Genomic DNA, 53,138 nt, shown 5'->3' on the forward strand with positions numbered 1-53,138 from the left:
TATTCACATTTGAGGTGGTTATGAAAAAAATTGCATGTCTTTCAGCACTGGCTTGTGTACTGGCAGTTTCCGCTGGTTCCGCCATGGCACAGAGCACCGTTTCTGCCGGCTACGCGCAGAGCGACTATCAGGGCGTTGCTAACAAAGCTAACGGCTTCAACCTGAAATACCGCTACGAAGACGGTTCTAACCCACTGGGTTGGATCGGTTCTTTCACCTACACCGAAAAAGATCGCACTGAAGATGGCGTGTACAACAAAGGTCAGTACTACGGCATCACCGGTGGTCCGGCTTACCGTCTGAACGACTGGGCCAGCATCTACGGCGTAGTAGGTATCGGCTACGGCAAATACCAGCAGAACCAGACTGCCGGTCAGTCTAAAACCGACAGCAGCGACGTAGGCTTCTCTTACGGCGCAGGTATGCAGTTCAACCCAATCCAGAACGTTGCTCTGGACGTGGGCTACGAGCAGAGCCGCATCCGTAACGTCGACGTGGGCACCTGGATTGCTGGCGTAGGTTACAGCTTCTAAGTTTTTGCTTAGACCAGAGTTGCACAGAAACGGCCCTTTACGGGCCGTTTTTTTATGCCTGCAAACGCTGCCGTGAAGGGCGTTTTTCGCAGGCAAAATAAAACCCGCTGCAGGCAGCGGGTCAGACTGTGAAGCCCTGAGGAAACTCAGCCGCGCCAGATCAGATTCGGGCAGGGCTGCGCGGCGATTTTTTTGCCGGTCAGTTTCTCAAGCAGCATCAGGCGCAGGGCAAAAGGCGAGCGGCTAAACAGACACAACAGCGACTTCAGCTCAAAAGCCGGTTTGCTTTGTACGGTCTGGAAGCATTTGCCGCAGTCGAGGCAGCTTTTCATCGTGCTCATCTTTACCTCCTGGAAAACGGGTAACTCAACAGTAAGCACAGCCCTGCAATAAACAGCAGGAAAAGGAGCAGCAACAGCCAGGGTTCGTTCATCGTTGCCTCCTTTGTAGGCTATTCGCTTACAACATGTACAAAGATAGCACTGGCTATACTCTTTAGCCAACACTATTCAGGAAAAATTTGTGCTTATTTGTGCCTGGTTTACAATGAGCGCAGCCAGCCCGCACCGCAGGTAAAGTGCGGCAGATAATAAAGAGGAAGCTGAATGAGTCGTCGTGCGAAAAGCGCCACCCACATGCCCCAGGGGCCGCTGAAAGATATTGAGGAGCATGTCGAAGGATTTCGCCAGGTACGCGAAGCGCATCGCCGTGAGCTGATTGATGATTACGTTGAGTTAATCTCTGATTTAATTCGTGAATTTGGCGAGGCGCGCCAGGTTGACATGGCGGCACGCCTGGGCGTTTCGCAGCCGACCGTGGCCAAAATGCTGAAGCGTCTCAGTACCACCGGTCTGGTTGAGCAGGTGCCGTATCGCGGCGTGTTCCTCACCCCGGAAGGCGAGAAGCTGGCTGAAGCCAGCCGCGTGCGCCATCACATCGTTGAAACCTTTCTGCTGGCGCTGGGCGTCAGTCCGGAAACCGCCCGCCGGGATTCCGAAGGGCTCGAGCATCACGTCAGTGATGAAACCCTCGCCGTGTTCCAGAAATTTTACGAGAATCGCTAACCTACAAGGCCTTCTGCCATCATGCCCATCGTGCTTCGTTCCTTAATGCGTGACCGCGTTTTGCATTTACTGTTGCTGCTGGGCGTGATTCTGTTGCCGCTGGCGGATTACCGCTGGCCGCAGCTGCCCGCCGCCGTTGACTGGCATACCATCATGACGCTCACCGGTTTGCTGATGCTGACGAAAGGGCTGGAAAACAGCGGCTATTTTGATGTGCTCGGCGCGCGGCTGGCGCAGGGCTTCCAGCACGAACGCACGCTGGCGCTATTTATGGTGTGTGCGGCGGCGCTGCTCTCGACCTTCCTGACCAATGATGTGGCGCTGTTTATCCTGGTGCCGCTCACGCTGACGCTGCGCAAGTTCTCGCGCCTGCCCATCTCCCGGCTGATCATCTTTGAAGCGCTGGCGGTCAACGCCGGCTCGTTGCTGACGCCGGTCGGCAATCCGCAAAATATCCTGCTGTGGAGCCACGGCACGCTCAGCGTGGCCGGTTTTATCGGTCAGATGGCGCCGCTGGCGGCGATGCTGATGCTGACGCTGGTGGTGCTGACGTGGTTTAGCTTCCCGGCGCGCAGCATTGAGAAGCATGATGCACCGGGCAATCAGCAGTGGCAGAAACCGCTGTTTATCGTCAGCGTGCTGCTGTACGTGGTGTTTATCGTCGCGCTGGAGCTGAAACTCACCGGCTGGGCGCTGCTACTGGTGGCGGGCTGTTTTCTGCTGATGGCGCGTCAGGTGCTGGCGACCATCGACTGGAGCCTGCTGCTGGTGTTCGTGGCGATGTTCATTGATGTCTTTTTACTGATGCACCTGCCCATTTTGCAGCCGCATTTTGCCGCCATCGGTCAGCTGGGCGAGGGCGGTATCTATCTGCTGGCGATTGGCCTGTCACAGGTGATCAGCAACGTGCCGGCCACTATTCTGCTGTTACAAAAAGTCCCGCCTTCCGAAGTGCTGGCCTGGGCGGTGAATATCGGCGGCTTTGGCCTGCTGCCGGGATCGCTGGCCAACCTGATTGCGCTGCGCATGGCACAGGACGCCAAAGTGTGGTGGCGTTTCCATCTGTTTTCCCTGCCGATGCTTGCCTGGTCGATGCTGTGCGGCTGGCTGTTGTTACAGCTGCTGCGTTAACCCTGACCCACCTGTCCGCCTTTGCAAGACGCGCTGATTTATCAGCGCGTTAAGTGATGTGGCAGAAAATGCGTCGGATGTTAGCTTATGTAAAGTTACACTGGCATTTGTCAATTTCCCATCTAAGGTTAAGTTGACCGTTTCGCCCGGGGATCGGGATTACCAGCCAGTGATGACAAATTATGAGTGAAAACCACAATCCGCCATCCGCCGATGAGCAAAAAGACAACAACACGTCAGATTCCAGTCAGGATAACGAGCAATCACCCCGTAAACGCCCCGGCAAAAAGCCGCTGATCATTCTGGCGATTGTGGTGGTGATTATGCTGCTGGTGGGATTCTGGTTCTGGTTTAGCACGCGCAACATTGAAACCACCGACGATGCGTTCACCGAAGGCGATGCCGTGACCATCGCGCCCAAAGCGTCGGGCTACGTGGTGCAGCTGCTGGTAAAAGATAACCAGCGGGTGAAGAAGGGCGATCTGCTGGTGCTGATCGATCCGCGTGACAACGCCGCACAGCGCGATCAGGCCAAAGCACAGCTCGGTCTGGCGCAGGCGCAGCTGCATCAGGCGCAGGCGCAGCTGGCGCTGGCACGGGTGCAATATCCGGCGCAGCGCGATCAGGCGCTGGCCGACCAGGCGCGGGCGCAGGCCAATTTACTCAATGCGCAGGCGGATTACCGTCGTCAGCGCGGTGTTGACCCGCGCGCAACCTCGCAGCGCAATATCGATACCGCCGCTGCGCAGTTACGCTCGGCTGAAGCGCAGCTGCAGAGCGCCAAAGCGCAGGTCGAAGTGGCCTCGCAGGTGCAGTTGCAGATTCGCCAGCAGGAAACCAATGTTGAAGCGCGGCAGCAGCAGGTCGAGCAAGCCCGGGCTCAGCTCAACACTGCCGAGCTTAACCTCTCTTACACCGAAGTCCGCGCGCCGTATGACGGTTTCGTCACCAAACGCAACGTGCAGCCCGGTACGCTGGTGCAGGCCGGCAGCGCGCTGTTTTCGCTGGTATCGCCGGATATCTGGATCACCGCCAACTTCAAAGAGTCGCAGCTGGCACGCATGAATCCGGGCGATAAAGTGGAGATTGGCGTTGATGCCTGGCCGGACATGAAGCTGGAAGGGCACGTCGACAGCGTGCAGATGGGCTCCGGCTCGCGCTTCTCTACCTTCCCGGCCGAGAATGCCACCGGTAACTACGTGAAGATTGTGCAACGCGTGCCGGTAAAAATTGTGATTGATAAAGGGCTCGACCCAAATCATCCGCTGCCGCTTGGCCTGTCGGTTGAACCGAAGGTGACGGTGGAATGAGTGCGAGCGAAAGCTGGCGTCCGGCCAGCAATCCCTGGCTGGTTGCCATCACGGTAACTCTGGCGGTGTTCATGGAAATTCTGGACACCACCATCGTTAACGTCGCGCTGCCGCACATCGCCGGGTCGCTGTCATCCAGCTACGATGAATCCACCTGGGTACTGACCTCCTATCTGGTCGCCAATGGCATTGTGCTGCCGATCTCGGCCTTTTTCAGCCGCCTGTTTGGGCGCAAGCAGTTCTTCCTGATCTGCATCGTGATGTTTACCATCTGCTCCTTCCTGTGCGGCATTGCCACCGAGCTGTGGCAAATCATTCTGTTCCGCGTACTGCAGGGCTTCTTCGGCGGCGGGCTGCAACCGGTGCAGCAGTCGGTGCTGCTGGATTACTTCAAGCCGGAAGATCGCGGCAAGGCTTTTGGCCTGTCATCGATTGCCATTATCGTCGCGCCGGTCATTGGCCCGACGCTCGGTGGCTGGATCACCGACAACTACAGCTGGCGCTGGGTGTTCTTTATTAATATTCCGGTGGGGATCCTCACGGTGCTGGCGATCTATCAGTTGCTGGAAGATCCGCCGTGGGAGCGCAAGTGGGCGAAGGGCCGGCTGAAAATCGACTATATCGGTATCAGCCTGATTACCCTGGGTCTCGGCTGTTTGCAGGTATTTCTCGATCGCGGTGAAGACGAAGACTGGTTCGCTTCACACTTCATTCGCCTGTTTGCCATGCTGGCGGCCGTCGGCATCGTCGGTGCGGTTTACTGGCTGCTGTATGCACGCAAGCCGGTGGTGGATATCACGGTGATGAAGGATCGTAACTTCTGGGTGGCCGGTCTGCTGATGGCGGGCATGGCGATGATTCTTTATGGCAGCTCGGTAGTGTTACCGCAGCTGGCGCAGCAGGATCTCGGTTATACCGCCACCTGGTCCGGGCTGGTGCTGTCGCCCGGCGCGGTCCTGATCGTGCTCACCATCCCGCTGGTGCTGAAGCTGATGCCGATTGTGCAGACACGCTACATCATCGCCTTTGGCTTTACCTGTCTGGCGCTGGCCTTCTTCTATTCCAGCACCCTGACGCCCAACGTGGATTTCACCACGCTGGTGCTGATGCGCAGCGCGCAGTCGATTGGCCTCGGCTTCCTGTTTGTGCCGCTCACCACCATTGCCTTTATCACCGTGCCGCAGCGCCTGAATGCGGATGCCTCCGCGCTGTTCACCATGTTTCGTAACGTGGCCGGTTCGATCGGCATCTCGCTGGCCACTGCCGGCATCACCGAACGTGAACAGGTGCGATCGGCCCACATGGTGCACAACATGTCGCCGCTCAATGAGCAGTTCAACCTCACGCTGCAGCACTGGGCGCAGGCGATTCGTGACTTTACCAGTGCGGTGGGCGATCCGCTGACGCTGGCCAGCGGTCAGCTCTATCAGGAGATGATTGCCCAGGCGCGTATTCTGGCTTACATCGACGTGTTCATGGGCCTGAGCATTGTCGCCGTGCTATTGATTCCTTTTTGTTGGTTGCTTTCGCCGATCAAGAGCGAAGGCAGTGCAGGAGCACATTAACATGATCACCTCTTCGCGCGTTACGCCGTCGCTGACGCTGCTGGCGCTGTCCATGCTGCTGGCGGGTTGTGCCGTCGGGCCCGATTATCAGCCGCCGCAGGCGCACACGCCCGGTAGCTACCGTGATTTGCCCTCTCAGGAAGCCTCAAAACCGCTGGCGTCCGCGACCAATCCTTCGTGGTGGAAAAGCTTTAACGACCCTCAGCTCGATAGCCTGATTGAGCGCGCCATCGCCGGCAACCTGACGCTGCAACAGTCGGTGCTGCGCATCGCCGGTGCGCGCGAACAGCTGGCGCAGGCACGTGGCGGGCTGTTCCCGTCGCTTAACGGCTCCGCCAAAGTGACGCGTCAGCAGCTCGGCCTGAAAGGCATGCTGAAATCCAACGGGGTGTACGATCAGGTGGATGATGACGTGGCAGATCAGCTCAACGGTCTGACCCATTCGGTCACGCTGTATCAGGGCAGCTTTGACGCCAGCTGGGAACTGGATTTATGGGGCAAAGTACGACGCCAGATGGAGATGGCGGACGCGCAGCAGCAGGCGGCGATTGAGCAGCGTAACGATGCGCTGGTGTCGCTGGAAGCCGAGGTCGCGCGCGCGTATCTGCAGCTGCGCGGCGCGCAGGCGGTGCTGGCAACGCTGCAACAGCAAATCAACGTGGCGCAGCAAACCTGGGAGCTGACGCAGAGCCAGCAGCGTAACGGTCTGGCGCCGCTCACCGATGTTGAGAATGCCCGTGCGCAGCTGGCCTCCCTTAACGCGCAGCTGCCGCAGTATCAGGCCCAGGAGCGTCAGGCGATGAACGGCCTGGCAGTGCTGCTGGGCAAAACGCCGGGCGCACTGGATAACGAACTGATGAGCAGCAAAGCGCTGCCGGCGTTGCCGAAGCTGGTGGCGGTGGGCATTCCATCGACGCTGGCGCGTCGTCGTCCGGATATCCGCCAGGCTGAAGCGAATCTGCATGCACAGACCGCCAATATCGGCGTATCGGTCGCGAACCTGTTCCCCAGCCTGTCGCTCACCGGGCAGCTGGGGGTGCGCAACACCGATGCCAGCTACCTTGACGACTGGAGCAGCCACTTCTTCAGCGTCGGCCCGGCGCTGTCGATCCCGATTTTTCAGGGCGGACGTCTGGTTTCCAGTGTGAAACTGGCGCGCGCGCAGCAGGCGAGCGCGGCGCTCGATTATCGCCAGACGGTATTGACGGCGCTGCAGGATGTGGAAAATGCGCTGGTCAGCTACCGCGCCGATCAGCAGCAGGTCACCGCGCTGGATGAGACCACCGGTGCACTGCAGCGCGCCTTTGACCTCGCCAGTGACAGTTACAAACAGGGCATCTCCACCTTCCTTGAGGTGCTGGATGCCCAGCGCCAGCTGGCGCAGTCGCAGGCGCAATCCACCCAGGCGCGCATGCAAAGCGCACTGGACCTGGTAGCGCTGTATAAAGCGCTGGGCGGCGGCTGGGAGCCGTATCAGCAGGTGACGCTGCCGGACTATGACGTCTTTGGTCCGGCCACCGCAGTCAATTAATCTGCCATCGCTGACCGCATTCACGGCGTGCGGTCAGCGCCTTCCGTGAAATAAATATTCTCCCTTCTGTTTGTTGTGCAAAATTTGCACTGCATTTTCTGTGTACTGAATCAGGTTGTGTGATCATTATCTCAATTAAAGGCAAAGGTAATGACCCGTGGCGCAAAATTTAAATTTCATATTTATTTATTGTGGTGGGAATAATCTATTTTAAGGCTTCTTATCTCAGGAAAGGAGTTGGTTATGTCCCGCGAAACCTGGATGACGCCCAATCCGGCATCAGGGCCAAACAGCAGCACGCGCACCGAGCCTTTTGTGAAGGTCATTGCGCTGATTGCCACCCTCGGTGGTTTGCTGTTTGGCTACGATACCGGCGTGATCTCCGGCGCACTGTTATTCATGGGCGACGATCTGCATCTCACCCCATTTACCACCGGGCTGGTGACCAGCAGTCTGCTGTTCGGCGCGGCGTTTGGCGCACTGGCTTCCGGTCACTTTGCCGCCGCGGTCGGGCGGAGAAAAATTATTCTGGTACTGGCGATTATTTTTGCACTCGGCGCGCTGGGTACCGCACTGGCACCTGATGTCAGCTGGATGATTTTCTTCCGCCTGGTCCTTGGCGTGGCCGTGGGCGGTGCGTCCGCCACCGTACCGGTGTATATCGCCGAAATGGCACCGGCCAACAAACGGGGTCAGCTGGTGACCATGCAGGAGCTGATGATCGTTTCCGGCCAGATGCTGGCCTATATGTCGAACGCCGGCTTCAACGCGGCCTGGGGGGGCGACACGACCTGGCGCTGGATGCTGGCGGTCGCCACGCTGCCGGCGGTGCTGCTGTGGTTCGGGATGATGTTTATGCCGGACACGCCGCGCTGGTATGCCATGAAAGGCCGTCTCGCTGAGGCGCGCAAGGTTCTGGAACGCACCCGCGCGCGCGAAGATGTTGAGTGGGAGATGATGGAGATCGAAGAGACGCTGTCGGACGAGCAACAGCAGCGTCCGCGTCTGCGGGAACTGCGCCAGCCATGGCTGATCAAACTGTTCCTGATCGGTATCGGTATTGCCGCCATCCAGCAACTGACCGGCGTGAATACCATCATGTACTACGCGCCGACCATGCTGAAAGCGGTGGGGATGAGCAATGACGCTGCGCTGTTTGCCACCATTGCCAATGGCGCGGTCTCGGTATTAATGACCTTTGTGGGGATCTGGCTGCTGGGGCGCATCGGTCGCCGCACCATGACGATGATAGGTCAGTTTGGTTGTACCGCCTGTCTGGTGTTTATTGGCACCGTCAGTTACCTGATGCCGGAAACAGTTAACGGTCAGCCGGATATCTTGCGCAGTTATATGGTGCTGCTGGGTATGCTGATGTTTCTGAGTTTCCAGCAGGGCGCGTTATCGCCGGTTACCTGGCTGCTGCTGTCAGAAATTTTTCCCACACGGTTACGCGGTATTTTTATGGGCGGCGCGGTATTTGCGTTGTGGATCGCTAATTTTCTTATTTCTCTGCTGTTCCCGGTGCTGCTGGCGTCGGTTGGCTTATCCGGCGCGTTCTTTATTTTCGCGCTGATTGGCATAGGCGGCGCGATTTTTGTTATTCGCTGGGTACCGGAAACACGCCATCGTTCGCTGGAGCAGATTGAACATTATTTGCACGACCGGCTGTCTGATGCGCCGGCACCCCAGGTATTGCGACCGGCAGTGAAGAAAAGCGGATAACCACAGACATACGATTTTTGCATGATGGCCGGTGAACAACCGGCCTTTTTTTATTTATTTAATGGCAAAATGAGATATTGCTCGCATCTGTGACGCTAAAGCCATCCGCGTTAAAAACGGATTTTACTTACACTATTAATGTTTTTTTACCTTTATGCTGACTTCTGCCTCAGCGCACAATAAGCGCTAAACGCTTGTTTCCTACGCGTGAATAAGCAATGAAATCGATTCCAGTTCCAGCCGGTGGTACTGAACCGCTGATGTTAATTCACCGTTAATTCACGCCGCACATTGGGTTTAAACGCGCCTGCCAGGAATATGCTAATCCATTCGGATTAATCCGGTCTGCAAAATTAATTTATTTTTTTATTTGAATTGGGTAATCTTGCCACTACAGTTTATTTAACCCCCTTAAGCAAGGACATTGTGATGAGTGACGCATTTAAAGTTCTGAACAACATTCGCACATTACGTGCACAGGCTCGTGAACTGCCACTGAGCGATCTGGAAGAAATTCTGGAAAAATTAACCGTCGTGGTGACTGAGCGCCGCGACGAAGTTGAAGCGGAAGAAGCGCAGAACCGCGAAAAAGAAGAGAAGCTGTCTAAATATCGTGAAATGCTGCTGGCAGACGGTATCGACCCGAACGAATTACTGGGTGCACTGGAAACCGGTAAAAAACGCGCCAAGCGTGCGCCGCGTCCGGCGAAATATTCTTACACCGACGAAAACGGTGAAGAGAAATCATGGACCGGTCAGGGCCGTACCCCAGCTGCGATTAAAAAAGCGCTGGATGCAGGTAAAAGCCTCGACAGCTTCCTGATCAAATAATCTGCACAATCCTTGTAAGCGGGAGCCGGAGGCGTCAGCGTCTCCGGCTTTTTTATTGGCCTCGCTCCGGGCACGGGCGGCGGTTCACTTCCCGCGCCGTGGATAACCTGTCCGGCACGGTCGCAATTATTTTACCTCTGGCAACAAGGTGTTCTCCGCCTTGCCTCTGCGTATCCGGGTGCAGAGGTGGCTCATCCAGGCCGCTTCTGGCATAATGCCCGCTGTTTTTTCCTCCACTGCGTAACAAAGGTCAATGCCGTGTTAGTTTCCAGCAATATCACTATGCAGTTCGGCAGTAAGCCGCTGTTTGAGAATATCTCCGTTAAATTTGGCGGCGGTAATCGTTACGGTTTAATCGGTGCGAACGGCAGCGGTAAATCGACCTTCATGAAAATACTGGGCGGCGACCTGGTTCCGACTAACGGAAATGTTTCCCTCGACCCTAATGAGCGCATCGGTAAGCTTCGCCAGGATCAGTTTGCTTTCGAGCAATATAGCGTGCTGGATACCGTGATTATGGGGCACCAGGAATTGTGGGCGGTGAAGCAGGAGCGCGATCGCATATATGCATTGCCGGAAATGAGCGAAGAGGAAGGCTATAAAGTCGCCGACCTTGAGGTCGCCTACGGTGAAATGGACGGTTACAGTGCCGAATCACGCGCCGGAGAATTATTACTCGGCGTGGGCATTCCGGTGGAGCAGCATTACGGTCCGATGAGTGAAATTGCCCCAGGCTGGAAATTGCGTGTGCTGCTGGCGCAGGCATTATTTGCTAACCCGGATATTTTGTTACTCGACGAACCGACCAACAACCTGGATATTGACACCATTCGCTGGCTGGAGCAGGTGCTTAACGAACGTGACAGTACCATGATCATCATTTCGCATGACCGTCACTTCCTGAATATGGTGTGTACGCACATGGCGGATCTGGATTACGGTGAGCTGCGCGTTTATCCCGGCAATTATGACGAATATATGACGGCGGCGACCCAGGCGCGCGAGCGTTTATTAGCGGATAACGCCAAGAAGAAAGCGCAAATTGCCGATCTGCAATCCTTCGTTAGTCGCTTTAGCGCCAACGCCTCAAAATCGCGTCAGGCCACCTCGCGCGCGAAGCAGATTGATAAAATCAAACTGGATGAGGTAAAAGCCTCCAGCCGTCAGAACCCGTATATTCGTTTCGAGCAGGATAAAAAGCTGTTCCGTAATGCGCTGGAAGTGGAAGCACTGACCAAAGGATTTGATAACGGTCCGCTGTTTAAAAATCTTAACCTGCTGCTGGAAGTGGGTGAGAAACTGGCTATCCTCGGCGCCAACGGTATTGGTAAATCCACGCTGCTGAAAACGCTGGTCGGCGAACTGCAGCCGGATAGCGGCACGGTGAAATGGTCGGAGAATGCGCGCATTGGTTACTACGCCCAGGATCACGCCGAAGATTTTGCTGACGACCTGAGCGTGTTCGACTGGATGAGCCAGTGGAAGCAGGAAGGCGACGACGAGCAGGCGGTGCGCAGTATTCTTGGTCGTCTGCTGTTCAGCCACGACGACATTAAGAAGCCAGCGAAAGTGCTGTCCGGTGGTGAGAAGGGCCGCATGCTGTTTGGCAAGCTGATGATGCAGAAGCCAAACATCCTGGTGATGGACGAACCGACCAACCACCTGGATATGGAGTCGATCGAGTCACTGAACATGGCGCTGGAGATGTACGAAGGCACGCTGATTTTCGTCTCGCACGACCGTGAGTTCGTCAGCTCGCTGGCGACGCGCGTGATCGAGATGAAAGGCGATCGCATCGTTGACTTCACCGGCAACTACGAAGATTACCTGCGCAGCCAGGGCATCGTCTAATGGCGTAGCCGTTTAGCAGCCGCCATCATCAGCGGCGCAATTTATCGCCTGATAATTTGCGCCGCTCAGCAATACCTGACGCTTATGTCACGCCCCGGCGTTATTCCTCACGCTTGCCACACACTTCACATTGCGCATCCTGCGCCACTTTCAGGCTGCGAAACTCGGCGCTCATCGCATCGTACATCAGCAGTCGCGTGCTGGCCGGCTGGCCAAAGGCGCTCAGCACCTTCAGCGTTTCCATCGCCTGCATCGCACCCACCACGCCGACCAGCGGAGCCATCACGCCGGCTTCGACACAGCTCAGCGTCTGCTCGCCGAACAGGCGGCTGATGCAGCGATAGCAGGGCTCGCCGGGCTGCCAGGTAAATACGCTGAGCTGGCCTTCCATACGAATGGCGGCGCCGGAGATCAGCGGCACCCGATGCTGAAAACATCCGCGGTTCACCTGTTCGCGCGTGGTGACATTGTCGCTGCAGTCCAGCACCGCATCGTGACGCGCAATCAGTTCGCCGAGCGCGGCTTCATCCAGCTGCGCATCGATCGCCTCCAGCGTGCAGTGCGGATTGAGCGCCGCCAGCTGCTGACGGGCCGAGGCGACTTTTGCCATGCCGATGCGCTCATCGCTGTGCAGAATCTGGCGTTGCAGATTACTCAGGCTGACGCGATCGAAATCCAGCAGCGTCAGATGACCGACGCCGGCGGCGGCAAGATAGGGCGCGGCGGCACAGCCCAGTCCGCCCAGGCCAACGATAAGCACCCGTGAGGCTTTTAGCCGTTCCTGGCCGTCGAAATCGAAGCCGCGCAGCACAATCTGCCGGTTGTAGCGCAGCATCTCTTCATCGCTCAGCTCTGTGTGCATTAGCCCTCCAGCAGGCTGTTGAAGGCCTCGACATCAACCCATTCGCCTGGCTCAACGTCACCGCGATCGCGCTCCAGCACAATAAAGCAGTCGGCCAGCGCAAAGGAACTGAACACGTGCGAGCCCTGCGCACCGGTGCTGCGCACTTCCAGTACGCCATCATCGCCGCGACTGAGGATGCCGCGCTGAAAATCGAGTCGGCCCGGCGCTTTCTTCAGACGCTGCGTTGCGCGCGCGCGCTGGCGCAGCGGCATGATGCGCGTGGTCTGGCCGGTCAGCGTGGCCAGCAGCGGCTGCACCAGCTGATAGAAGGTCACGGCCGCCGACACCGGATTGCCAGGCAACCCGCAGAACCAGCTGTTGGCCAGACGGCCAAAGGCAAACGGCTTGCCGGGTTTGATCGCCAGTTTCCAGAAGGTAATCGCGCCCAGCTCTTCGAGCATCGCTTTGGTGAAATCCGCCTCGCCCACTGAAACGCCGCCGGTGCTGATCACCACATCGGCCTGGCGATCGGCTTCGCTGAAGGCCTGGCGCAGCTTCGCGGGATCATCAGCGATCACGCCAAGGTCGATCACCTCGCAGCCAAGTTTGCGCAGCATCAGCGCCACGGTGAAGCGGTTGGTGTCATAAATCTGGCCCTCAGCCAGCGGCTGGCCGACCGCCTGCAGTTCGTCACCGGTGGAGAAAATGGCCACGCGCAGCTTACGCAGCACGCTGACCTCCGCAATACCCAGCGACGCCAGCAGCGGCAGCTCGGCGGCACCGAGCCGCACGCCGGCATCCAGTACCTGCTTACCGGCCTGAATATCTTCCCCGATGCGGCGAATATTTTGCCCGGCACGCACTGGCGCGGTGATAACAATGCCGCCGTCACGCGGTTCGGTTTGCTCCTGCATCACCACGGCGTCGCAGCCGGCGGGGACTGGTGCGCCAGTCATGATGCGAATCACGCTGCCGGCTGGCCACTCGCCATCAAACGAGGCGCCGGCAAACGCTTTGCCCGCTACCGGCAGCACGCGGTCAGCGGACAGGTCGCTCAGGCGCAGCGCGTAGCCGTCCATCGCGGAGTTATCGAACGGCGGCACGTCCAGCGGCGAAATCACCGGCTTCGCGGTAATGCGCCCGGCGGCATCGGCCAGCGCGACACTCAGGCAATCGCTAATCGGTTGCAGCTGCTGCAGCATTTTCTGCTGCGCGTCTTCAAGGGAAATCAGTCCGGCGGTAAAAGGTTCCATGTCCATCTCTGTCGGGTTAAAGGCGAATGCTGCCTATTATGGTGGCATTTGTCCGCTGAGTCACATGCGACAAAAAAGCATAATCCACATTAAAAGGTTATGACCGCTGATACACTTTCTGCTTTACAAGCAGGGAGGGGCTTTCTATAGTCGAAAATTGCCAAAAAAAGATGAAAACCATTCTAAATCAGTGTTTTTGGCTCTGATTCCTTGACAGGGTAACGGTTATGGCTAAAGCAGTTATCGCAATTCACGGCGGCGCCGGCGCGATTACGCGTGCGGCAATGAGCGCCGAAAAAGAGCAGCACTATCGTCAGCAACTGGCCGCGATTGTCAGCGCCGGCCAGCAGATTCTGGCCAGCGGCGGTAGCGCGCTGGATGCCGTGACCGAAGCGGTGCGGCTGCTGGAAGAGTGTCCGCTGTTCAATGCCGGCAGAGGGGCCGTGTTCACCCATCAGGGCACCCATGAACTGGATGCCAGCCTGATGGATGGCCGTACGCTGGATATCGGCGCCGTCGCTGGCGTCAGCCGGATCCGCAATCCGATTCTTGCCGCGCGTAAAGTGCTGGAAGCCAGTCCGCACGTGCTCTTCATTGGCAGTGGGGCGGAAGCCTTTGCCGCGCAACAGGGGCTGACGCCGGTCGAGCCTGATTTCTTCTCGACGCCAGAACGCTGGGAGCAACTGCAGCGCGCGCTGGGCAGCGAACAAATGCTGCTGGATCATGATGGCGCGGTGCAGGGGAGCGATCCGCTGGACCCGGATCGCAAATTTGGTACCGTGGGCGCGGTGGCGCTCGATTTGCAGGGTAATCTGGCGGCTGCCACCTCCACCGGCGGCATGACCAACAAGCAGGCGGGCCGCGTCGGCGATTCACCGCTGGCGGGCGCCGGCTGCTATGCCAACAACGCCACCGTGGCGGTCTCCTGTACCGGTACCGGCGAAGTGTTTATTCGTACGCTGGCGGCTTACGATGTCTCAGCGCAGATGGAATATGGCGGTCGTTCGCTACAACAGGCCACCGCCAGCGTGATTCATGACAAAGTGCAGGAGCTGGAGGGTAGCGGCGGGCTGATTGCCGTTGATGCCCACGGCAACGTGGCGCTGCCGTTTAACAGCGAAGGCATGTACCGCGGATTCGCTTATGTGGGCGGCGAGGTTGAGGTGGCGATTTACCGCGACAGCTAAGGAGCAGGCATGACGGATCTACAGCAGCAGTTTGCGCCGCAGCAGGTGCTGGCGGTACGCGATCTCTGCGTGCGCTTTGAGCATGAAGGGCGCGTGACGGACGCCGTGCGGCAGCTTTCACTCGATCTGCATCGCGGAGAAACGCTGGCGCTGGTGGGCGAATCGGGCTCGGGTAAATCGGTGACGTCGCTGGCGCTGATGCGTCTGATTGCACAGGCCGGCGGCGCGGTCAGCGGTGAAATTCTGCTGCGGCGGCGCAACGGCGAGGTGCTGGATGTGATGCGGGCGTCCGCCAGCCAGATGCGCCGGGTGCGCGGTGCGGACATGGCGATGATCTTTCAGGAGCCGATGACGTCGCTCAACCCGGTGTTCACCGTCGGTGAACAGATCGCCGAATCTATTCGTTTGCATCAGGGTAAAAGTCACCAGCAGGCGCAGGCCGAAGCGCGACGCATGCTGGATCTGGTGCGCATTCCGGAAGCGCACAATGTGCTGTCGCGCTATCCGCATCAGCTCTCCGGCGGTATGCGCCAGCGCGTGATGATCGCCATGGCGCTGTCGTGCAAGCCGGCGCTGCTGATTGCCGATGAGCCGACCACCGCGCTGGACGTCACCATCCAGGCGCAGATTCTGCAGCTGATTCGTGTGCTGCAAAAAGAGATGCAGATGGGCGTCATCTTTATTACCCATGATATGGGCGTGGTGGCGGAGATGGCCGATCGCGTGCAGGTGATGTATCGCGGCGATGTGGTTGAGCGCGCGCCGGTGCAGCAGTTGTTCGACGCGCCGCAGCAGCCGTATACCCGCGCGCTGCTGGCGGCCGTGCCAAAGCTCGGGGCGATGAGCGGCCAGCCGCTGCCGGCGAAGTTTCCGCTGCTGCATACCAACGGCCGCGAAGAGGCCAGCACGCCGCAGGATACCGTGCGTCACGATCGTCCGCCGATTTTACAGGTGCGCGATCTGGTGACGCGCTTTGATATTCGTGGCGGGCTGCTCAATCGGGTGAAGCGCCGCGTCCACGCGGTGGAAAAAGTCAGTTTCGATCTTTATGCAGGCGAAACCCTCGCGCTGGTGGGCGAGTCCGGCTGCGGCAAATCCACCACCGGACGCTCGCTGCTGCGGCTGGTCGCCAGCCAGGGCGGCAGCATCACCTTTGACGGCCAGCGCATTGATGCACTGCAGGGCAGGGCGCTGGCCACGCTGCGCCGCGATATTCAGTTTATCTTTCAGGATCCGTATGCGTCGCTCGATCCGCGCCTTACCGTCGGCTTTTCAATTATGGAGCCGCTGCTGGTGCATCGCAGCATGGGGCGCACGCAGGCAGAGAAACGCGTCGCCTGGCTGCTGGAACGCGTCGGTCTGCTACCCGAACACGCGCAGCGCTACCCGCACGAGTTTTCTGGCGGTCAGCGCCAGCGTATCTGCATCGCACGCGCGCTGGCGCTCAATCCTAAAGTAGTGATCGCCGACGAGTCCGTCTCCGCGCTGGATGTGTCGATTCAGGCGCAGATCATCAATCTGATGCTGGATTTACAGCGTGAATTTGGCATCGCCTTCCTGTTTATTTCCCACGACATGGCGGTGGTGGAGCGCATCAGCCATCGCGTGGCGGTGATGTATCTCGGACAGATTGTGGAGATGGGGCCGCGTCAGGCGGTATTCGAACAGCCGCGCCATCCTTATACCAAAAAACTGATGGCCGCGGTGCCGGTGGCCGATCCGGCGCATCGGCACCGCGAGCGGGCGCTGATGGTCGATGAGATCCCCAGCCCGATTCGCCCGCTGGGTGATGAGCCGGAAGTGGCACCGTTACTGGAAGTGGCGCCGGGCCATTTTGTCGCCCGCCATGCCATTAGCGGCGCCTGAGCAGCAACCAACCGCGCCCTCTGTGCAGGGCGCGCAAGACAGGGACTACAGGAGAACGATAACGATGCACCATATCATGCGAAAAGGGGTCATCACTGCCGGGTTGTTGAGTTCGGCGCTGGCGCTGCCCGCCTGGGCGGCCAAAGATGCGGTGATTGCCGTGGCGTCGACCTTCACCACGCTGGATCCGTACGACGCCAACGACACGCTGTCGCAGGCGGTGGCCAAGTCTTTCTATCAGGGGCTGTTCGGCTTCGATAAAGACATGAAGCTGGTCAACGTGCTGGCCGAAAGCTATCAGGCCAGCAGCGATGGGCTGACTTACACCATCAAACTGCGTCCGGGCGTGAAATTCCAGGATGGCACGGATTTCAATGCCGAAGCGGTGAAGGTCAACCTCGACCGCGCCAGCAATCCGGACAACCATCTCAAGCGCTATAACCTGTTTAAATATATCGCCACCACCGAAGTGGTCGATCCGTCCACGGTGAAAATTACCCTGAAGCAGCCGTTCTCAGCGTTTATCAACAATCTGGCGCATCCGGCTGCGGTGATGATTTCGCCAACCGCGCTGAAAAAATATGGCAAGGACATCGGTTTCCATCCGGTAGGTACCGGACCTTATACCTTTGACACCTGGAACCAGACCGACTTTATCAAAGTGAAAAAGTGGTCGGGCTACTGGAAACCAGGCTATCCGAAACTCGACAGCATTACCTGGCGTCCGGTGGTGGATAACAACACCCGCGCGGCGATGCTGCAAACCGGCGAGGCCAGCTTTGCCTTCCCGGTGCCGTTAGAGCAGGCCAAACTGTTGCAGGGCAATAGCAAGCTGGATGTGGTGACCACACCATCGATCATGCAGCGTTACATCAGCCTCAACGTGACACAAAAGCCGTTCGATAACCCGAAAGTGCGCGAAGCGCTGGAGTACGCCATCAATCGCCAGGCGCTGGCGAAAGTGGCCTTTGCCGGTTACGCCACGCCAGCCACCGGCATCGTGCCGCCGCGCATTGATTTTGCCCAGAGCTATCCGGCCATCAAATACGATCCGGCCAAAGCGCGCGAGTTGCTGAAGGAAGCGGGCTACCCGAACGGTTTCGAAACCACGCTGTGGTCATCGCATAACCACAGCACCGCGCAGAAAGTGCTGCAGTTTACCCAGCAGCAACTGGCGCAGGTAGGCGTGAAGGTAAAAGTCACGGCGATGGATGCCGGCCAGCGCGCGGCGGAAGTAGAGAGTAAAGGGCAGAAAGAGAGCGGGGTGCGCATGTTTTACACCGGCTGGTCAGCCTCCACCGGCGAAGCCGACTGGGCGCTGACGCCGCTGTTCGCTACCAGCTCGTGGCCACCGGCGATCTTCAACACCGCGTTCTACAGCAACCCGCAGGTGGATAAAGACCTGGCGGATGCGCTGAAGACCACCGATCGCGACCAGAAAGCCAGACTGTATAAAGATGCGCAGGACCGCATCTGGAACGATCACCCGTGGATTCCGCTGGTGGTGGAGCAGCTGCTGTCTGCGAACAATAAAAACCTGACCGGTTTTTACGTCATGCCCGATACCTCATTCAATTTTGATGAGGCGGATCTGAAGTAACAGACGCGGCCAGCCTTACGGGGCTGGCCGATGCTGCGCGGGATTTCGCATGCTCAACTATTTTCTTAAACGCCTGCTCGGGCTGATTCCCACGCTGCTGATTGTCGCAGTGCTGGTATTCCTGTTTGTGCATCTTCTGCCGGGCGATCCGGCGCGCCTGATTGCCGGACCGGAAGCGGATGCCTCAGTGGTGGCGCTGGTGCGTCAGGAGCTGGGGCTCGATCAGCCGCTGATTCAGCAATTCTGGCACTTTATCCTCAATGCTTTGCAGGGTGATTTTGGTCAGTCGATGGTGTCAAAGCGGCCGGTCTCTGCCGAAATTGCCGCGCGCTTTTTTCCTACTCTGTGGCTGACGCTGAGCAGCATGGTGTGGGCGGTGGTGTTTGGCATGGCGATCGGCATCGTTTCGGCGGTATGGCGCAATCGCTGGCCGGACCGCATCGGCATGACGCTGGCGGTTTCCGGCATCTCCTTTCCGGCGTTTGCGCTGGGCATGCTGCTGATGCAGGTCTTTTCGGTCGAGCTCGGCTGGTTGCCAACGGTGGGCGCCGACAGCTGGCAGCACTACATTCTGCCGTCAATTACGCTCGGTGCCGCCGTGGCCGCGGTGATGGCGCGCTTTACCCGCGCTTCGTTCGTTGAGGTGATGCAGGAAGATTATATGCGCACCGCGCGTGCCAAAGGGGTGCGCGAATCGCTGGTGGTGGTCAAACACGGGCTGCGCAATGCCATGATTCCGGTGGTCACCATGATGGGGCTGCAGTTCGGCTTTCTGCTCGGCGGCTCGATTGTGGTGGAAGTGGTGTTTAACTGGCCCGGACTGGGTCGTCTGCTGGTGGATTCGGTGGAGATGCGCGATTACCCGGTGATTCAGGCCGAGGTGCTGCTGTTCTCGCTGGAGTTCATTCTGATTAACCTGATCGTCGATATGCTTTACGCGGCGATCAACCCGGCTATTCGCTACAGGTAAGGAGTCGCAATTGAAGAACTGGCGACGCGAGGCGGCACTGAAATCCCTGCCGCTGATGACGGAAAACCGGGTTCGCACGCCGTGGCGTGAATTCTGGCGGCGCTTTCGCCGTCAGCATGTGGCGCTGCTGGCGGGCGCATTTGTGCTGCTGCTGATTGTGGTGGCGTTTATCGCCCCGTGGATCGCCCCGTTTGATGCCGAAAACTATTTTGACTACGACCGGCTCAACGAAGGGCCGTCGTGGATGCATCTGTTTGGCGTCGATTCCCTTGGACGCGATATCTTCAGCAGGGTGCTGGTCGGGACGCGCATTTCGCTGATCGCTGGCTTCTTCTCGGTGGCGATTGGCACGGTGATCGGCACCGTGCTGGGGTTGCTGGCGGGCTATTACGAAGGCTGGTGGGATCGCATCACCATGCGCATCTGCGATGTGTTGTTTGCGTTTCCCGGCATCCTGCTGGCGATCGCGGTGGTGGCGATCATGGGCAGCGGCATGAGCAACGTCATTGTGGCAGTGGCGATTTTCAGTATTCCGGCATTTGCCCGTCTGGTGCGTGGCAATACGCTGGTGCTGAAACATCAGACCTATATCGAGTCGGCGCGCAGTATTGGTGCCTCCGACTGGACCATTATCATGCGTCACATTTTGCCCGGTACGGTGTCGTCGATTGTGGTCTATTTCACCATGCGTATCGGCACCTCGATCATCACCGCTGCCAGCCTGTCCTTTCTCGGCCTGGGCGCGCAGCCGCCGACGCCGGAGTGGGGCGCGATGCTCAACGAAGCGCGCGCCGATATGGTGATTGCACCGCACGTGGCGATCTTCCCCAGCCTGGCGATTTTTCTCACCGTGCTGGCGTTCAATCTGCTGGGCGACGGCCTGCGCGATGCGCTGGACCCGAAACTGAAGAGCTGATTTTCGAGCTGGCAGGCATGAACCGGAGCCACGGTGCCGCTATTCAGGGGAAATATTTGTCAGTGCAGTATTTGGGTCACCATGAATGGCGACCCTACAAGGTCATTGCGCAACATATTGTCGGCTGCACATTGAGATATGAGGGCATTGCGCGTTTTTTACCGCTCGCACATTAATGTCCAGCGGCATTGCTTGTTGTAGGGTGCGCATTCATGCGCACCGGTATCCTTTTACGCCTCAGCGCATCAAAACGTTTCCCAGTTGTCGTTACCGTGGCTCACCGCCGCGGGCAGGGCGCGGGTCGGGGCGGGCAGCACCGGTTTCACCACCCGCTCGGTTACCGCAGCGGCCGGGCGTGCGCCGGTGTTGAAACGCGCCACCGCCGATGACAATCGGCTGGCCTGCTGCTCCAGCGATGCCGAGGCGCTGGCCGATTCCTGCACCAGCGTGGCGTTTTGCTGCGTCACGCGATCCATCTCATTCACCGCCTGGCCAATCTGGTCAATACCGCGGCTCTGCTCATCGGAGGCCGAGGCAATCTCGCCCATGATATCGGTGACGCGCGTCACCGCGCTGACAATCTCCTGCATGGTATCGCCAGCGCTGCTGACCTGCTGCGAACCGAGATCCACGCGCTGCACGGAGTTTTCAATCAGCAGTTTGATCTCTTTCGCCGCCTGCGCGCTGCGCTGGGCCAGGTTGCGCACTTCGCCCGCCACCACCGCAAAACCGCGCCCCTGCTCACCGGCACGCGCCGCTTCTACCGCGGCGTTAAGCGCCAGAATGTTGGTCTGGAAAGCGATACCGTCGATGACGCTGGTAATGTCGGCGATTTTTTTCGAGCTGTCCGCAATGTCACGCATGGTTTTCACCACGCCTTCCACCACGCTACCGCCTTTATCGGCGGTGTCCGACGCGGTTTTCGCCAGCTGCGTGGCCTGACGCGCGTTGTCAGCATTCTGCTTCACGGTCGCGGTCAGCTGTTCCATGCTGGCGGCGGTCTCTTCCAGTGAGGCAGCCTGCTGTTCGGTGCGCGCCGAGAGATCGTTATTACCGTTGGCGATGGCACTGGCGCTGCCAAAAATGGCATCCGCGCTGTCGCGCACGTTATTAATGGTACCAAGCAGCGCCTGCTGCATATGATTCAGGCTGGCGGCAATGGCCGCCATTTCACTGCGGCCTGCCACCTGCAGGCCGGCTGACAAATCGCCTTCGGCAAAGCGCTCGATCTGCTGCTGCACCTGCTGCATCGGTGCCAGCAGCACGCGGCGTACCAGCGTCCATACCGCCGCCACCATCAGCACCACCACCAGCGCGATGACGGCAATCATGATCAGCACCTGCTGATAGTTGCTGTCATTTTGCAGGCTGCGCTGATTAATCAGCTGCATGTTTTCATCGCGCCACTGCTGATAAGCCTGTTCCAGTTCATCCTGCGCCTGCTGCGCATCGAGGTTGCCGTAGGCCGCGTAGTTATTGGCTTTCAGAAACACGGCGGACTGCTGCAGCAGCGCGGCAAACGCTTTGAATTTATTGTCGATCAGATCGGCGGTCGACGCACTCTGGCCGTCGATGCGCGGATAGCTTCTATACTGATTGAAGTGCTGCTGCGCCGCTTCCAGCGAGGCACCGGCTGCCAGCAGCAGCTTGTTGATCGCCGTCAGCGACTGCTCGTCAGTCTGATTTTTCAGAATACGGATCGCCACGCGGTTGATGGTGACGCGGGTTTTCACCAGCGTTTGCCAGCCGTCGCCCAGCTCGCGCTGCTGATGAGACAACTGATTGCTGGCGGTGAAATTATGTTGTCCCGCGCGCAGCGAGGAGAAAAAGAGCGAGCCGGATATGGCCTGCATGGCTGTGAATACCACCAGAATAACCACAATGGCGGTCACAATTTTCATCTTGTTGAACATGTGAGCATCTCTTAGCAAATGAGCCGGTAGTTATGTTATCGGTGGAAAAAAGCATCACTAAAGTGCGGCAGCGAAATAATTCACCGCAGTAATGGTTACGGACAGGAGGCCAGGGGATGAAACCCTTCAATTACCAGCAGGATTTTAAACAGCTCGACTTCCGTCAGCATCCGGAGCTGTATCAGGTCGGGCGCGGCGAGCAGGGGGTGCTGATGGTGGAACCTTATAAGAGCGAAATTCTGCCGCACTGGCGCTTTCGCACCGTCGAGCTGGCGCAGCAGTCATCAGAAAAAATCATGCAGCTGTTCGAGGCGTATCGCGCGCAGGATGATTTTGTCGGTATGGATATGGCGCGCAAATTTATTCAGATGGGTTACACCCGCGCGCGCCGCTACAGCAATCATCAGGGCGGACGGAAATACGGTGCCGACGGCAAAGAGCTGCCGCGTACGGTAGAAAAAGAAAAGGCCGCTGCGGCGGCCGTGTTCAAAGCGTGCTGGGACCGGCTGCGCGCCGATAACGATTATCTGGCGCGCAAAAAAGCGCACCAGCAAAAGTACGGTTAAACGCGCGAGCCCCACAGGTCGTATTCGTCGGCGTGTTCGACTTTGACCCGCACCACCTCGCCGACCTTCACCTGGCGATCGCCATTCAGGTACACCGCACCGTCGATTTCCGGGGCGTCGGCCATGCTACGGCCGACCGCGCCTTCTTCATCCACTTCATCGATGATCACCAGAATCTCGCGACCGATTTTCTCCTGCAGACGCTCTGCGGAGATCTGCTGCTGCAGCTGCATGAAGCGGTCAAAACGCGCCTGCTTGACGTCGTCCGGGACCTGATCCGGCAGCTGGTTAGCCGTGGCGCCTTCAACCGGGCTGTACTGGAAGCAGCCAACGCGATCGAGGCGCGCTTCACGCAGGAAGTCGAGCAGCATCTGGAAATCTTCTTCGGTTTCGCCCGGGAAACCCACGATGAAGGTGGAACGCAGCGTCAGCTCCGGACAGATTTCACGCCAGCGTTTGATGCGCTCCAGCGTGCGCTCAACCGCGCCCGGACGCTTCATCAGCTTCAGGATGCGCGGGCTGGCGTGCTGCAGTGGAATATCGAGGTAAGGCAGGATTTTGCCTTCGGCCATCAGCGGGATCACATCATCCACGTGCGGATACGGATAAACGTAGTGCAGACGCACCCAGACGCCGAGTTTTGCCAGCTGCTCACACAGGCTGACCATGCTGGTTTTCACCGGCGAACCGTTCCAGAAACCGGTGCGGTGTTTAACATCGACGCCGTACGCGGAGGTGTCCTGCGAGATCACCAGCAGCTCTTTTACGCCGGCTTCCACCAGACGTTTAGCTTCATCAAGTACCGCGCCAATCGGACGGCTGTCCAGATCGCCACGCATTGACGGAATGATGCAGAAAGTGCAGCGATGGTTACAGCCTTCGGAAATTTTCAGGTAAGCGTAGTGGCGCGGCGTCAGCTTCACGCCCTGTTCCGGCACCAGGCTGAGGAACGGGTTGTGCTCGGGTTTTGGCACGTAAGTGTGCACGTGCGACAGGACCTGCTCGTAGCTGTGCGGGCCGGTGATCTCCAGTACTTTCGGATGCACTTCGCGAATCTGATCCACTTTGGCGCCGAGGCAGCCGGTGACGATCACTTTGCCGTTCTCGTTCAGCGCTTCACCAATCGCTTCCAGTGATTCCTGTACGGCACTGTCAATAAATCCACAGGTGTTAACGATGACGATCTCCGCATCATCGTAGCGTGGCACCACGTCGTAGCCTTCTGTCCGCAGCTCCGTCAGGATGCGTTCAGAGTCGACGAGGTTTTTTGGGCAGCCGAGAGAGACGAAGCCTACACGCGGCGGATTTTTGACATGGCTCATAAGGATAAAAATTCATCATAATTAAGGTGGACAGGAGCGCGATTGTACAGAGGTTGACGGGGAAAATGTATAGGCTGCGTGAGAATCTGATTGGCGGCAAAAATTGATGTTAACGCTATGCTTGCTGAGGGTAACCCACGTTCAATAGTCACTGGGTTGCGGACATCCGGGTTGTGCAAGCGGGTCGATTTTGCTTAAATATCGGGTTAGTAATTGTAAGTTATTATCGACATTACAGAATTTTAAAGCGCGCCAGCGGTGAGTTTCTCTCTGCCGGGGCTGAAGTGGATAATGTGAGAGCAGACAAATGCAAGAGATCGTCAAAGGTTTTCTGAATTTTCAACAGAATGTGTTTCCTGAAAGGAAGGATCTTTTCAAGAGTCTGGCGTCCAACCAGAATCCTAAAGCTTTATTCATCTCCTGTTCGGATAGCCGTCTGGTGCCAGAGCTGGTGACACAGTCGGAGCCGGGCCAGCTGTTTGTGATCCGTAACGCCGGTAACATCGTCCCGCCGTTTGGTCCGGAGCCGGGTGGCGTGTCAGCAACCATCGAGTATGCGGTGGTCGCGCTGGGCGTAACCGAAATTATCATTTGTGGTCACTCCAACTGCGGTGCGATGAACGCGATTGCGTCCAACGCCGATCTCGAGAGCATGCCGGCGGTTGATCACTGGCTGCACTACGCCAATGCGGCAAAAGCGGTGGTGGAAGAGCGCAACTACGAATCGGTTGAGAAACGCCTCAACGAAATGGTGAAAGAGAACGTGATTGCTCAGCTCAACAATATCAAAACGCATCCTTCCGTTTCGGTCGCGCTGCGCAAAGGCAAGCTGCGCCTGCACGGCTGGGTTTATGATATTGAAAGCGGCGGCATTATTGCCCTGACCAAAGGCGGTGAATCCTTCATTTCACTGTCGGAAAACCCGGAAACCTGCTTCGAATAATCCTGCCTGCTATCCGCCCGGCTACTGCGCCGGGCTTAATGTTTTGTAAATCCTGCACATCCTTTCTTACCGGCTGACTACCCTTAACGGCAGACTGTGAAAAGGAGAATCCTATGCGTTTATGGCGTGTTGCGCTGCTGGCTGGCGCGCTCAGCGGTTCCTTTACCGCGCTGGCGGCCGATGTCCAGGTGCAGGTGTTACAGGACAAGCTCGATCATCCGTGGTCAGTGGCGTTTCTGCCCGACCAGCAAACCCTGCTGATTACCGAACGTTCCGGACAGCTGCGCAGCTGGCAGCCGGGCCGGGGGCTATCGCAGCCGATTAGCGGCGTACCCAACGTGTGGGCCAACCGTCAGGGCGGTCTGCTGGATGTGGTGCTGGCGCCGGACTTCGCGCAAAGCCGTCGGGTGTGGCTCAGTTATACCACCGCCGATGAAACCGGCCGTGCGGGCGGCGTAGTGGGTTACGGCACGCTCAGCGCAGATCTCCGTCAGCTGCAGGATTTTAAGGTGGTGCTGGAGCAAACGCCGAAACTGTCCGGCGGTGCCAACATCGGCACGCGGCTGGCGTTTGATCGCCAGGGCTATCTGTACATCGCGTTCGGCGATAACTTTGCCAGCCGCAGCGCGCAGCAACTGGACAAACTGTCGGGCAAAATTGTCCGTCTGACGCAGGACGGCAAGGTGCCGGCGGATAATCCGTTTAACCATCGTCAGGGCGCACGCGCGGAGATCTGGTCTTACGGCGTACGCAACCCGCAGGGGCTGGCGCTCAATCCATGGACGCAGCAGATGTGGGAGAGTGAACACGGCCCGCGCGGCGGCGATGAGGTGAATCTGGCGGCGAAGGGCAAAAATTATGGCTGGCCGCTGGCGACATACGGCATTGATTACAGCGGGCAGAAAGTGCCGGAAGCGCAGGGCAGCGCCGTTGCCGGCACTGAGCAGCCGCTGTTTTACTGGCAGCAATCGCCGGCTATCAGCGGCATGGCGTTTTACAATAGCGCGCGCTTTCCCCAGTGGAAAAACTCGCTGTTTATCGGTGCGCTGAAAGATAAATCTCTGATCCGTCTGCGCGTTAACGGCGAGAAGGTCGAAGAGGCGCAGCGGCTGCTGAGCGACCGTGGCGAACGCATCCGCGATGTCCGTCAGGGGCCGGATGGTTATCTGTATGTGCTGACCGATGAGGCCAATGGCAAGCTGCTGAAAGTCGGGCTGGCGGAGGCCGCCAGCGCCGCGCGCGGTTAATCAGCGCACCCAGTTACACACCTGCCAGCCGCGCTGCTGCGCTTCCTGCTGCAGCAGCGCGTCCGGGTTAATCACCCATGCATGATCGGCATGCGACAGCAGCGGCAGATCGTTCATCGAATCGCTGTACGCCCAGGTGCGCTCAAAGCGTCGATCCTGCTGCAGCGCTCGCCAGTCGCTGAGTCGTGAAACTTTGCCTTCACGGTAAGTGGCGGTGCCGTAAATCTTACCGCTGTAGCGTTCATCGACCACTTCTACGCCAATCGCCAGCGCGCCGTGTACGCCCAGCCGTTCCGCAATCGGCACGGCGAGGTGATCGCCGCTGGCGGTAATAATCATTACCGTGTCGCCACGCTGCTGATGCCACTGAATGCGTTCGCGCGCGGCGGGAAAGACGCGCGGCAGGATATCGCGATGAATAAAGCGCCGCACCCAGCCTGCGACGGTGAGCGTCGCCATGCCGGTGAGCGGTGAGAGTGTGGTGCGCATGTACTCTTCAATCGACAGGCTGCCGGCGTGGTATTGCGCCATCAGCGCCTGCTCCTGACGAATGATCTCTTCCGGTGCAAACCCCTGCGAAACCAGCCAGCGCAGCCAGAGGCTGGTGCTGTCTTCACAAATCAGGGTTTCATCCAGATCGAAAACGGCTAAGTCCATCATGATTCTCCTCGGGCTGACTGGCATCAGGTTAGCGGAATTTTGTGACTGGCTTAACTGTTCTGCGAAAATTCGGAATTTCTCGCAATTTTTCCTCTGCCCTGACGCCCGCGCACTGGCAGCGCAGCGGCCTTGATGCCAGGGTTACTCTAACAAACTCTAAAAAACTTTACGGTTTGGCGGTTTTTTTCACCGGCGTGAACCGTTAGCGTTTGGTAAGACATGTCTTATCTGCACAAATCCGTGATTTTACAAGGACAATTGGGTCACGCTCATGAGAAAAACATCCCTGACTTCATTCTGGCGGCCACTGGCGGCCAGTTCATTATTATTGCTTTTCGTTCCCGTCACCACTCAGGCCGAGCAGGCACCTCCGCCACCGCAGATTGAGGCCAAAGCGTGGATTCTGATGGACTACAGCAGCGGCAAAGTGCTGGCAGAGTCCAATGCCGACCAGCGTCTTGATCCCGCCAGTCTGACCAAAATGATGACCAGCTACGTGGTCGGCCAGGCGCTGAAATCCGGCAAAATCACCAGTAACGACATGGTGACCATCGGCCAGGATGCCTGGGCCACCGGCAATCCGAAACTGCGCGGGTCGTCGCTGATGTTCCTCAAGCCGGGCGATCGCATCCCGGTCTCGGAACTGAATAAGGGCGTGGTGATCCAGTCGGGGAATGATGCCTGTATTGCGCTGGCGGACTATGTCGCCGGCAGTCAGGATGCCTTTATTGGCCTGATGAACAATTACGTTAAAGCCTTTGGCCTGCAAAACACCCACTTCATGACGGTGCACGGTCTGGACGCCGAAGGCCAGTACAGCACCGCACGCGACATGGCGATCATCGGCCAGCGCCTGATTGGTGATGTGCCGGAAGAGTATGCGCTGAACAGCGAAAAAGAATTTACCTTTAATAATATCAAACAGATGAACCGCAACCGGCTGCTGTGGAGCAGCAACCTCAAGGTTGACGGCATCAAAACCGGGCATACCTCGGGGGCGGGCAACAATCTGGTGGCTTCAGCGGTGGACGGCGATATGCGTCTGATTTCGGTGGTACTGGGCGCGCAGACCGATGCAATCCGCTTCCGCGAGAGTGAGAAGCTGCTGACGTGGGGCTTCCGTTTCTATGAAACCGTTACGCCGATTAAAGCGGATAAACCGTTTGCCCAGCAGCGCGTGTGGTTTGGCGAAAACAGCCAGGTCAGCCTCGGCGTGGCGAAGGATGCGGCGATCACTATCCCGAAAGGGCAGATGAAAAATATCAAGGCCAGCTTTACCCTCAACACACCGCAGCTGGAAGCGCCGCTGAAAAAGAATCAGGTAGTGGGTACTATCGATTTCCAGCTGGATGGCAAAACCATTGAACAGCGTCCGCTGGTGGCGATGGAGGATGTACCGGAAGCCGGCTTTATTGGCCGTATCTGGGATTTCATTATGATGAAATTCAACGGCTGGTTCGGTAAGTGGTTCAGTTAATCTCAGGGCGGCGGGTCAGCCCGTGGCTAACCCGCCTGCCGGCGCAGTTTATCCGCGCACCCAGCCTTTTTTAATCGGCATCGCGAACAGGGCGCGGTAGAGTTGATGCGTCAGCGCCAGCATGCGCTGACCGTACAGCTGCCACGCCAGATGCGAAGCCAGACAGCCAAGCAACCCCACCAGAAAACCGCCCAGCATATCCAGCGGCCAGTGCACGCCGAGATACACGCGTGACCAGGCAATGGCGCTGCCAATCGCCAGCAAAACCACCCCGGACCACAGACGGTGCCAGAAAATAAACGCCAGTGCGAAGGTAAAAATTGTGGTGCCGTGATCGCTGGGATAGGAGTCATCAGCGGCGTGTGACAGGAACTGATGACCGAAGCCAATGGCGAACGGGCGCGGGTGTGGCAGCAGCTGGCCCACGCACCAGGAGATGCTCAGCGCATAAATCAGCGCCATGCCGGTTTTCAGCACCAGCGCGCGCTGCGACTGCAGCTGATCGCGCGGTCCCCACAGCCACAGGGCGACAATCAGCAACGGTACAATAGCAATCACATCTTTGGCGATAAAGGTCGCCAGGCTGAGCAGCCACGCGGGTGAATCCGGCGTGGCGTTAATCCATAAAAAGAGGGTGTGGTTAAGAGCTTCCATCACGTTTCCTCGTCCTCGTCTTGTTTACCCAAAAAGAAATTGCGGCAAAAATCAGCAGCTGGCTGAGCCACACCCACCAGCCCGCCCACAAATTGTGGGAGAAAAAGTGCGCACCACGCATCACCTGGCCATAGCCCATCAGCAGGCCACAGGCGATACCCATTGCCTGCGCCAGCAGCGCGCGGCGTGGACGCTCCGGCCACCACAAAAAAAACAGCGCCATCAACGCAAAGCCGCTGGAAGCATGGCCGCCCGGAAAGCACTGGCCCGGGCCACTGTTGGCCGGCACCGCCGCCAGCAGCGGAAAGCTCGCGGCATTGCCACCGAACAGCGCCAGATCCCACGGACAGGAGTGCGCGCTGTGCGCCTTCAGCATGCCCACCACCAGCGGCCCCATGCCAAACAGCAGGGCCACCAGCACGCGCCGGGCGTCACGCTGTTGCAGGCCGCGCAGTAACAGCAGCACCGCGCCAGCGATAATCACATCCTTCATCAGCCGATGGTTAATCAGATCCAGCCAGCGGTTGTGTTGCCACGGAAAACGCCGGGTGAGCGGATCAAACCAGCGCTGGCTGATGGCGATGTCGAGGCTTTCGTGGCGCGACCACCACAGAAACGCCAGCGCCAGAATTGCCAGCAAAATAAGGTTGATAGCGTAGAAGCGCGCGGACAGAGAATAAATAGCCGCGCTCCGAATCTCACTGCGGGTTGTTGGAGTGTTTAACTTTGATGAAAGTTGCATGAATATTTGCAAATAGCGAAACCAGAGTCACAGGGTGGCAAATCACGCTTAGGGAAACCTTAAGGGCGCGCGCGGCAGGCATAAAAAAACCCGCTAGCAGAAGGCTAACGGGCTCCTCAATTTGGGGATTTCAAAGAAAAGCAGTGGCACTTATTCAGACTGCATCGCGTCCGATTAGTTCTGACGCGTGTAAAAATATTTTTAAACAGGCAAAAGCGGCCAGATGATGACGATCAGCGTCCCCGCCAGCGTCAGCAAGACGTTGGCAATGGCGTAGGTGCCGGCATAGCCGAGCGCCGGAATGCTGCTGCGCGCGGTATCGCTGATGATCTCCATGGCCGGTGCGCAGGTGCGCGCGCCCATGATGGCACCAAACAGCAGCGCGCGGTTCATGCGCAGCACATAAGCGCCGAACAGATAGCAAATCACCACCGGTAACAGACTCACCAGCAGGCCGCTCAGCAGCATCAGCGCGCCCGCACTGCCGAGACCGTGCTGCAGCCCGCTGCCGGCGCTCAGGCCAACCCCGGCCATAAACACCATCAGGCCAAACTCTTTCACCATGGTCAGTGCGCCCTGCGGGATGTAGCCGAACGTCGGGTGGTTGGCGCGCAGGAAGCCGAGCATGATGCCGGCGAACAGCAGCCCGGCGGCGTTGCCCAGGCCAAAGCTGAAGTTGCTGAACTGGAAGGTGATCATGCCGATCATCAGGCCGATGATAAAGAAGGCGCAGAACGCCAGCAGATCGGTCATCTGGCTGTGAATAGCAATGAAGCCGATGCGATCGGCCAGGCTTTTCACCCGGCGCGCTTCGCCGCTCACCTGCAGCACATCACCTTTGTTAAGCATAATGCTGTCGTCGATCGGCATCTCAATCTGGCTGCGAATTACCCGGTTAAGGAAGCAGCCGTGATCGGTCAGTTTTAAATGGCTCAGGCGTTTATTCACCGCGTTGTGGTTTTTCACCACGATCTCTTCGGTGACGATGCGCATGTCGAGCAGATCGCGATCGAACACCTCTTTACCATTACGGAAACTGGCGTCGAGACGCGCATGCGCATCCGGATAGCCCACCAGGGAAATCTCGTCGCCGAGCTGCAGCACGGCATCACCGTCCGGGCTGGCGAGAATGCCGTTACGCCGCAGGCGCTCAATGTAGCAGCCGGTCTGACGGTGAATCCCCAGCTCGCGCAGGTTTTTGCCGCCGCTCCACTCAACCAGCTCCGGACCAACGCGATAAGCACGAATTACCGGCAGGAACACTTTACGCTGGCTGTCCGCATCCAGACCGCGCTCGCGCGCGATTTGCTGGGCGCAGGTCGGCAAATCCTGATGCTGCAGGCGCGGCAGGTAGCGTGCGCCGAAAATCAGGCTGACCAGCCCAATCAGATAGGTGAGGGCGTAACCCAGGCTGAGGTTATCCTGCATGCGACCCAGCAGCTGCGTGTCGCTGATGCTTTGCCGCAGCGTATCGCCTGCGCCCACCAGCACCGGCGTTGAGGTCATCGAGCCGGCCAGCATGCCGGCGGTGAGGCCGATATCCCAGCCAAACAGTTTGCCGAGCGTCAGCGCAATCAGCAGAGCGCTGACCACCATGACGATTGCCAGAAAGAAATAGTTCTTACCGTCGCGGAAAAAGATGGAGAAAAAGTTGGGACCGGCTTCCACCCCGACACAAAAAATAAACAGCATAAAGCCCAGACTTAAGGCGTCAGTATTTATCGCGAAGTGTTGCTGACCCAGAATCAGCGAAACCACCAGCACACCAATAGAATTACCGAGTTGTACGGAGCCAAGGCGTAATTTACCCAGGCACAGGCCGAGGGCTAATACGACAAATAATAACAGAACGTCATTTCCGCTTAACAATTCTGCGACGTTAATATTCACGGTTTAACTTCTTATTTACCTGTAACGGGTTGATGGGAGGGGATTTTTTCGCTATCTTGTGACGGCAGCGCACGGCCCGGTCACCGAATGTTCTTAATCTGTGACCCACATAAAGCGGCGCCATTCTAATCATAATTAACACCCTCAGCTATCAGCAGTTTTCATTCCTTCTGCCTTCAGCTGTTTCTTTTTATTTCCACGTAAGCGCATCAGGGCAGTTAAAAGTTTCAATATTGTTAACGTCAAAGTTGAGGAGAGGTATGTTGCAGCGCAATAATCGCTGGCCAGCATCGGTTCTGGGCGTGATGCTTTATACGCTGGTGTTTATTTTTGCACATCATTTTTGGTCCGCCGCCGCGACGCAGGCGGTGCGTGGACAGCCGGAACTGCTGCTGTTTCTGCTGCCGGGCATCGTGATGGCGCTGCTGCAGCCGGACAGTCCGCTGATCGGCACCCTGTGGATCGCGCTGGGCGGGACGCTGCTGGGCATGATGTGGGTGTGGCTGGTGATGCCGATGACGCACAGCTTGCTGCTGGTGACGGCGTGGAGCCTGAGTGCTCTATTCTGGGCGGGGTGCGGTGCGCTGCTGGTGCGCCTGTTGCGCATTATGCTGGCGATGCGCACCAGCTGAGTGAAGCGAAGACGGGCCCGCAGGCCCGTCAGGTCAGGCTTCGATGCCGAGGTTTTCTTTGGTCCACGCAGCAAATTCGGTGTAACCACCGATGTGCTGGTCGTCGAGGAAGATCTGCGGCACGGTAGAAACCGGTTTACCGGCACGCGCTTCCAGGTCGGCTTTGGTGATGCCGGTCGCCTGGATATCGACGTACTGATAATTAAAATCGTCGCGCTCGCTGGTTAACTTCGTGGCTAACTCTTTTGCTCGTACGCAGTATGGGCAGCTGGAACGGCCAAAAATCACTGCAATCATTGCTTCTCTCCTTCCGCTGCTGTTTTGTGACTTGTCTCACATCACAGCGTGAATAATGCGTCACATCATGCCCGCCCATCCTGCTTAAGAAAAGCAGAAATTGCCTGTTACTCTAATGCGCGCTGTCTATACCCGGTCACAATGCCGTACTACAGTATTCGGGTATCACCTGCAGCAGAAACAGATGAACACTGAGGAGCCCTGAACCATGCGTAATCTGGCGACGTTGCCTAAACCCGTGCTACTGCTGGAAGCGCTGGGCGTGCTGGCAGTGATTGGCGCGCTGCTGCTGGTCAACGACTGGCTGGCGGCGCCGGCATTCATGGCGAAAAAACCGCTGGCAACGCTGCTGTTTTTCCTCGGCATTGCGCTGATGCTGCCGGCAGCGTGGCTGATGATGTGGCGCACCGCAAAGGCGATGGCACCGCAGTTGTTCAATCACACCGACAAAAAGAAGTAACCGGAGAGGATTATGACGCCGACTATTGATTTGCTTTGCAGCCACCGTTCCATTCGCGCCTTTACTGAGCAGGGGATTGATGACGCCCAGCGCAGCGCGATTATCGCTGCGGCGCAGGCGGCCTCGACCTCCAGTTTTTTACAATGTTCCTCCATTGTGCGTATCACCGACCGCGCCCTGCGCGAGCAGCTGGTGCAGCTCACAGGCGGCCAGCCATGGGTCAGCGCCGCAGCGGAGTTTTGGGTGTTCTGCGCCGACTTCAACCGCCACCAGCAAATCTGCCCTGAGGCTCAGCTGGGCCGAGCCGAACAGCTGCTGCTGGGTTGTGTCGATACCGCGCTGATGGCGCAGAACGCCATGGTCGCTGCGGAATCGCTCGGTTTAGGCGGCGTGTTTATTGGCGGCATTCGCAACAGCATCGCGCAGGTGACGGAGCTGCTGGGGCTGCCGAAGTTTGTGCTGCCGCTGTTTGGCTTCTGCATCGGCCATCCCGACGCGTCACCGGACGTCAAGCCGCGCATGCCGCAGGCGATGCTGGTGCATGAAAACCGCTACCAGCCGCTGGATAAAGCAGTGCTGGCGCAATATGACCAGCAGATCACCGCTTACTATCAGCAGCGCGACAGCAATCAGCGCTCGGAAACCTGGAGCGAACTGATTCAGCGTTTGATCATTAAAGAAACGCGACCGTTCATGCTGGACTACCTGCATCAGCAGGGCTGGGCAACGCGCTAAGTACAGGGACTGCTGCAATGAAGATGGCCATTCTCACCCGTGACGGCGCGCTCTATTCCTGTAAACGCCTGCGTGAAGCCGCGGAAGCGCGTGGCCATCAGGTGCAGATGATCGATCCGCTCTCCTGCTACATGAATATCAACTCCGACTCGCCGGCGGTGCACTATCGCGGTGAGGCGCTCGGCCATTTTGACGCGGTGATCCCGCGCATTGGCACCGCCACCACCTTTTACGGTACGGCGGTGCTGCGCCAGTTTGAGATGCTCGGCAGCTATCCGCTCAACGAGTCAGTGGCCATTACCCGCGCACGCGACAAGCTGCGCTCGCTGCAGCTGCTGGCGCGCGAGGGCATCGACATGCCGTTTACCGGCTTTGCCTCGTCGCCGGATGATACGCAGGATGTGATCGCCATGGTCGGCGGCGCGCCGCTGGTGGTGAAACTGGTGGAGGGGACGCAGGGGATCGGCGTGGTGCTGGCGGAAACCCGCCAGGCGGCAGAAAGCGTGATCGATGCGTTTCGCGGTCTCAATGCGCATATTCTGGTGCAGGAGTTCATTAAAGAGGCGCGCGGGCGCGACATCCGCTGCCTGGTGATTGGTGACGAAGTGGTGGCGGCGATTGAGCGGGAAGCGAAAGAGGGCGATTTCCGCTCTAATCTGCACCGTGGCGGCAGCGCCCGCGCCGTCACCATTACCGATCAGGAGCGCGAGATCGCGGTCAAAGCGGCCACGACGCTGGGATTAGCCGTGGCGGGCGTGGATATTCTGCGCGCCAACCGGGGTCCGCTGGTGATGGAGGTCAATGCTTCTCCAGGGCTGGAGGGCATCGAAGGCAGCACCGGTTTAGACATTGCCGCCATGATGATCCGCTGGATAGAGCAGCACGCCTGTCCCGGTTATCGTCCGAAAACCGGGGGCTGAACCGCGCTTTTGCGCGGTTTTCGTGGCATCTGCGACTATTTTTCCGTAAGCTAAGGCGCTTATTTATTCACCCCACAGGATACAACGATGGATTCACTGGTCGTTCCTGACATCGACATGCTGCGTCGCTGGCTGGATCAACAAAATATCACCTGGTTCGAATGCGATGCCTGCCAGGCACTGCATCTGCCGCACATGCAGAATTTTGACGGGGTGTTTGATGCAAAAATCGACCTGGTGGACGACGTCATCCTTTTCTCCGCACTGGCTGAAGTGAAGCCCACGGCGCTTATCCCGTTGGTTGGCGATTTGTCGCAAATCAACGCCAGTTCATTAACGGTGAAAGCCTTTATCGATATTCAGGACGATAATCTGCCCAAGCTGATTGTCTGCCAGTCCATCAGTACCACCGCTGGTTTGACCTTTGGCCAGTTCTCTCACTTTATGAAGCAGAGTGAAGAGGGGATTTCCATGGTGATTATGGAAGCCTTTGCCAACAATTTACTGATGATGGGCGAAGAAGAGGAACGTCAACCCAGTTCCGGCAGCCACGCGATGCTGCACTAAGATTTCCCGTCTCGCTAACTGCCGCTTTTTGCGGCAGTTTTCATTTTATCCCCACCACTTTTTATTCTGCATTTTGCCCTTTATTGCCAGATATTAGTCGTGCTTTATGCCGCTAGTGCCAGAGTGCATAGCAGAAACATGCATAACTTATCGCAAAAAGGCGTTTTTTAAGCTGGGATCTGGCACGCAGGAATCAGGGGGGCTATTCTTGCGGGGCTGTCTGATACGTGCAACTACGGCGCAGCTATAGGTTTTTGCTATTAAACTCCCGCTGAATATTGATTCATTGTGTGGCTGTAATTTAACAGACAACGCAACGACCGGATCGCGTGTATGCAGCGTTGTGATGACCCGCTCAGGAGGAAGAAAAACATGATCAACCAGTCAAAAAAATGGTTGCCAGGTGTGGTTGCAGGTGTGCTGATGGCTGCGGCCGTGGGCGCTCAGGCAGAGGATAAAACGCTGCACGTTTATAACTGGTCCGATTATATTTCGGCCGACACCGTGCCCAATTTTGAAAAGCAGACCGGCATCAAAGTGGTCTACGACGTGTTTGACTCCAACGAAGTGCTGGAAGGCAAACTGATGGCTGGCAGTACCGGCTATGACGTGGTGGTACCGTCGTCGAGCTTCCTCGCACGTCAGCTGCAGTCTGGTGTGTTCCAGGAGCTGGATAAGAGCAAGCTGCCTAACTATAAAAATCTCGATCCCGATCTGATGGCGAAAGTGGCCCAGCACGATCCGGGTAACAAATACGCCATTCCTTACCTGTGGGGCACCACCGGTATTGGCTATAACATCGATAAAGTCAAAGCGGCACTGGGCGCCGATGCGCCGGTGAACAGCTGGGATCTGGTGCTGAAGCCGGAAAACCTGGAAAAACTGAAGAGCTGCGGCGTTTCGTTCCTCGATGCGCCAGAAGAGATTTTTGCCACCGTGCTGAACTACCTCGGCAAAGATCCGAACAGCTCTGACGCGAAAGATTACACCGGTGCGGCGACCGATCTGCTGCTGAAGCTGCGGCCGAATATCCGCTACTTCCACTCTTCGCAGTACATCAATGACCTCGCCAACGGCAACATCTGCGTCGCCATCGGCTGGTCTGGCGATATTCTGCAGGCAAAAGATCGCGCGGTGAAAGCCAACAACGGTGTCCATCTCGGTTACAGCGTACCGAAAGAGGGCGCGCTGGCATTCTTCGACATGATGGCCATTCCAAAAGACGCGAAAAATCTGGATGCGGCTTATCAGTGGCTGAACTACATCATGGATCCGAAAGTGATTGCCGACGTCTCCAACAAGATGAACTACGCCAACGGCAACAAAGCGTCGCTGCCGCTGATCAATGCGGATGTGCGCAACAATCCGGGTATCTTCCCGACGCCGGAAGCGATGGCCAAACTGTTTGTGCTCAAGGTCCAGGATCCGAAACTGGATCGTGCGCGTACCCGTGCATGGACTAAAGTAAAAAGTGGTAAGTAATTCGTTCTGAACGGATTCCCTTATCGGTAAACGACAACAGAGGCGCGGTGCTGGCCTCTGTTGTGTCATTTAGCGGCTGGCTGTGCCGCGCTATCCCGCTTAGCGCCGGAGACATGTGAGTGAACGACGCGATTCCCCGCCCCCAAAATAAAACGGCTAAGGCGTTAACGCCGCTGCTGGAAATCCGCAACCTGACGAAATCGTTTGACGGCCAGCACGCCGTGGATGATGTCAGCCTGACCATTTACAAAGGCGAAATTTTCGCACTGCTGGGCGCTTCCGGCTGTGGCAAGTCCACGCTGCTGCGGATGCTGGCCGGCTTTGAAATTCCCAGCAGCGGTCAGATTGTGCTGGATGGTCAGGATCTGTCCCATGTGCCGCCGTATCAGCGGCCCATTAACATGATGTTCCAGTCGTACGCGCTGTTTCCGCACATGACGGTGGAACAGAACATCGCTTTTGGCCTGAAGCAGGACAAACTGCCGAAAGGCGAAATCAGCAGCCGGGTGGCAGAGATGCTGGCGCTGGTGCATATGGAAGAGTACGCCAAACGTAAGCCGCACCAGCTTTCTGGCGGCCAGCGTCAGCGCGTGGCGCTGGCGCGTAGCCTGGCGAAACGTCCCAAGCTTCTGCTGCTCGACGAACCGATGGGCGCGCTGGATAAAAAACTGCGTGACCGCATGCAGCACGAAGTGGTGGATATTCTGGAGCGTGTAGGCGCTACCTGCGTGATGGTGACCCACGATCAGGAAGAAGCCATGACCATGGCGGGCCGCATCGCCATCATGAACCGCGGTAAATTTGTGCAGATCGGCGAGCCGGAAGAGATTTACGAGCACCCGACCAGCCGCTACAGCGCCGAATTCATCGGCTCGGTGAATGTGTTTGATGGCCTGCTGCGCGAACGCCGCGACGAGGGCGTGGTGATCGACAGTCCGGGGCTGATGCATCCGCTCAAGGTGCAGACCGATGTGTCGATTGTCGACAACGTGCCGGTGCACGTGGCGCTGCGGCCGGAAAAAGTCATGCTGTGCGACGAGGTGCCGGCCGACGGCTGCAACTTTGCCGTCGGCGAAGTGGTGCACATCGCCTATCTCGGCGATCTGTCGATTTACCACGTACGGCTGCGCAGCGGCCAGATGATCAGCGCCCAGCTGCAGAATGCGCATCGCTACCGGAAAGGCGCGCCCACCTGGGGCGATGAAGTGCGCCTGTGCTGGGATGCCGACAGCTGTGTGGTCCTGACGGTTTAAGGAGGCGCTATGAGCCAGATTTCTCAACGCAGCGAGCCGGAGGTGGCGGGCACACCGCTGCAGCGCTGGGGCACGCGCATGAAAATGCAGCACGGTCGCAAGCTGGTGATCGCGCTGCCTTATCTGTGGCTAATCCTGCTGTTTATGCTGCCGTTCCTCATCGTGCTGAAGATCAGTTTCGCCGATATTGCGCGCGCCATTCCGCCGTACACCGATTTGGTGACCTGGGCGGACGACCAGCTCAACCTGGTGCTCAATCTGGGCAACTACCTGACGCTGACGGACGATCCGCTGTACGCCGAAGCTTATCTCACCTCGCTGAAGGTGGCGGCGATCTCAACGGTGATCTGTCTGCTGATCGGTTATCCGCTGGCGTGGGCGGTGGCGCACAGCAAGCCCTCTATGCGCACCATCCTGCTGCTGCTGGTGATCCTGCCGTCGTGGACCTCGTTCCTGGTGCGCGTCTATGCGTGGATGGGACTGCTGAACAACAACGGGATCCTCAACCGCTTCCTGATGTGGCTTGGCGTGATCGATCATCCGCTGATCATCCTGTATACCAACACGGCGGTGTATATCGGTATCGTTTACTGCTACCTGCCATTTATGGTGCTGCCGATCTACACCGCGCTGACGCGCATTGATTATTCGCTGGTGGAAGCGTCGCTGGACCTCGGCGCGCGGCCGCTGAAAACCTTCTTCAGCGTCATCGTGCCGCTGACCAAAGGCGGCATTATTGCTGGCTCAATGCTGGTATTTATTCCGGCGGTGGGCGAGTACGTGATCCCGGAACTGCTCGGCGGACCGGACAGCATCATGATTGGGCGCATTTTGTGGCAGGAGTTCTTCAACAACCGCGACTGGCCGGTGGCCTCGGCGCTGGCGGTGATCATCCTGCTGATCCTGATTCTGCCTATCGTCTGGTTCCACAAACATCAAAACCGTGAAATGGGGGAGAAGGGATGAATCAGCTACCGGTAATCCGCTCTCCGTGGCGCACCGCGATTCTGGCGCTGTGCTTCCTGTTCCTGTACGCGCCGATGCTGCTGCTGGTGGTTTACTCCTTCAACAGCTCGCAGCTGGTGACGGTATGGGAGAGCTTCTCGTTTCACTGGTATCGCGTGCTGTTCCAGGATGATGCGATGCTGGATGCGGTTGGCCTGAGCCTGACCATCGCGGCGCTGTCGGCCACCATGGCAGTGGTGCTCGGCACCATGGCGGCGGTGATTATCGTGCGCTTCGGGCGTTTTCGCGGCCACAGCAGCTTTGCTTTCATGCTCACCGCGCCGCTGGTGATGCCCGACGTGATCACCGGTCTGTCGTTGCTGCTGCTGTTCGTGGCGATGGGCAACACCTTTGGCTGGCCGGGCGATCGCGGCATGCTGACCATCTGGCTGGCGCACGTCACGTTCTGTACCGCCTACGTGGCGGTGGTGATCAACTCGCGGCTGCGCGAGCTGGATCGATCAATTGAAGAAGCGGCGATGGACCTCGGCGCTACGCCGCTGAAGGTGTTCTTCGTGATTACCGTGCCGATGATTGCCCCGGCGATCATTACCGGCTGGCTGCTGGCGTTTACTCTGTCGCTGGACGACCTGGTGATCGCCAGCTTCGTCACCGGGCCGGGCGCTACCACGCTGCCGATGGCGATCTTTGCCACGGTGCGGCGCGGCGTCAATCCGGAGATCAACGCGCTGGCCTCGCTGATTCTGTTTGTGGTTGGGCTGGTCGGCTTTATCGCCTGGCGCTTTATGGCGCACGAAGAAAAACAGCGATTGCGCGATATTCAGAAAGCAAAACGTGGCTGAGTGACGCAACATTTGCCAATATAAGCAAGGCTGACTCTGTCAGCCTTTTCTTATGGAGCGCGCGCAATGTCGGAAACGTTGAAAAACCTGGTGTTAACCTCCACGCCCGTGCCGGTGACCATTGCCGGCAGCGCCATTATCGCCACGCGCTGTATCAGCGTGCTGATGCTGGCCAATGAGCTGGGCTATGACGAAATCGCCAATTTCGTGCACCGTAGCGCGCAGGCGTGGGACTCCACGCTGATTTTTATCGCCAGCCAGCTGATTTTCCTGTTTGAACTGCGCTGTGCCTTTACCCTGATGCGCGGCAGTAATGCCGGGCGCTGGGGCTACGTGGCCACACAGATCGTGGTGCTGCTGTACATGCTGATGGCGTCCGTGGGCTGGATCTATCCGGAGATTTTCAGCATTCCCGGCGAGAACAACGCGCAGATTATTCACCACACGCTGCTGCAGAAACTGCCGGATGTGCTGGTGCTGCTGCTGCTGTTTGTGCCGGCCAGCAGTCGCGCATTTTTCCGCAGCCGGTGATACAATCGGCCCCCGTTTTTGCTCCCGATTCTCAATACAGGCCTTTCCATGCATTGCGCGCTTTATCAGGCCGGTCGCTGTCGCTCATGTCAGTGGCTGGAAAAACCCTATCCGCAACAGCTGAGCGACAAGCAGACACAACTGACGCAGCTGCTGGACGGCATGCCGGTCGCTGACTGGCGGCCGCCGATCACCTCGGCGCAGCAGGGGTTTCGCAATAAAGCCAAGATGGTGGTGAGCGGCAGCGTGGAAAAACCGCTGTTCGGTATGGTGGCGCGAGACGGCGAGCCGGTGGATCTCTGTGCCTGTCCGCTCTATCCCGCCAGCTTCGCGGCGGTATTCGACGTGCTGAAACCCTTTATCGCCCATGCCGGTCTGACGCCGTACAACGTGGCGCGCAAACGCGGCGAGCTGAAGTTTTTGCTGCTGACGGAGAGTACCCAGGGCGGCATGATGCTGCGTTTTGTCCTGCGCTCGCACAGCAAACTGGCGCAGCTGCGCGCCGCGCTGCCGTGGCTGCAACAGCAGCTGCCGCAGCTGCAGGTGATCTCCGCCAATATTCAGCCGGTGCACATGGCGATACTGGAGGGCGAGGAGGAGATGGCGCTAACGCCTGAGCAGGCGCTGCCGGAACGCTTCAACGACGTGCCGCTGTATATCCGTCCGCAAAGTTTCTTCCAGACTAACCCGCAGGTGGCGGCTGCGCTGTACGCAACGGCACGCGACTGGGTGGCGGAGCTGCCGGTGCACAGCATGTGGGATCTGTTCTGTGGCGTTGGCGGCTTTGGCCTGCACTGCGCCACGCCGCAGATGCAGCTGACCGGCATTGAAATCAGTGCGGAAGCCATCGCCTGCGCGCAGCAGTCGGCGCAGCAGCTGGGGTTAGAGCAGGTGAGTTTTGCCGCGCTGGATTCCACGCAGTTTGCCACCGGGCATACGAGCGTGCCGCAGCTGGTGCTGGTCAATCCGCCACGTCGCGGTATTGGGGCAGAACTGTGCGCCTGGCTGAGCCGCATGGCGCCGGACTACATCCTGTATTCCAGCTGCAATCCCGCCAGCATGGCGCAGGACATTGCCCGCCTGGCCGACTATGACATCAGCCGCGTGCAGCTGTTCGATATGTTCCCGCACACCGCACATTTCGAGGTGCTGACATTACTACGTCGTAAGGGTGGAATCGCGTAGCGCCCGGCTGCGCTGAGGACGTGCAGAACCTGGCAGGCCCGGCGCCACGCAACTCCATAATGCTTATTCCGGGAACCACTTCTGATTGATCTGCTGCCAGCGACCGTTGGCTTTCAGCGCCGCCAGCGCGCTGTTCAGCTGTTGCAGCAGCGCGCTGTTGCCCTTGCGCACCGCAATGCCGAGCCCGGTGCCGAAGTAGTCGCTGTCGGTAATGTGCTCGCCGACCGTGCTCAAATCCGTATTGGCCTTCAGCCACTGATTGACGACTGCGCTGTCACCAAATACGCCGTTGAGCCGGCCATTTTTCAGGTCAAGAATCGCGTTCTGGTAGCTGTCGTAGGCCACCGCAATTACTTCAGGATGCTTCTCCAGCAGGTATTTCTGATGGGTGGTGCCGTTTTCCACGCCGATGCGTTTGCCTTTCAGCTGGCTAAAATCGCTATATTCACCTTGGTGGGCGATGACGATTGCCGAATTGGCGTAGTAGGGCTGGGTGAAATCGACCTGCTTACTGCGCTCGGCGGTGATATCCATGCCGGAAATGACCGCGTCATAGCGACGGAATTTCAGCGAAGGAATCAGGCTATCAAAGGCATTGTTGGTGAAAGTGCACTCGGCCTGCATCTGCTGACACAGCGCTTTAGCGAGGTCGATATCAAAACCGACAATCCGGTTATTTTGATCGAGTGATTCGAACGGGGGATAGGTGGCTGAGGCAGCAAAGCGAATTTTCTCTGCCGCATAAGCATTCATTGCCAGCGTTGCCATCACTGCTGCAACAATCCATTTTTTCATTATAAGGCTCCTGTAAACCATGCCAGAGGCGAAACGATTTACACGATGCCAGTTAATGCATTTGTATGCAATAAATATGATTAAAAATTTATTTAGCTGCGATCAAATACAGTGAGGAAGGGCGCGGCGCTTTCCTTCGCGCCGCGTCAGACGATCAGTTGCGGCGCTCAAACGCCAGCGCGCGCTTCTCGACCAGGCGCATCAGCAGCGTCAGCAGGCCGTTAACCACCAGATAAATCAGACCGGCGGCAGCATATACGGTGACGTCGTAGGTGCGGCCATACAGCAGCTGGCCGTGGCCCATCACTTCCATCAGCGTAATGGTATAGGCCAGCGAAGTACTCTTGAACACCAGCACCACTTCGTTGGAGTAAGAGGAGAGGGCGCGCTTAAACGCGTACGGCAGCAGAATACGCAGCGTATCGCGGCGGCGCATGCCCAGCGCGGCGCAGGACTGCCACTGTCCGGCCGGAATGGCGCGCACCGCGCCGTAGAACAGCTGTGTGGTGTAGGCTGCGCTATTAAGCGACAGCGCCAGCATGGCACACAGCCACGGCTGCGACAGTAAATGCCAGAGCCACGGCACGTTCTGAATGCTGGGGAACTGGCCGGGACCGTAATAGATCAGGAAAATCTGCACCAGCAGCGGCGTGCCGGTAAACAGGGTGATATAGCCTTTGACCAGCCAGTTGAGCAGCGGCAGCTTCAGCGCCAGCACAATGGTGCACAGCAGCGCCAGCAGCAGCGCGGCGACCAGTGAGGCGGCCGTCAGCGTCAGGCTGGTATGCAGGCCTTTCAGTAGCTCAGGTAAATACGCCAGCATGCGTCAGGCCCCCCGCTCAAAACGCGTGGTACGTGATTCAATACGGCGCAGCACCGCCTGACTGAATAGCGTAATCACTAAATAGATCGCGGCGGCCACCAGATACCAGGTAAACGGCTCCTGGGTGCGCGTCGCAATGCTTTTGGTCTGCAGCATGAGATCGTTGACGCTAATCAGCGACACCAGCGCCGTATCCTTGAGCAGCACCAGCCACTGATTGCCGAGTCCGGGCAGCGCATGGCGCCACATCTGCGGCATAATCAGGCGGAAGAATATCGCTGACTTTTTCATGCCCAGCGCCTGGCCTGATTCCCACTGGCCGGACGGCACCGCTTTCAGCGCACCGCGCAGCGTCTGAGAGGCGTAAGCCGAATAGAGCATCGCCAGCGCAATCACGCCACACAGGAACGGGCTGACATCAAAGTTCTCAATCTGCATCTGCACCGGCAGGATGAACAGGCCCAGATTGAGCTGGAAGCCGTCCGACAGCGTCAGCAGCAGCTGCGAGGCACCGAAATAGATAAACAGCACCACCAGAATTTCCGGCAGGCCGCGAATCAGCGTCACCAGCCCGGTACCGATCCACGCCAGCGGTTTCCAGCGCAGCGATTCCCAGCCAGCAAAAATCATCGCCAGCGCGAGGCCGGCGATCAGGGCACAAACGGCAAGGCCGACGGTCATGCCGGCGGCGCTTGCGAGTGGAATCATTTCATTCATCAGAAATTACTGCTGAAACCATTTGTTGTAGATGGTTTTGTAGGTGCCGTCGGCTTTGATCTTATCCAGCGCGCCGTTGAACTTCTGCTGCAGTTCGCTGTTGCCCTGACGCACGGCGATGCCGAGGCCGGTGCCGAAGTAGGCTTTGTCGGTCACTTTCTCACCCAGCGCGGCGAGGTTGGCGTTCTGCTTCAGCCACTCGTTAACCACGGCGGTATCCCCGAACACCGCATCAATACGGCCATTCTTCAGGTCGAGCACCGCATTCTGGTAGCTGTCGTAAGGCACGATGGTGATGTCGCTGTGCTTGTCAGAGAGGTATTTCTGGTGCGTGGTGCCGTTCTGCACGCCCACACGCTTGCCTTTCAGCGCCGCAACGTCCGCCAGCTTGCCTTTCTGCGCGATGAAGGTCGCGGAGTTGTCGTAGTAAGGTTTGGTGAACAGCACCTGCTTTTCACGCTCTGGCGTAATATCCATGCCGGCCATCACCGCGTCAAAACGGCGGAATTTCAGGCTGGGGATCAGGCTGTCGAAGGCCTGGTTGGTAAAGGTGCAGGTCGCATCGATCTCTTTGCACAGCGCATTGGCCAGATCGACATCAAAGCCCTGGATTTTGTTGTCGGAGTCGACAAATTCAAACGGCGGATAAGACGCCTCGGTCGCGAAACGCAGGGTTTGCGCGGCAGAAGCGCTCAGGCTCAGGCTGGCAAGCAGTGCAGCAAGTACAACTTTTTTCATTAGAAGCATCCTGACTTAGTGCGAAAGATAATGAGCAAACGCGTCGGTTTGCGGCTGTGTAAAGTGGCTGGCATCGCCCTGTTCAATGATGCGACCGTTCTCCATGTACACCACCTGGCTGGCGGTTTTGCGCGCCACCTCGACTTCGTGGGTGACAATCACCTGCGTGATCTGCGTCTGCGCCAGCTCACGAATGATGCTGACGATCTGTGCGGTGATTTCCGGGTCGAGCGCCGCGGTCGGTTCATCAAACAGCAACACCTGCGGCTCCATCATCAGCGCGCGCGCAATTGCCACGCGCTGCTGCTGGCCACCGGAAAGGTGCAGGGGAAAACGATCGGCGTACGGCGTCAGACGCAGGCGTTCCAGTAGTTTATCGGCGCGCGCGCGCGCCGCATCTTTGCTGAGCCCGAGCACACGACAGGGTGCTTCAATCAGGTTCTGCATCACGCTGAGGTGCGGCCACAGGTTGTACTGCTGGAACACCATGCCGACATTCTGGCGCAGTTCGCGAATCGCGTTGTCGGACGGCGTCTGGCTGAAATCGAAGTGGTTGCCGGCAATCTGCAGGCTACCGGAACGCGGCAGCTCCAGCAGGTTGAGTACGCGCAGGAGTGAACTTTTACCCGCGCCACTCGGGCCGAGCAACACCAGCGTTTCGCCCTGCGGGCAGGCCAGGTTGATATCGAACAGCGCCTGATGGGCACCGTAAAAACAGTTGATGGCGTTTAGTTGAATACTCATGCGCAAAAAATGAATAGCAATTAGTGTCGCAAATCTTAACGTCACCAGAATAGTTATGCAATTGAGGTGGGTTAAAATTTATTAAAGAGCAATTAAACAGCAAAAGCGTAGCACAAAATCGGGCAGGGCAGCGGGGAAAGGGGCTGACGGGTAAGCGTTGGCTATTGCGCGGAAACTTAGCGGCGCCGCAATGGTGCGGCGCGCTAATGGTTGCGGCTGAGTGCGGAAAAAATGCGCGACTATTTTTTCTCTTCCAGCAGCTGGCTGAGCGAGCCGCCACCGGCGTGTGGCCAGTCGCCGACGTAGCGCACATCATCCACCACCCAGCAGGTGCCTTCGTGGATCATCAGCACTTCATCGCGCCAGCTTTTATCGCCGCGGCTCAGCGTCACGCGCAGCGGGATGTTACGCGCGTCGCGGTTAGGAATGCTGGAGGCGCTGGCCACGTCAGCGGCGGTGGGTCCCTGTGCCAGGCTGGAGAACAGATCGCCCTGGCGCCACGCTGCCGGTGGGTTGCTCTGGCTGCTGGCATGCAGCAGTTTCTGATACAGGTTGTCGCTCAGGTACGGGCGATATTTTGCCAGCGTGGTGCTGTCCGGCAATCCCTGAGTTGGCTGGCTGACACGTAAATCGTAGAACTGCTGCGCCACGCTGTCCGGACCGCCATCAACGCAGGGTGCGGTACGCGGCCCGTTGTCCTTGATCACCGGCTCAACGGTGGTACAGGCACTCAGCAGCAATGCAGCGGGAACAAGCAGCGCAAAGGCTTTGTTTCTCATCTCGATTTCCTTATTGTTCACTGGCAAAGCGCCATTTTTAGCATAGAGTATAGCCGTGCTTTTACGCCGTACGAGCTATCGCCTCATGAATCACCACAGGAGAGAACGATGAAATTTTCGACTACGCCAACCCTGGAAGGGCACAGCATCACTGAATATTGCGGCGTTGTGACCGGCGAAGCGATTCTCGGTGCCAACATTTTCCGCGACTTCTTTGCCGGCATCCGCGATATCGTCGGCGGCCGCTCCGGTGCCTATGAGAAAGAGCTGCGCAAAGCGCGGCAGATCGCCTTCGAAGAGCTGGAAGAACAGGCGAAAGCGCTGGGCGCCAATGCGGTGGTTGGCATTGATATTGACTACGAAACCGTGGGCAAAGACAGCAGCATGCTGATGGTGAGCGTTACCGGTACTGCGGTGATCGTGCGCTAATGCGAGCGGTGTTACTGCTGGCGATGGCGCTGCTGCTCAGCGCCTGCCAGTCGACGCTGGAAGCGCGCAACGGCTATTGGGTCGATAGCGCGCACCCGGCGCAGGGGGCCCGACCGCGCATCAAAGTGGTGGTAATCCACTACACGGCGGAGGACTTCCCCTCGTCGCTGGCGACCCTGACGGACCGCAACGTCAGCGCGCACTATCTGATTCCGCAGCAGCCGCCGCAGAAAAACGGCGCCGGGGTGATCTGGCAACTGGTGCCTGAAAACCAGCTGGCGTGGCATGCCGGACCGAGCTTCTGGCGCGGTGCAACGCGCATTAATGACACCTCAATTGGCATCGAAATCGTCAATGACGGCTATCGCCGCACGCTGACCGGCCGGCAGTGGCAGCCGTTCACCGCCGCGCAAATCGCTACCCTGACCGCGCTGGTGCGCGATATCAGCCAGCGTTACGGCATCAGTCCGGAAAATATTGTCGGGCACAGTGATATCGCGCCGCAGCGCAAGCAGGATCCCGGTCCGCTGTTTCCGTGGCAACAGCTGGCCCGGCAGGGGCTGGGAGCGTGGCCGGATGCCGCCACGGTACAGCGCTATCTGGCTAACCAGCCGCCAGATGCCCCGGTCGAGGCTGCAACGCTTCTGGCTGCGCTGCAGCGCTATGGTTATGACGTTGCCGCTGCGCCAACGCCGCAGATGCAGCGCAAACTGATTGCGGCGTTTCAGATGCATTTCCGCCCGCGTGATTACCGTGGCGAAGCCGATGCCGAGACGCTGGCCATCGCCCGTGCGCTGCTGGCGAAATACGGCGCGGCACAGTAGCCGCGCGTTGCGGCGTTACGGCTGGAGAAAGGCCTGCCAGCGCGCCACCAGCTGCTGTAATTGCTGGCGGCTGACATCCAGATGGGTAACGATGCGGGTCTGCGGACCTACGCTGAGCAGCACGTCGCCCGCCTGCATCCAGCGCTGTAGCGGTGCCACCTGCTCCGCCGGCACTTTCACGAACAGCATGTTAGTGTGCTGGCTCACCACTTCCACACCAATAGCGCTGAGCTGTGCGCCGAGCCACGCGGCGTTGTCATGATCCTCCTGCAGACGCGCCACGTTGTGCTGCAGCGCGTAGAGACCGGCAGCCGCCAGAATGCCGGCCTGGCGCATGCCGCCGCCGGTCATTTTGCGCCAGCGCCGCGCCTGCTCGATATAAGCTTCATCACCACACAGCAGGGAGCCAACCGGCGTGCCCAGTCCTTTCGACAGGCAGATGGTCAGGCTATCGCAGTAGCGGGCGATATCGATCAGCTGCACACCCTGCGCCACCACGGCATTAAAGATGCGCGCGCCGTCAATGTGCAGCGCCAGCTGGCGCTCGCGGGTAAATTGCCACGCCTGTTCAAGGTAGCTTAGCGGCAGTACTTTGCCGTGATGGGTATTTTCCAGGCTCAGCAGGCGGGTGCGGGCAAAATGCATGTCGTCCGGCTTGATGGCGGCCGCCACGTCGTGCAGCGGCAGCGTGCCGTCGGCAGCCGCGAGGATCGGCTGCGGCTGGATGCTGCCGAGCACTGCGGCACCGCCAGCCTCATATTTGTAGTTGTGCGCCTGCTGGCCGACGATGTACTCATCGCCGCGCTGGCAGTGGCACAGCAGCGCCACCAGATTGGCCTGGGTGCCGGTAGGGAAGAACAGCGCAGCCGCTTTACCGCTCAGGCGCGCCGCTTCAGCCTCCAGCGCATTGACGGTGGGATCATCGCGATAGACATCATCGCCGGTTTCGGCCGCCATCATCGCATCCAGCATCGCGGCACTCGGGCGGGTCACGGTATCACTGCGTAAATCGATCACGTTGCTCTCCTGACATAAAAAAGCGGGCTAAGCGCCCGCATGATGATTAATCCGGCAAGTCTCTTCGTTTTACCGCAGCCAGTTGGTTTTCGCCAGCTCGACGATTTCATCACCGCGGCCATTCAGGATCGCGCGCAGCATATACAGGCTGAAACCTTTAGCCTGCTCGGCTTTGATTTGCGGTGGCATCGACAGTTCTTCCTTGGCGGTGATCACGTCCACCAGCACCGGACCGTCATGGGCGAACGCCTGTTGCAGCGCGCCATCGAGCTCCGAGGCTTTTTCCACGCGGATCCCTTTGATGCCGCAGGCGGTGGCGATGGCGGCGAAGTCCGGGTTCTCCAGATCGGTGCCGTCGGTGAGATAGCCACCGGCTTTCATCTCCATTGCCACAAAGCCCAGCACGCTGTTATTGAAGATCACCAGCTTCACCGGCAGCTTAAGCTGCGCCAGCGAGATGAAATCGCCCATCAGCATGCTGAAGCCGCCATCGCCGCACAGCGCAACCACCTGACGCTGTTTATCAATGGCCTGTGCGCCAAGCGCCTGCGGCATGGCGTTGGCCATCGAACCGTGGTTAAACGAGCCGAGCAGACGGCGCTTGCCGTTCATTTTCAGATAGCGCGCTGCCCACACCGTTGGCGTGCCGACATCACAGGTAAAGATAGCGTCATCGGCCGCATAGTGGCTGATCTGCTGGGCCAGATACTGCGGGTGAATCGCCTGCTTATCGTTGGCGGTCGCCAGATCGTCCAGCCCTTTGCGCGCATCCGCGTAGTGCTCCAGTGCGCGATCGAGGTGATGACGGTCGCTGTGGCTGGTGAGCTGCGGCTGCAGCGCCTGCAGCGTGGCTTTGATGTCACCCACCAGCGCCATGTCGACGTGACTGTGCGCGCCGAGGCTGGCCGGATTGATATCAATCTGAATAATGCGCGCGTCCGCCGGGTAGAACGGGCGATAAGGGAACTGGGTGCCGAGCAGCACCAGCGTGTCGGCGTTCATCATGGCGTGATAGCCGGATGAGAAGCCGATCAGCCCGGTCATGCCGACATCATACGGGTTGTCGTACTCGAGGTGCTCTTTGCCGCGCATGGCGTGTACCACGGGTGCTTTCAGCGTTTCGGCCAGCTTTACCACTTCCGCATGGGCACCGGCGCAGCCGCTGCCGCACATCAGGGTGATATTTTTCGCTTCATTGAGCGTTTCTGCGAGGCGCGTCAGTTCACTGACCGACGGCACCACCTGCGGCAGCTGCGGCGGATACCATTCGCTGCGCGCATTCTCCGGCGCCGCCTGCAGCGCCACGTCACCCGGCAGCACAATCACCGACACGCCGCGATTGAGGATGGCTTTACGCATCGCAATGCCGAGCACCTGCGGCAGCTGTTCCGGATTGGAGACCAGCTCGCAGTAATGGCTGCACTCGCGGAATAACTCCTGCGGATGGGTTTCCTGAAAATAGCCGCTGCCGATTTCGCTGGAAGGAATGTGCGCGGCAATCGCCAGCACCGGAACATGGTTGCGATGGCAGTCAAACAGGCCGTTGATCAGATGCAGGTTGCCAGGGCCGCAGGAGCCGGCGCACACCGCCAGCTCACCGCTGATTTGTGCTTCCGCCCCGGCGGCAAAAGCGGCCACTTCTTCATGGCGCGTTGGCATCCATTCAATGGTGCCCATGCGGTTGAGGCTGTCGTTCAGCCCGTTGAGGGAGTCACCGGTTACGCCCCAAATGCGTTTTACGCCGGCGCTCTCCAGCGTTTTGGCCAGCAGGGCCGCCACTGTTTGCTTCATCGTTCGCTCCTTTCTGGTGTCGGCCATCCAGTCGGATGGCAAAAAACGTGTCAGAGAGAAAGCGTAGACGAAGCCGCAGCGCAGCGGGCGTGAAAAAATGCGCTGCGCGTCAGGCGGAAAACAGGGCGATGAGGATAGGTGCCAGCAGGTTCATGATAAAACCGTGCACGATGGCCGCAGGCACAATCTCCATTCCGCCGGCACGCTGCAGAATCGGCAGGGTGAAATCCATCGACGTGGCACCGCTCAGCCCAAGTGCCATACTGCGGTAGCGGTTGACCAGCACCGGAATCAGCAGCACCGCAGCCAGCTCGCGCAGCAGATCGTTAAAGAAGGCGGCGCTGCCCATCACCGGGCCGTACGCTTCGGTCATCAGAATGCCGGACAGTGAATACCAGCCGAAGCCGCTGGCCAGCGCCAGTCCGGTTGACAGCGAAACGCCGAGCAGCCACGCCGCCAGCACGCCGCCGCCCAGCGAGCCGCACAGGGATACCAGCGCTACCGTCATGCCACGCCGGTTCAGGGTGATCTGGCGCAGCGTCATGCCGCTGCCGCGCAGCTGCACGCCAACCAGGAATAGCAGCACCACCAGCGCAATTTCGCTCAGGGTGGAGGCATGGCGCAGCGGCGCCCATTGGGTTAATCCCAGCAGGAAACCGGCCAGCACCGCCACACACAGCTTGAGTGACTCCAGCACCATGTGCCAGCGCGACGGCAGATTCTGCTGGCGATGCTGCTGCCGCCACGGCCAGCGGCGATCCAGCAGCCACAGCGCCAGCAGCGAGCAGCTCAGAATGGCGCCCGCGGCAATCAGCGCGGTTTTAAACACGATCAGTAAGTTGGTGCCGAGATTGTCGAGAAAGGCGAGGCTGGTACCCATAAAAAACAGAATGGCGTAAATCAGCAAACTCAGCAGGCGGTTAACGCGCTGCAACAGCGCAGGCTGATGCCACGGCAGCAAATAGCCCACCATCAGCGGCACCAGAATGATAAGCAGTCCGGTATACATGGAAAATGACGTCCTTTTTTGCGAGACGCCACGCTAATGGAAAACGCCTGAAGTGTAAACCTTTTCTCCCGCTGCCGACTTGACCAACGCAGCGCGGCGGACCATGCTCTGGCAAAGCACGGAGGGACTGCGCGATGATTCTGGAACATATCGATATACACGGCTTTCGCGGCATTAACCGGTTATCGCTGCCGCTGACCGACACCAACCTGTTGATTGGGGAAAACGCGTGGGGTAAATCCAGTTTGCTGGATGCGCTAACGCTGCTGCTGGCACCGGCCGCTGAGCCCTATATGTTCACCGAACAGGACTTCCATTTTCCGCCCGGTGAGGTGGAAGCACGCCTACATAAGTTGCAGCTGGTGTTTCGCTTTCGCGCGCAGGGCGATGAGCATGAAACGCTGTTTGCGCCGTTCTGGCAGCAGGATGACGCGGGGCGCTACCTGCGCTTCAGTACGCTGGCGACGCGCCAGGGTAACGAAGTCAAAACCCGCTGGCGCTTTATTGACGCGCGTGGCGAGGTGCTGCCGCTGGCGGGCACCGACGCCGCGCTGGCGCAGTTGCGCGCGTACTATCCGGTGCTGCGCCTGCGTGATGCGCGCTTTGGCCGGCGGTCGCGCCATAGCGACAACGACACCCAGCGGCGCGCTGATACGCTGAGCGCGCTGGCGCAGGAGATGCATAGCCTGACGCGCGATCTGGTGGCGCGGCCGCAAACCCTGAGCGACGAGCTGTTGCGCCAGGGATTGCATACCATGCAGCAGCTGATGGCGCACTATTTTCTGGTCCAGCAACCGGACACGGGCGCCGCACGGGTTGCGCCGGAGTTGCGTGACGGCAGTCAGGGCTGGCGTTCGCTCGATCAGCTCAATCAGCTGATCGCCGGTACCGAATCGCGCAGTCGCCAGGTGATTCTGCTGCGCATGTTCTCGCTCCTGCTGCAGGCGCACGGCAGCGATGCGCTGCCCGCAGGCGCGCGCCCCTTGCTGCTGGTGGAGGATCCGGAAACGCGGCTGCATCCCATCATGCTGTCGGTAGCGTGGAATCTGCTGGCGCTGATGCCGCTGCAAAAAATCGCCACCACTAACTCCGGCGAGCTGCTGTCACAGGTGGCGCTGGAGCAAATCTGCCGACTGGTGCGCGAGCCCGATCGCGTGGCGGCGTGGCGTATCGGGCCGGAAGGATTAAGTGCCGAAGAGGCGCGTCGTATCGGCTTTCACATCCGTGTTAACCGGCCGTCGGCGCTGTTTGCCCGCTGCTGGTTGCTGGTAGAGGGTGAAACCGAAGTGTGGATCATCAATGAGCTGGCGCGGCAGCGCGGCTACCATTTTGCCGCGGAAGGCGTGAAGGTGATTGAGTTTGCGCAGTCCGGGCTTAAGCCGCTGCTGAAATATGCGCGCCGCATGGGCATTGCCTGGCACGTGCTGACTGACGGCGACGAGGCCGGGAAAAAATATGCCGCCACTGCGCGCAGCCAGCTACAGCCGCATGAGCAGGAGAGCGACCATCTCACGCAGTTCCCGGCGCCCGACATCGAACACTTCCTTTATAAGCAGGGCTTTAGTGATGTCTATCACCAGATGGCGCACCTGCCGTTAAACGTGCCGATGAACGCGCGGCGTATTATTACCAAAGCCATTCATCATAGCTCGAAGCCGGAACTGGCGATTGCGGTGGCGATGGCAGCGGCCGAACGCGGGCCGCAGGCGATTCCGCCGTTGCTCGATCAGCTGTTTGGCCGCGTGATGAGGCTGGCGCGCGGTCGGGCAGAGTAACACTGACGCGGGACGCCAAAGAAAAATGCCAGCGTCTGTGGCTGGCATTTTTTTTCGGGAGTGGTCAGAATGAGAGCAGACGCGCGCCCGTCAGGAGAGTGACGATGCTTCACAGGGCACAATCAGACTGGCATGGTTGCCTTTCGGCCCTTCATGGACATCGAACTGAACGTGCTGGCCCGCTTTCAGCGTTCTGTATCCCTCCATCTGAATCGTGGAGTAGTGTGCGAAGATATCGT

The 53,138-nt window shown here is 58.5% G+C and carries 52 protein-coding genes; 32 read left to right on the top strand and 20 right to left on the bottom strand.

Annotated features, from left to right (window positions below):
• Positions 1 to 20: 20 nt before the first annotated feature.
• Positions 21 to 533, top strand: coding sequence for an outer membrane protein OmpX (gene ompX, locus QMM04_RS01780; protein ID WP_031279869.1), 513 nt, complete (start codon positions 21 to 23; stop codon positions 531 to 533).
• A gap of 146 nt (positions 534 to 679) precedes the next feature.
• On the opposite strand, the gene QMM04_RS01785 is transcribed toward ompX, so the two are convergent.
• Positions 680 to 874 (bottom strand): hypothetical protein, encoded by a 195-nt coding sequence (locus tag QMM04_RS01785; RefSeq protein ID WP_021508417.1) that lies wholly within the window; start codon positions 872 to 874, stop codon positions 680 to 682.
• 264 nt (positions 875 to 1,138) lie between these two features.
• Between QMM04_RS01785 and mntR the strand changes: the two genes are divergently transcribed.
• The 8 genes from mntR to QMM04_RS01825 all read left to right on the top strand — a co-directional run bounded on the left by mntR (position 1,139) and on the right by QMM04_RS01825 (position 11,538).
• The gene (gene mntR / locus QMM04_RS01790; protein WP_021508415.1) at positions 1,139 to 1,597 is read left to right on the top strand and encodes a manganese-binding transcriptional regulator MntR; all 459 of its coding nucleotides are present in this window, start codon (positions 1,139 to 1,141) and stop codon (positions 1,595 to 1,597) included.
• Between the two features lie 21 nt (positions 1,598 to 1,618).
• Entirely contained in the window at positions 1,619 to 2,728 is a 1,110-nt protein-coding gene (locus QMM04_RS01795; protein WP_058769512.1) for an SLC13 family permease, read from the top strand.
• A 182-nt stretch (positions 2,729 to 2,910) separates the two neighbouring features.
• Entirely contained in the window at positions 2,911 to 4,038 is a 1,128-nt protein-coding gene (locus QMM04_RS01800) for an HlyD family secretion protein (RefSeq protein WP_021508413.1), read from the top strand.
• Entirely contained in the window at positions 4,035 to 5,603 is a 1,569-nt protein-coding gene (locus QMM04_RS01805) for a DHA2 family efflux MFS transporter permease subunit (RefSeq protein WP_058757803.1), read from the top strand. The genes QMM04_RS01800 and QMM04_RS01805 overlap by 4 nt, the downstream gene beginning before the upstream one ends.
• Position 5,604: 1 nt before the next feature.
• Complete coding sequence (locus tag QMM04_RS01810; RefSeq protein ID WP_021508411.1) at positions 5,605 to 7,134, top strand: efflux transporter outer membrane subunit; 1,530 nt, start codon at positions 5,605 to 5,607, stop codon at positions 7,132 to 7,134.
• A gap of 243 nt (positions 7,135 to 7,377) precedes the next feature.
• Positions 7,378 to 8,856 carry a sugar porter family MFS transporter gene (locus QMM04_RS01815; RefSeq protein ID WP_058769513.1) on the top strand — a complete coding sequence of 493 codons (1,479 nt, stop codon included), beginning with the start codon at positions 7,378 to 7,380 and terminating at the stop codon, positions 8,854 to 8,856.
• Positions 8,857 to 9,285: 429 nt separating this feature from the next.
• On the top strand, positions 9,286 to 9,687 hold the full coding sequence (locus QMM04_RS01820; RefSeq protein ID WP_021508409.1) for an H-NS family nucleoid-associated regulatory protein: 402 nt from the start codon (positions 9,286 to 9,288) through the stop codon (positions 9,685 to 9,687).
• 258 nt (positions 9,688 to 9,945) lie between these two features.
• Positions 9,946 to 11,538 (top strand): ABC-F family ATPase, encoded by a 1,593-nt coding sequence (locus QMM04_RS01825; RefSeq protein WP_031279866.1) that lies wholly within the window; start codon positions 9,946 to 9,948, stop codon positions 11,536 to 11,538.
• 100 nt (positions 11,539 to 11,638) lie between these two features.
• Here QMM04_RS01825 and moeB read toward each other — a convergent pair whose 3' ends face one another.
• Complete coding sequence (gene moeB, locus QMM04_RS01830; RefSeq protein WP_125308428.1) at positions 11,639 to 12,400, bottom strand: molybdopterin-synthase adenylyltransferase MoeB; 762 nt, start codon at positions 12,398 to 12,400, stop codon at positions 11,639 to 11,641.
• Positions 12,400 to 13,635 (bottom strand): molybdopterin molybdotransferase MoeA, encoded by a 1,236-nt coding sequence (gene moeA, locus QMM04_RS01835; RefSeq protein WP_276557053.1) that lies wholly within the window; start codon positions 13,633 to 13,635, stop codon positions 12,400 to 12,402. The genes moeB and moeA overlap by 1 nt, the downstream gene beginning before the upstream one ends.
• Before the next feature lie 227 nt (positions 13,636 to 13,862).
• On the opposite strand from moeA, the gene QMM04_RS01840 reads away from it, so the two are divergent.
• From QMM04_RS01840 to gsiD, 5 genes are all read left to right on the top strand, one after another.
• On the top strand, positions 13,863 to 14,822 hold the full coding sequence (locus QMM04_RS01840; protein ID WP_125308430.1) for an isoaspartyl peptidase/L-asparaginase: 960 nt from the start codon (positions 13,863 to 13,865) through the stop codon (positions 14,820 to 14,822).
• Between the two features lie 9 nt (positions 14,823 to 14,831).
• Complete coding sequence (gsiA, locus tag QMM04_RS01845) at positions 14,832 to 16,688, top strand: glutathione ABC transporter ATP-binding protein GsiA (RefSeq protein WP_275025570.1); 1,857 nt, start codon at positions 14,832 to 14,834, stop codon at positions 16,686 to 16,688.
• 64 nt (positions 16,689 to 16,752) lie between these two features.
• Positions 16,753 to 18,288 (top strand): glutathione ABC transporter substrate-binding protein GsiB, encoded by a 1,536-nt coding sequence (gene gsiB, locus QMM04_RS01850; RefSeq protein ID WP_282995527.1) that lies wholly within the window; start codon positions 16,753 to 16,755, stop codon positions 18,286 to 18,288.
• Positions 18,289 to 18,337: 49 nt separating this feature from the next.
• On the top strand, positions 18,338 to 19,258 hold the full coding sequence (gene gsiC / locus QMM04_RS01855; protein ID WP_021508400.1) for a glutathione ABC transporter permease GsiC: 921 nt from the start codon (positions 18,338 to 18,340) through the stop codon (positions 19,256 to 19,258).
• 10 nt (positions 19,259 to 19,268) lie between these two features.
• On the top strand, positions 19,269 to 20,174 hold the full coding sequence (gsiD, locus tag QMM04_RS01860) for a glutathione ABC transporter permease GsiD (RefSeq protein ID WP_058757796.1): 906 nt from the start codon (positions 19,269 to 19,271) through the stop codon (positions 20,172 to 20,174).
• Between the two features lie 245 nt (positions 20,175 to 20,419).
• Here the strand turns inward: gsiD and QMM04_RS01865 are convergent, their stop codons facing one another.
• A complete protein-coding gene (locus QMM04_RS01865) occupies positions 20,420 to 22,087 on the bottom strand; it encodes a methyl-accepting chemotaxis protein (protein WP_282995528.1) in 1,668 nt (555 codons plus the stop codon).
• Between the two features lie 116 nt (positions 22,088 to 22,203).
• Between QMM04_RS01865 and QMM04_RS01870 the strand changes: the two genes are divergently transcribed.
• Complete coding sequence (locus QMM04_RS01870) at positions 22,204 to 22,653, top strand: DUF4385 domain-containing protein (RefSeq protein ID WP_021508397.1); 450 nt, start codon at positions 22,204 to 22,206, stop codon at positions 22,651 to 22,653.
• On the opposite strand, the gene rimO is transcribed toward QMM04_RS01870, so the two are convergent.
• A complete protein-coding gene (gene rimO, locus QMM04_RS01875; protein WP_104187018.1) occupies positions 22,650 to 23,975 on the bottom strand; it encodes a 30S ribosomal protein S12 methylthiotransferase RimO in 1,326 nt (441 codons plus the stop codon). The genes QMM04_RS01870 and rimO overlap by 4 nt on opposite strands.
• 307 nt (positions 23,976 to 24,282) lie before the next feature.
• Here rimO and QMM04_RS01880 point away from each other — a divergent pair, with 307 nt between their 5' ends.
• The gene (locus tag QMM04_RS01880; protein ID WP_021508393.1) at positions 24,283 to 24,918 is read left to right on the top strand and encodes a carbonic anhydrase; all 636 of its coding nucleotides are present in this window, start codon (positions 24,283 to 24,285) and stop codon (positions 24,916 to 24,918) included.
• 113 nt (positions 24,919 to 25,031) lie between these two features.
• Positions 25,032 to 26,165 carry a PQQ-dependent sugar dehydrogenase gene (locus QMM04_RS01885; protein ID WP_282995529.1) on the top strand — a complete coding sequence of 378 codons (1,134 nt, stop codon included), beginning with the start codon at positions 25,032 to 25,034 and terminating at the stop codon, positions 26,163 to 26,165.
• Here the strand turns inward: QMM04_RS01885 and QMM04_RS01890 are convergent, their stop codons facing one another.
• Positions 26,166 to 26,822, bottom strand: a complete 657-nt coding sequence (locus QMM04_RS01890) for an HAD family hydrolase (RefSeq protein WP_058769524.1) — start codon at positions 26,820 to 26,822, stop codon at positions 26,166 to 26,168. It lies immediately after the preceding gene.
• 274 nt (positions 26,823 to 27,096) lie between these two features.
• Here QMM04_RS01890 and QMM04_RS01895 point away from each other — a divergent pair, with 274 nt between their 5' ends.
• Positions 27,097 to 28,302, top strand: a complete 1,206-nt coding sequence (locus tag QMM04_RS01895; protein WP_282995530.1) for a serine hydrolase — start codon at positions 27,097 to 27,099, stop codon at positions 28,300 to 28,302.
• Positions 28,303 to 28,350: 48 nt separating this feature from the next.
• On the opposite strand, the gene ybjG is transcribed toward QMM04_RS01895, so the two are convergent.
• The 3 genes from ybjG to QMM04_RS01910 all read right to left on the bottom strand — a co-directional run bounded on the left by ybjG (position 28,351) and on the right by QMM04_RS01910 (position 31,588).
• Positions 28,351 to 28,956 carry an undecaprenyl-diphosphate phosphatase gene (gene ybjG, locus QMM04_RS01900; protein ID WP_021508389.1) on the bottom strand — a complete coding sequence of 202 codons (606 nt, stop codon included), beginning with the start codon at positions 28,954 to 28,956 and terminating at the stop codon, positions 28,351 to 28,353.
• Complete coding sequence (locus QMM04_RS01905; RefSeq protein WP_104187014.1) at positions 28,943 to 29,698, bottom strand: phosphatase PAP2 family protein; 756 nt, start codon at positions 29,696 to 29,698, stop codon at positions 28,943 to 28,945. The genes ybjG and QMM04_RS01905 overlap by 14 nt, the downstream gene beginning before the upstream one ends.
• 201 nt (positions 29,699 to 29,899) lie before the next feature.
• Complete coding sequence (locus tag QMM04_RS01910; protein WP_021508387.1) at positions 29,900 to 31,588, bottom strand: aspartate:alanine antiporter; 1,689 nt, start codon at positions 31,586 to 31,588, stop codon at positions 29,900 to 29,902.
• A 260-nt stretch (positions 31,589 to 31,848) separates the two neighbouring features.
• On the opposite strand from QMM04_RS01910, the gene ybjM reads away from it, so the two are divergent.
• Entirely contained in the window at positions 31,849 to 32,220 is a 372-nt protein-coding gene (gene ybjM, locus QMM04_RS01915) for an inner membrane protein YbjM (RefSeq protein ID WP_021508386.1), read from the top strand.
• Between the two features lie 33 nt (positions 32,221 to 32,253).
• Here ybjM and QMM04_RS01920 read toward each other — a convergent pair whose 3' ends face one another.
• Complete coding sequence (locus QMM04_RS01920) at positions 32,254 to 32,517, bottom strand: GrxA family glutaredoxin (protein ID WP_010618314.1); 264 nt, start codon at positions 32,515 to 32,517, stop codon at positions 32,254 to 32,256.
• Positions 32,518 to 32,725: 208 nt separating this feature from the next.
• On the opposite strand from QMM04_RS01920, the gene QMM04_RS01925 reads away from it, so the two are divergent.
• The 10 genes from QMM04_RS01925 (at position 32,726) to rlmC (ending at position 41,458) form a co-directional block, all read left to right on the top strand.
• A complete protein-coding gene (locus QMM04_RS01925) occupies positions 32,726 to 32,977 on the top strand; it encodes a DUF1418 family protein (RefSeq protein WP_059008991.1) in 252 nt (83 codons plus the stop codon).
• 12 nt (positions 32,978 to 32,989) lie between these two features.
• On the top strand, positions 32,990 to 33,712 hold the full coding sequence (nfsA, locus tag QMM04_RS01930) for an oxygen-insensitive NADPH nitroreductase (RefSeq protein WP_058757789.1): 723 nt from the start codon (positions 32,990 to 32,992) through the stop codon (positions 33,710 to 33,712).
• A 17-nt stretch (positions 33,713 to 33,729) separates the two neighbouring features.
• Entirely contained in the window at positions 33,730 to 34,632 is a 903-nt protein-coding gene (gene rimK, locus QMM04_RS01935; RefSeq protein WP_282995531.1) for a 30S ribosomal protein S6--L-glutamate ligase, read from the top strand.
• 87 nt (positions 34,633 to 34,719) lie between these two features.
• Entirely contained in the window at positions 34,720 to 35,199 is a 480-nt protein-coding gene (locus QMM04_RS01940) for a YbjN domain-containing protein (RefSeq protein ID WP_039336361.1), read from the top strand.
• 372 nt (positions 35,200 to 35,571) lie between these two features.
• Positions 35,572 to 36,681, top strand: coding sequence for a spermidine/putrescine ABC transporter substrate-binding protein PotF (potF, locus tag QMM04_RS01945; RefSeq protein WP_021508381.1), 1,110 nt, complete (start codon positions 35,572 to 35,574; stop codon positions 36,679 to 36,681).
• Positions 36,682 to 36,800: 119 nt separating this feature from the next.
• The gene (potG, locus tag QMM04_RS01950; protein WP_021508380.1) at positions 36,801 to 37,934 is read left to right on the top strand and encodes a putrescine ABC transporter ATP-binding subunit PotG; all 1,134 of its coding nucleotides are present in this window, start codon (positions 36,801 to 36,803) and stop codon (positions 37,932 to 37,934) included.
• 9 nt (positions 37,935 to 37,943) lie between these two features.
• Positions 37,944 to 38,900 (top strand): putrescine ABC transporter permease PotH, encoded by a 957-nt coding sequence (potH, locus tag QMM04_RS01955; RefSeq protein WP_021508379.1) that lies wholly within the window; start codon positions 37,944 to 37,946, stop codon positions 38,898 to 38,900.
• A complete protein-coding gene (potI, locus tag QMM04_RS01960) occupies positions 38,897 to 39,742 on the top strand; it encodes a putrescine ABC transporter permease PotI (RefSeq protein ID WP_282995532.1) in 846 nt (281 codons plus the stop codon). The genes potH and potI overlap by 4 nt, the downstream gene beginning before the upstream one ends.
• Positions 39,743 to 39,808: 66 nt before the next feature.
• On the top strand, positions 39,809 to 40,273 hold the full coding sequence (locus QMM04_RS01965) for a YbjO family protein (protein WP_021508377.1): 465 nt from the start codon (positions 39,809 to 39,811) through the stop codon (positions 40,271 to 40,273).
• A gap of 48 nt (positions 40,274 to 40,321) precedes the next feature.
• The gene (gene rlmC, locus QMM04_RS01970) at positions 40,322 to 41,458 is read left to right on the top strand and encodes a 23S rRNA (uracil(747)-C(5))-methyltransferase RlmC (protein ID WP_282995533.1); all 1,137 of its coding nucleotides are present in this window, start codon (positions 40,322 to 40,324) and stop codon (positions 41,456 to 41,458) included.
• 63 nt (positions 41,459 to 41,521) lie between these two features.
• Here rlmC and artJ (QMM04_RS01975) read toward each other — a convergent pair whose 3' ends face one another.
• The 6 genes from artJ (QMM04_RS01975) to QMM04_RS02000 form a co-directional block, all read right to left on the bottom strand.
• Positions 41,522 to 42,253, bottom strand: coding sequence for an arginine ABC transporter substrate-binding protein (gene artJ / locus QMM04_RS01975; RefSeq protein WP_282995534.1), 732 nt, complete (start codon positions 42,251 to 42,253; stop codon positions 41,522 to 41,524).
• A 154-nt stretch (positions 42,254 to 42,407) separates the two neighbouring features.
• Complete coding sequence (artM, locus tag QMM04_RS01980) at positions 42,408 to 43,076, bottom strand: arginine ABC transporter permease ArtM (RefSeq protein ID WP_021508374.1); 669 nt, start codon at positions 43,074 to 43,076, stop codon at positions 42,408 to 42,410.
• Positions 43,077 to 43,079: 3 nt separating this feature from the next.
• On the bottom strand, positions 43,080 to 43,793 hold the full coding sequence (gene artQ / locus QMM04_RS01985; protein ID WP_058757782.1) for an arginine ABC transporter permease ArtQ: 714 nt from the start codon (positions 43,791 to 43,793) through the stop codon (positions 43,080 to 43,082).
• Between the two features lie 6 nt (positions 43,794 to 43,799).
• Positions 43,800 to 44,531 (bottom strand): arginine ABC transporter substrate-binding protein, encoded by a 732-nt coding sequence (gene artJ / locus QMM04_RS01990; RefSeq protein ID WP_021508372.1) that lies wholly within the window; start codon positions 44,529 to 44,531, stop codon positions 43,800 to 43,802.
• 15 nt (positions 44,532 to 44,546) lie between these two features.
• Complete coding sequence (gene artP / locus QMM04_RS01995) at positions 44,547 to 45,275, bottom strand: arginine ABC transporter ATP-binding protein ArtP (protein ID WP_058769534.1); 729 nt, start codon at positions 45,273 to 45,275, stop codon at positions 44,547 to 44,549.
• 239 nt (positions 45,276 to 45,514) lie between these two features.
• Positions 45,515 to 46,054 (bottom strand): lipoprotein, encoded by a 540-nt coding sequence (locus tag QMM04_RS02000; RefSeq protein ID WP_021508370.1) that lies wholly within the window; start codon positions 46,052 to 46,054, stop codon positions 45,515 to 45,517.
• Between the two features lie 108 nt (positions 46,055 to 46,162).
• Between QMM04_RS02000 and QMM04_RS02005 the strand changes: the two genes are divergently transcribed.
• Both QMM04_RS02005 and QMM04_RS02010 read left to right on the top strand, forming a co-directional pair.
• Complete coding sequence (locus tag QMM04_RS02005) at positions 46,163 to 46,483, top strand: heavy metal-binding domain-containing protein (RefSeq protein ID WP_058757780.1); 321 nt, start codon at positions 46,163 to 46,165, stop codon at positions 46,481 to 46,483.
• The gene (locus QMM04_RS02010) at positions 46,483 to 47,307 is read left to right on the top strand and encodes an N-acetylmuramoyl-L-alanine amidase (RefSeq protein ID WP_282995535.1); all 825 of its coding nucleotides are present in this window, start codon (positions 46,483 to 46,485) and stop codon (positions 47,305 to 47,307) included. Before QMM04_RS02005 ends, QMM04_RS02010 begins: the two co-directional genes overlap by 1 nt.
• A gap of 15 nt (positions 47,308 to 47,322) precedes the next feature.
• On the opposite strand, the gene ltaE is transcribed toward QMM04_RS02010, so the two are convergent.
• The 3 genes from ltaE to QMM04_RS02025 all read right to left on the bottom strand — a co-directional run bounded on the left by ltaE (position 47,323) and on the right by QMM04_RS02025 (position 51,124).
• Positions 47,323 to 48,324, bottom strand: coding sequence for a low-specificity L-threonine aldolase (gene ltaE / locus QMM04_RS02015; RefSeq protein WP_021508367.1), 1,002 nt, complete (start codon positions 48,322 to 48,324; stop codon positions 47,323 to 47,325).
• A 69-nt stretch (positions 48,325 to 48,393) separates the two neighbouring features.
• Positions 48,394 to 50,115 (bottom strand): ubiquinone-dependent pyruvate dehydrogenase, encoded by a 1,722-nt coding sequence (gene poxB, locus QMM04_RS02020; RefSeq protein ID WP_021508366.1) that lies wholly within the window; start codon positions 50,113 to 50,115, stop codon positions 48,394 to 48,396.
• A 109-nt stretch (positions 50,116 to 50,224) separates the two neighbouring features.
• Positions 50,225 to 51,124, bottom strand: coding sequence for a lysine exporter LysO family protein (locus tag QMM04_RS02025; protein WP_058780819.1), 900 nt, complete (start codon positions 51,122 to 51,124; stop codon positions 50,225 to 50,227).
• Positions 51,125 to 51,258: 134 nt separating this feature from the next.
• On the opposite strand from QMM04_RS02025, the gene QMM04_RS02030 reads away from it, so the two are divergent.
• Positions 51,259 to 52,899: an ATP-dependent endonuclease gene (locus tag QMM04_RS02030; RefSeq protein WP_282995536.1), complete on the top strand. Its 1,641-nt coding sequence runs from the start codon at positions 51,259 to 51,261 to the stop codon at positions 52,897 to 52,899.
• Positions 52,900 to 52,989: 90 nt separating this feature from the next.
• Here QMM04_RS02030 and QMM04_RS02035 read toward each other — a convergent pair.
• Positions 52,990 to 53,138: cold shock domain-containing protein (locus tag QMM04_RS02035; protein ID WP_282995537.1), on the bottom strand; the 149-nt coding region annotated here is incomplete at its 5' end.

Source organism: Pantoea sp. Pa-EAmG (assembly GCF_030024295.1).
GTDB lineage: Bacteria > Pseudomonadota > Gammaproteobacteria > Enterobacterales > Enterobacteriaceae > Pantoea > Pantoea dispersa.

What these genes read in the sequence shown, in the direction of transcription:
- ompX (WP_031279869.1), top strand. Translation starts at nt 21, where the DNA reads ATGAAAAAAATTGCATGTCTTTCAGCACTGGCTTGTGTACTGGCAGTT.
- QMM04_RS01785 (WP_021508417.1), bottom strand. Translation starts at nt 874, where the DNA reads ATGAGCACGATGAAAAGCTGCCTCGACTGCGGCAAATGCTTCCAGACC.
- mntR (WP_021508415.1), top strand. Translation starts at nt 1,139, where the DNA reads ATGAGTCGTCGTGCGAAAAGCGCCACCCACATGCCCCAGGGGCCGCTG.
- QMM04_RS01795 (WP_058769512.1), top strand. Translation starts at nt 1,619, where the DNA reads ATGCCCATCGTGCTTCGTTCCTTAATGCGTGACCGCGTTTTGCATTTA.
- QMM04_RS01800 (WP_021508413.1), top strand. Translation starts at nt 2,911, where the DNA reads ATGAGTGAAAACCACAATCCGCCATCCGCCGATGAGCAAAAAGACAAC.
- QMM04_RS01805 (WP_058757803.1), top strand. Translation starts at nt 4,035, where the DNA reads ATGAGTGCGAGCGAAAGCTGGCGTCCGGCCAGCAATCCCTGGCTGGTT.
- QMM04_RS01810 (WP_021508411.1), top strand. Translation starts at nt 5,605, where the DNA reads ATGATCACCTCTTCGCGCGTTACGCCGTCGCTGACGCTGCTGGCGCTG.
- QMM04_RS01815 (WP_058769513.1), top strand. Translation starts at nt 7,378, where the DNA reads ATGTCCCGCGAAACCTGGATGACGCCCAATCCGGCATCAGGGCCAAAC.
- QMM04_RS01820 (WP_021508409.1), top strand. Translation starts at nt 9,286, where the DNA reads ATGAGTGACGCATTTAAAGTTCTGAACAACATTCGCACATTACGTGCA.
- moeB (WP_125308428.1), bottom strand. Translation starts at nt 12,400, where the DNA reads ATGCACACAGAGCTGAGCGATGAAGAGATGCTGCGCTACAACCGGCAG.
- moeA (WP_276557053.1), bottom strand. Translation starts at nt 13,635, where the DNA reads ATGGAACCTTTTACCGCCGGACTGATTTCCCTTGAAGACGCGCAGCAG.
- QMM04_RS01840 (WP_125308430.1), top strand. Translation starts at nt 13,863, where the DNA reads ATGGCTAAAGCAGTTATCGCAATTCACGGCGGCGCCGGCGCGATTACG.
- gsiA (WP_275025570.1), top strand. Translation starts at nt 14,832, where the DNA reads ATGACGGATCTACAGCAGCAGTTTGCGCCGCAGCAGGTGCTGGCGGTA.
- gsiB (WP_282995527.1), top strand. Translation starts at nt 16,753, where the DNA reads ATGCACCATATCATGCGAAAAGGGGTCATCACTGCCGGGTTGTTGAGT.
- gsiC (WP_021508400.1), top strand. Translation starts at nt 18,338, where the DNA reads ATGCTCAACTATTTTCTTAAACGCCTGCTCGGGCTGATTCCCACGCTG.
- QMM04_RS01865 (WP_282995528.1), bottom strand. Translation starts at nt 22,087, where the DNA reads ATGTTCAACAAGATGAAAATTGTGACCGCCATTGTGGTTATTCTGGTG.
- QMM04_RS01870 (WP_021508397.1), top strand. Translation starts at nt 22,204, where the DNA reads ATGAAACCCTTCAATTACCAGCAGGATTTTAAACAGCTCGACTTCCGT.
- rimO (WP_104187018.1), bottom strand. Translation starts at nt 23,975, where the DNA reads ATGAGCCATGTCAAAAATCCGCCGCGTGTAGGCTTCGTCTCTCTCGGC.
- QMM04_RS01880 (WP_021508393.1), top strand. Translation starts at nt 24,283, where the DNA reads ATGCAAGAGATCGTCAAAGGTTTTCTGAATTTTCAACAGAATGTGTTT.
- QMM04_RS01885 (WP_282995529.1), top strand. Translation starts at nt 25,032, where the DNA reads ATGCGTTTATGGCGTGTTGCGCTGCTGGCTGGCGCGCTCAGCGGTTCC.
- QMM04_RS01890 (WP_058769524.1), bottom strand. Translation starts at nt 26,822, where the DNA reads ATGGACTTAGCCGTTTTCGATCTGGATGAAACCCTGATTTGTGAAGAC.
- QMM04_RS01895 (WP_282995530.1), top strand. Translation starts at nt 27,097, where the DNA reads ATGAGAAAAACATCCCTGACTTCATTCTGGCGGCCACTGGCGGCCAGT.
- ybjG (WP_021508389.1), bottom strand. Translation starts at nt 28,956, where the DNA reads ATGGAAGCTCTTAACCACACCCTCTTTTTATGGATTAACGCCACGCCG.
- QMM04_RS01905 (WP_104187014.1), bottom strand. Translation starts at nt 29,698, where the DNA reads ATGCAACTTTCATCAAAGTTAAACACTCCAACAACCCGCAGTGAGATT.
- ybjM (WP_021508386.1), top strand. Translation starts at nt 31,849, where the DNA reads ATGTTGCAGCGCAATAATCGCTGGCCAGCATCGGTTCTGGGCGTGATG.
- QMM04_RS01920 (WP_010618314.1), bottom strand. Translation starts at nt 32,517, where the DNA reads ATGATTGCAGTGATTTTTGGCCGTTCCAGCTGCCCATACTGCGTACGA.
- QMM04_RS01925 (WP_059008991.1), top strand. Translation starts at nt 32,726, where the DNA reads ATGCGTAATCTGGCGACGTTGCCTAAACCCGTGCTACTGCTGGAAGCG.
- nfsA (WP_058757789.1), top strand. Translation starts at nt 32,990, where the DNA reads ATGACGCCGACTATTGATTTGCTTTGCAGCCACCGTTCCATTCGCGCC.
- rimK (WP_282995531.1), top strand. Translation starts at nt 33,730, where the DNA reads ATGAAGATGGCCATTCTCACCCGTGACGGCGCGCTCTATTCCTGTAAA.
- QMM04_RS01940 (WP_039336361.1), top strand. Translation starts at nt 34,720, where the DNA reads ATGGATTCACTGGTCGTTCCTGACATCGACATGCTGCGTCGCTGGCTG.
- potF (WP_021508381.1), top strand. Translation starts at nt 35,572, where the DNA reads ATGATCAACCAGTCAAAAAAATGGTTGCCAGGTGTGGTTGCAGGTGTG.
- potH (WP_021508379.1), top strand. Translation starts at nt 37,944, where the DNA reads ATGAGCCAGATTTCTCAACGCAGCGAGCCGGAGGTGGCGGGCACACCG.
- potI (WP_282995532.1), top strand. Translation starts at nt 38,897, where the DNA reads ATGAATCAGCTACCGGTAATCCGCTCTCCGTGGCGCACCGCGATTCTG.
- QMM04_RS01965 (WP_021508377.1), top strand. Translation starts at nt 39,809, where the DNA reads ATGTCGGAAACGTTGAAAAACCTGGTGTTAACCTCCACGCCCGTGCCG.
- rlmC (WP_282995533.1), top strand. Translation starts at nt 40,322, where the DNA reads ATGCATTGCGCGCTTTATCAGGCCGGTCGCTGTCGCTCATGTCAGTGG.
- artJ (WP_282995534.1), bottom strand. Translation starts at nt 42,253, where the DNA reads ATGAAAAAATGGATTGTTGCAGCAGTGATGGCAACGCTGGCAATGAAT.
- artM (WP_021508374.1), bottom strand. Translation starts at nt 43,076, where the DNA reads ATGCTGGCGTATTTACCTGAGCTACTGAAAGGCCTGCATACCAGCCTG.
- artQ (WP_058757782.1), bottom strand. Translation starts at nt 43,793, where the DNA reads ATGAATGAAATGATTCCACTCGCAAGCGCCGCCGGCATGACCGTCGGC.
- artJ (WP_021508372.1), bottom strand. Translation starts at nt 44,531, where the DNA reads ATGAAAAAAGTTGTACTTGCTGCACTGCTTGCCAGCCTGAGCCTGAGC.
- artP (WP_058769534.1), bottom strand. Translation starts at nt 45,275, where the DNA reads ATGAGTATTCAACTAAACGCCATCAACTGTTTTTACGGTGCCCATCAG.
- QMM04_RS02000 (WP_021508370.1), bottom strand. Translation starts at nt 46,054, where the DNA reads ATGAGAAACAAAGCCTTTGCGCTGCTTGTTCCCGCTGCATTGCTGCTG.
- QMM04_RS02005 (WP_058757780.1), top strand. Translation starts at nt 46,163, where the DNA reads ATGAAATTTTCGACTACGCCAACCCTGGAAGGGCACAGCATCACTGAA.
- QMM04_RS02010 (WP_282995535.1), top strand. Translation starts at nt 46,483, where the DNA reads ATGCGAGCGGTGTTACTGCTGGCGATGGCGCTGCTGCTCAGCGCCTGC.
- poxB (WP_021508366.1), bottom strand. Translation starts at nt 50,115, where the DNA reads ATGAAGCAAACAGTGGCGGCCCTGCTGGCCAAAACGCTGGAGAGCGCC.
- QMM04_RS02025 (WP_058780819.1), bottom strand. Translation starts at nt 51,124, where the DNA reads ATGTATACCGGACTGCTTATCATTCTGGTGCCGCTGATGGTGGGCTAT.
- QMM04_RS02030 (WP_282995536.1), top strand. Translation starts at nt 51,259, where the DNA reads ATGATTCTGGAACATATCGATATACACGGCTTTCGCGGCATTAACCGG.